Here is a 57,671-nt window from a genome sequence, read left to right on the forward strand (position 1 = left end):
CCGCCGAGGCCGCCGCCGCCGGCGGCTACTGCAAGGCGCTCATGGGCAACCACGAGCTGCTGCTCCTCGGCGCCAAACGCTTCGCCGACACCCCCGTCAACTCCGGCGCGGGCACCGCCACCTTCCAGGCCGCCTGGCTGCTCAACGGCGGCCAGAAGACCGACATGGACCGTCTCCAGGACCACCATCTGCAGTGGATGGCCCGCCTGGACGCCATGGAGCAGGTCGACGGACATCTCCTGGTGCACTCCGACACCACCGCCTATCTCGACTACGGCGACTCGATCGAGGCGGTCAACGACACCATCCGCGAAACCCTCACCCGCAACGACGCGGACGAGTGCTGGGACCTGTTCCGCAAGTTCACCAAGCGCTTCGCCTTCCGCGACGACGGCGGCGCCGAGGCCGTGCGCTCCCTGCTGGACATGTACGGCGGCTCACGCATCGTCCATGGCCACAGTCCCATCCCGTACCTCCTGGGCGACGTGGGCTCGGAGGACGGCGAGGACAGTTCGGGCCCCGTGGTCGAGGGACCGCATCTCTACGCCGACGGACTGGCCATCGCGATGGACGGCGGCGTGACCATGGCCGGAAAACTGCTGGTCCAGCAACTGCCACTGGCCGACTGAGGGTTCTTCGGGCAGGCCTTGCCCTGCGAAGGACCGTGCCGGCCAGGGGGCAATTTCTGGAAAGCCCCTGTCACGGCGTGCCATCACCGCTCTACCATCGGACTATCCGTAGCAGGCTCCCCTCCGTTTCTGCCCAACGGCTCGTCAGCGTGCGAGCCATCAGCCCTACGGAGCATCGGGGGATGCAGATGAACAGCGTTCCGCAGCACCTGCTGAGCGAGGACCGCCAGGACTATGAGCGGATCCTCGATGAGGCGCTGCGCTCCGCACCACACCGCCCGGAACTCGCCGCTGTCGGCCAGCGGCTCAATCCGGAACAACTGCGCACCATGGCGCTCAACGCCACCGCGCTCATCGCGGTGGCAGCGGCAACCGAGTACCAGCACTACGTGAAGGTCCGTGAGGAACTGCGTCAGCCGGCGCCGAGCACCCCGCCTGTCCGCAAGGAAGCCGGTTCCGCCGAGCCGGGTTCGAGCGCGATGGGGCTCGCCGCCACCGTGGGGGAGGTCACCGAGTCAGCCGGAGCGGGCGCCATCGCCGTCGTCGCGGTGCTCGCCCCCGTCCTCGCCGGGACAGCCGCGGCGATATTCCTGCTCGTGGGGTACATCCTGAAGATGATCACCCCCGAGCCGGCGTTCGCCAAGACCCTCCTGACCACCGGGTGGGTCTTCGGCGCGGTCACGGCGGCCGCGATTCTGGTCGCCGCGGTCGGACTCCTGCTCACCGCCCTGCGCAACGGCTCGTCCTCGCTCCAGGCCGGAGCACACGGCGAGCTCGACGAACAGGTCGCCCGGGCCAGGGAAGCCTGGCGCGAGGCTCTGCTGGAGCGCGGCATCCTGCCGTTCCTCCGGGAGGCTCTCGCGGATCCGGGCTCGGCAACATTCGGCCGTCCGTCGCCGACACCGACGAGCCGCATGCCGCAACTGGGCTACAACCGGCCGGGGTTCAGCAGCCCCGACGGCGGCCCGGCAGCCGGCCAACGCCCGAGCTACTCAAGCCCGGACTTCTCCAGCCCGGACTTCGGAGGGCCCGAACACCAGCCGGAGTGACACCCGGCCGTGACCGCGCCGCTCAACCTCCAACCGCCCGAGCTCGCCGGCTACATGCTCGAACACGTCGCAGCCTGCGGAGCCCGCCGACCGGGCAGTGCACCGGACCTGTCCCAACAGCCCCGGCGCACTGCCCGCGTTCCAGTCAGTCAGCCAGCGGCAGATACACCCGGTTCCCGCTCGCCGCGAACTCCTTCGACTTCTGCAGCATCCCCTCGGCGACCTCCTCGGCGGAGGCCCCCGCGGCCGCCGTACCGCCGAACTGCTCGGTGATGCTGTGGCTGATCTTCATGGAGCAGAACTTCGGCCCGCACATGGAGCAGAAGTGGGCTGTCTTGGCAGGCTCGGCCGGGAGGGTCTCGTCGTGGAACTCCCGTGCCGTGTCGGGGTCGAGGGCCAGGTTGAACTGGTCCTCCCAGCGGAACTCGAAACGGGCGTCGGACAGCGCGTCGTCCCATACCTGCGCACCTGGGTGCCCCTTGGCGAGGTCGGCTGCGTGGGCGGCGATCTTGTAGGTGATGACGCCGGTCTTCACGTCGTCACGGTTGGGCAGGCCCAAGTGCTCCTTGGGCGTGACATAGCAGAGCATGGCCGTGCCCCACCAGGCGATCATCGCGGCACCGATACCGGAGGTGATGTGGTCGTACGCCGGAGCGACGTCCGTCGTCAGCGGGCCGAGCGTATAGAACGGAGCTTCATCACAGATCTCCTGCTGAAGGTCGATGTTCTCCTTGATCTTGTGCATCGGGACATGTCCCGGGCCCTCGATCATGGTCTGAACGTTGAAACGCTTCGCGATCGTGTTGAGTTCCCCGAGCGTCCTCAACTCCGCGAACTGCGCCGCGTCGTTGGCGTCCGCGATCGACCCCGGCCGCAGCCCGTCCCCGAGCGAGTACGTGACGTCGTACGCGGCGAGGATCTCGCACAGTTCCTCGAAGTTCTCGTAGAGGAAGCTTTCCTGGTGGTGGGCCAGGCACCACGCCGCCATGATCGAGCCGCCGCGCGAGACGATACCGGTCTTGCGGTTCGCGGTGAGCGGTACGAACGGCAGGCGCACGCCCGCGTGGACCGTCATGTAGTCCACACCCTGCTCGGCCTGCTCGATGACCGTGTCCTTGTAGATCTCCCAGGTCAGCTCCTCGGCGCGGCCGTCCACCTTCTCCAAGGCCTGGTAGAGCGGCACGGTGCCGATCGGCACGGGGGAGTTGCGCAGTACCCACTCACGGGTGGTGTGGATGTTGCGGCCGGTGGACAGGTCCATGACCGTGTCCGCGCCCCACTTCGTGGCCCAGGTCATCTTGTCCACCTCCTCCTCGATGGAGGAGGTCACCGCGGAGTTGCCGATGTTCGCGTTGACCTTCACCAGGAACCGCTTGCCGATGATCATCGGCTCGATCTCCGGATGGTTGACGTTCACGGGCAGCACCGCGCGACCGGCGGCGATCTCCTCGCGTACGACCTCGGCGGCGACGTTCTCGCGAACCGCCACGAACTCCATCTCGGGCGTGATCTCACCGCGCCGGGCGTACGCGAGCTGTGTCACGGCCTGTCCGGAGCGGCCACGGCGCGGCTGGCGCGGCCGCCCCGGGAAGACCGCGTCGAGGTTACGGAGGCCGCCGCGCGGTGAGGTGTGCTTGACCCCGTCGTCCTCAGGACGGATCGGGCGGCCCGCGTATTCCTCGGTGTCGCCGCGGGCGATGATCCAGTTCTCACGCAGCGGTGCCAGACCCCTGCGTACGTCGGTGTCGACGGTCGGATCGGTGTACGGGCCGGAGGTGTCGTACAGCGTGACGGACTGGCCGTTGGTGAGGTGTACCTGACGGACCGGCACCCGCAGATCGGGGCGCGAACCCTCGACGTACGCCTTGTGCCAGCCGATGGACTGCCCGGCCCCGTCGTTCTGGGCAGGGGAAGAAGCCCCGTCCGTCTGACTGGAGGCAGACGTGCCTACTACGTCCTTGTTGGTCATGAGACCTACTCCCTACGCCGGCATTACCCGGTAACAGGTTCGGCGGTCGACGCAGCGGATTCCGTCTGCCGATGTTTCATGTGAAACATCGCTGAGACGAAGGTCAGCGCCCTCTCAGCCCGGTGCTCCGAGCTCCCGCGTGTGCAAAGGTGCCTCCACGCTAGCGTCACATCGGGCGCGCTGAACAGTGGGCCCCGTCCGTTCTTGCGATGATCGGTCGGTGACCACGATGCAGCAGCCCCCTATTCCGCCGTCCGAGCCGCCGCACGGACATGGTCCCGGCGACGGTCACGGGCACGGCCGCGGCCACGACCAAGGGCACGGACCTGGTGGCGGCAGAGGGCGCGGCGACGTCCCGGGGCCGGGCGGTAGGCAGGAGCCTGGCGGCGGCCACGGGCCTGGTGGCGGGCAGGGGCCTGGTGGTGGGCAGGGGGCCGGTGGGTGGCATGGGCCCGGTGACGGCCCGGGAGCAGGCGGCGGGCAGGAGCCTGGCGGCGGCCATGGGGCTGGTGGCGGCCAGGGGTCCGGCGACAGCCACGGCCATTCGCACAGTCACAGCCATGGCCCCGCCGCCCCCGTCTCCAAGCATCTGCGCAAGGTCATCGGCGCGGTGCTGATCCCGTTCGCCGCCGCGGTCGTCGTGGGGCTCGTGGTGCTCTGGCCGGGGGGCGCCCCGGGGCACGAGCGCACCGGCGTCGGTTTCGACCGGCAGACCCAGCAGGCGACGGTCACCAAGATCGACAAGGTGGACTGCGATTCCGTGAACGCCTCGGGGGAGACCCCGACCGGCGACACGTCCACCGCCGAGGGCTCCTCGGCACAGCAACAGGCGACGGGTGACTGCAAAAAGGCGACGATCCGGGTCGACACCGGCAGCGACAAGGGCCGTACGTTCACCGAGATCGTCCAGCCGGACCAGTCACGCCAGTTGCACCAGGGCGAGAAGGTCGTGGTCGCGTACGAGCCCTCCGCGCCGAAGGACTTGCAGTACTCGGTCAGCGATGTGAACCGCAGGATCCCGATGACACTGCTCGCCGGGATCTTCGCGCTGGTCGTCGTGGGGGTGGGCCGGCTGCGCGGTGTCATGGCGCTGGTCGCACTGGCCGTCAGCTTCATGATCCTGACGTTCTTCATCCTGCCCGCCATCCTGCAGGGCTCGAACCCGCTGGGCGTGGCGGTCGTCGGGGCAAGCGCCATCATGCTGATCGCCCTCTACATGTGCCATGGCCTCTCGGCCCGGACATCGGTGGCGGTGATCGGCACCCTGCTCTCGCTGCTGCTGATCGGGTTTCTCGGCTCCGTGTTCATCAGCTGGGCCGCGCTGACCGGCAACACGGACGACAACACCGGCCTGATCCACGGGTTGTATCCGAACATCGACATGAGCGGTCTGCTGCTCGCGGGCGTCATCATCGGTTCGCTCGGTGTGCTCGACGACGTGACGGTGACGCAGACCTCCGCGGTCTGGGAGCTGCACGAGGCGAATCCGGCGATGGGCTGGCGGGGGCTGTACCGCGCGGGCATCCGCATCGGCCGCGACCACATCGCCTCGGTCGTCAACACGCTCGTCCTGGCGTACGCGGGCGCGGCGCTGCCCCTCCTGCTGCTCTTCTCGATCGCAGAGAGCAGCGTGGGCACTGTCGCCAACAGCGAACTGGTCGCCGAGGAGATCGTGCGCACCCTGGTCGGATCGATCGGCCTGGTCGCCTCTGTTCCGGTCACCACCGCACTGGCCGCCCTGGTCGTCTCGGCCGACCGCACGGGGGCTCCGGCCGGCCTGCCCGGGGCTGGGGCTCCTGGCGACCCTGCGGAGCCCGTGGGGGCCGCCAGGACGCCGGTACGCGGCGGGAAGGGCCGCCGCCGCAAGCACTGAAGCCACGTGGCGCCCAAGGGCACTTGACGCGCGCCGCGACCGCTGTCCCGTACGCGGGGCCGGTTGAGAGGAAGCGTTACTCCACTCGGGAGCGAGGCGGCGCTCAGCCCGCGCTCTGCTCCTCCGCCAGGATGCGGTCCAGCGCCTCGTCGAGGTGGGTGTCGAAGTCGGCGAGGGAGCGCTCCTGCCCGAGCGGCACCAGCTTGTCCGTGCGGTCGAGGAACGCCACGAGCGGCGCCGCACCGGACCTGAACAGCGCGTGATCACCGCCGACCTGAAGCCGGATCAGCACCTCACCGAACGCGTCCGGGTCGGCGGGTGCGATGTGCACATCGCCGTCGCCACACGGCCGGCCCACGCCGTCGACCAGCAACTCCCGTCCGAACGCCCAGGTCACAGGTGCGTCGCCGGGCAAGTGAAAGGTCAGCCGCACGGCGTACGGATCACAGGTCTCGTAGCGCAGCTCCACCGGAATCCGGAAGGAGAGCTCCTCCGACACGAGGAAGCTCATCATGACCTCTGCCTGTACCGACTCACGCATCGCCTACCCCGTCGTTTGCGGTCGACTGGCCAGGAATCGTCCCCCTGACACTGCTGGAATCTTGCTCAACGTACACGGCAGATCACAAGGAGTGAGTTTTCAGATACTGATAGAGATGGCGAGTGTCCCTTGCGCCCTGCCGATTTCCCCTTGCAACTGGCGTGCGGCGGGCAGGAGTCGGGCGGCCTGGTGCGACGGTACGGAGATGGCCACGGTCGATGCGGTGGTGCCGACGGTGATGGGAATCGCGGCGCAGACCGTGCCCAGCGCGTACTCCTGTCGTTCGATCACGGGCTCCATCCGCCCAATGCGTTCCAGGCGCCGCAACAGACTGTCACTGTCACGCACCGTGTACGGAGTGATCGACTGCACCGGATAGCGGTCGAGATGATCCCTGCGGGCCTTCTCGTCCAGCTGCGACAGCAAACACTGGCCGATCGCGTGGGCGTGCCCGGTCTCCCGGAAGTCGGCCCACTCCTGGACCGCGGGATTGCCCGGGGTGTCGGCGACGGACAGGACCTCGATCTCACCGTCGCGGTACGTCGCGTAGTACACCGGTACGCCGATCGAATCGCGCCAGTGCGCGAGTACGTCGCTCATCGTGCTGCGACGTTTCTGCTGGGCTCCGCTACTGCTCAACCGCTCGGCGGCCTCACCGAGGAAGAACAGCCCCTTCTCTCGGCGCAGATAGCCCTCGTGGGCCAGAGTGCGCAGCAGGTGGTACGCCGTCGGAAGCGCGAGCCCCGCCTCCCGGGCGAGCTGTTTGGCGGGCGCTCCGTGCTCACGCGCGGCTACGGCCTCCAGAAGGCGCATCGCCCGCTGGACGGAGCCGATGAGGGTCGTGGGGTGCGGGTCCAGCGACGCGGCCTCGGCCGGGGGCGTTCGTGCCCCGACGAGCAGCCCGTGGGAGGCCGCGGGCGGGGTGCGCGTCGGAGCGTGCCGAGTGCTTGTCTCGGTGGATGACGTACGTCCGTCGTGCTCGGTGGATGACGTACGTCCGTCGTGCTCAGTGGATGACGTGCATCCGTCGTGCTCAGCGGTTGACGTCCGCACGTCGTGCGTCTCTGGGGGCGAGGTCTTCGGCTGCGCCTCCGTAGGCGACGTGCGTGGCTGGGTCGGCGGGACACGGGACCCCGCAGACACTCCGGACCGCTGGACAGGTGGAGCGTGTGAGCTTGCGGGTGCGGTGTCAACCGTGGCCAAGGGGCACTCCCTGAGCGCGAGGGGGACCGCCCGTGCGGGGGAACACGGGAGGGAGGTGTGCGCTGCTCGCGAGGGTCGACCCCGCGTCGAGCTTCCGGACTTTAACCGCCCGTCACCGCCCGCAGACCGCCCCGCCGGGAAACTTCCCCCGGCCGAGGGAACCTCGGCTTCCCTTTACCGGCCCACCCGTTACCGATCGCTCACCCGCTCGCGTCTCCCCGTCACCTCACCAGTCGCTGCGCGACGACGAACTCGTCGTGAACTTCCGCACGACGTAGATCAGTCCGCCGACCAGCGCGACGAAGACCAGCGCCTTGAAGAGCAGGCCGATGACGAAGCCGACGACGGTCGCTATCAAGCCACCGAACACCACGAGGGCGATGACCGGCACCGCGACCCACTTCACCCACCACGGCATACCGTTGAAGATCTCTCGCATCGCCCTTGTCCTTGCCTCTGTCTGCCCGTCGCCCCAAGTCGGGACAGTGATTCCGGGTTCTCCGATGTCTCGCATGTCTTGCATTCGATGCTAGATCCGGCAGGGGCCGGACGGGGGCCTCGCACCCCTTGTTCCCCCCTGACCGTTCCCCTAGGGAACCCCGAGACGGCCATCAGCTCTCGGGCGGAGAGAACACCACCAGAACCCGCAGGTCCTCGGTGATGTGATGGAACTTGTGGGCGACCCCCGCGGGGACGTAGACGACACTGCCCCGCGCCACCTGCGTGGTCTCCAGACCGACTGTGATCGAGGCCCGCCCGCTCACGATGAAGTACACCTCGTCCTGCTGGTGGGGCCGCTGCGGGTCCTGGTCCCCCGCGTCGAGCGCGTACAGACCGACCGACATGTTCCGCTCTCGCAGAAACTGCAGATAGGCACCGTCGTTGGCGGCGCGTTCCGCCTCCAGTTCATCCAGCCGGAATGCCTTCATCGCCCTCGTCCGCTCTCGTACGCGGTCTGCTCTGTCCACAGCCGCGCTCGCCAGTCGATCTCTTCTGCCACGATCAGACACATGAAGAATTTCGTAGTCAAGACGATCGCCAACGCGGCGGCCCTGGCCGTTGCCGTCTGGGTGCTGGACAAGATCACCCTGACCGGTGACAGCACCGGCAAGAAGGTCGGCACGCTCCTGCTCGTCGCACTGGTTTTCGGCCTGGTGAACTTCCTGGTCAAGCCGGTCGTGAAGGTGCTGACCTTCCCGCTCTTCATCCTCACGCTCGGCCTGATCACCCTTGTGGTCAACGCCCTGATGCTGCTGCTCACCTCGTGGCTGTCCGACAAGCTGGACCTGAGTTTCCACGTCGAGGGCTTCTGGACCGCCGTCCTGGGCGGCCTGATCATCTCGGTCGTGTCCTGGGCACTCAACGTCGTCCTGCCCGACGGCAAGGACTGAGCACGTCCGATGAGCTATTCCGTCTGTTTCGTCTGCACCGGCAACATCTGTCGCTCCCCGATGGCCGAGTCCGTCTTCCGCGCCCGTATAGAAGAGGCCGGACTCGAAGCCATGGTCGAGGTCGACAGCGCGGGCACGGACGGCTGGCACGAGGGCGACGGCGCCGACCCACGCGCCGTCGCCGTACTGGAGGCGCACGGTTACGGGAGCGACCACGTGGCCCGACAGTTCCAGGCCTCGTGGTTCGCCCGCCTCGACCTCGTCATCGCCCTCGACTCCGGCCACCTGAGGGCCCTGCGCCGCCTCGCATCCACACCTCAGGACGCGGAGAAGGTCCGACTGCTGCGTTCGTACGACCCCGACGCGGGCGCCGACCCCGACGTCCCCGATCCGTATTACGGACATATAGAAGGCTTCGAGGAGTGTCTTGAGATGGTGGAGTCGGCGAGCCGCGGGCTGCTGGCCGCCGTACAGGAGCAAGTGGAGGGACGAGCGGCATGACCTCAGGGGATTTCGTCACGGGGAGCGGTGACGGCACACGCGCGGTGCGGGCCGGACTGCCCGAACCCGTCAAGTACGAGCCGACGCTCCCGGGCCCGGTCTTCGCCGCGCACTTCCACCTGCCGGGAGAGCCCACCGGCCCGTACACCTACGGCCGGGACGAGAACCCGACCTGGACGCTCCTGGAGCGCGCCATCGGCGAATTGGAGGCCCCCGGCCAGGACGACGTCGAGACGCTCGCCTTCCCCTCGGGCATGGCCGCCATCTCGGCGGTCCTCTTCTCCCAGCTGCGGGCCGGCGACATCGTGGTCCTGCCGGACGACGGCTACCAGGTGCTGCCCCTGGTGCGCGAGCAGCTGACCGCGTTCGGCATCGAGGTACGCACCGCCCCGACCGGCGGCGACGCCCAGCTCGACGCGCTCGACGGCGCGAAGCTGCTGTGGATCGAGACCCCGTCGAACCCGGGGCTCGACGTGTGCGACATACGCCGGCTCGCCGAGGCGGCCCACGCGCAGGGCACCCTCGTCGCCGTCGACAACACACTGGCGACCCCGCTCGGGCAGCGCCCGCTGGAGCTCGGCGCCGACTTCTCCGTGGCCAGCGGCACCAAGATGCTCACCGGACACGGCGACATCCTCCTGGGATACGTCACCGCGCGCGACGCCGCTCTGATGGCTCCCGTACGGCGCTGGCGGAAGGTGGTCGGCGCGATCCTCGGCCCCATGGAGGCATGGCTGGCACACCGCTCACTCGCCACACTCCACCTGCGTGCCGACCGGCAGACGGCCAACGCCCTGACGATCGCCGAGGCACTGCGGAATCGGCCCGAGGTGACCGGGCTGCGCTATCCGGGGCTGCCGGACGACCCCTCGTACAAGATCGCCTCGCAGCAGATGCGGCGCTTCGGGTGCGTAGTGTCCTTCACGCTGCCCACGCGCGCGCGTGCCGATCGTTTTCTCGACGCGCTGCGGCTGGTGGACGACGCGACGAGCTTCGGTGGAGTGCGGTCCACGGCCGAGCGGCGCGGGCGGTGGGGCGGGGACGCGGTGCCCGAGGGCTTCATCCGTTTCTCCGCCGGCGCGGAGGATCCGGAGGACTTGGTGGCGGACGTGCTGCGGGCGCTGGACGAGTCAGGGGACTGAGTTCTCCCTCACCGAACGGCGTCTTCACCGATTCGCGTCCTCACCGATCCGGGGACCGAGCTCTTCCCGAACTCTTCCCGAGCAAGCTGTGAGCCCGAGCGACCGGCGAGTAGGGGGCAGCACCCGTCCGAGCTGCGGGCTTTGGTGCCTCGCTCTGTACGACGGACGGTCCGAGCCTCCCCCCTCGTGGCTCGGACCGTCCCGGTTCCACGCGCGAAGAACCGCGCGAACAAGGCTAGTTGACTCTGTGTCAGTGTCCAATCACAGTAGCGACAGCGACCTATCGACTTATTTATAGTTGGGGCTCGGCCGGGAGTGGTGGGAGGGGAGGGACACCGTGGATCTGGCGCTGCTGCGCACGTTTGTGACGGTGCACCGCGCCGGCTCCTTCACCCGAGCCGCCGCGCTGCTCGGACTATCGCAGCCTGCCGTCACCTCGCAGATCCGCGCACTGGAGCGGCAGCTGGGGAGGCCCCTCTTCCTGCGTCAGGCCCGCGGGGTGACCCCCACGACCATCGGTGACGAGCTTGCCCACAAGGCCGCACCGCATCTCGACGCCCTGGTGGAGATCGCCGAGACCGGGCTCGAGGAGGACTCCTCCCTACGCACCCTGCACCTCGCCGGGCCGCCGGAGTTCATCGCCGAACGGGCTCTACCCGCGCTCACGGAGCTGACGGGCGACGACGATCAGGGTTTCGCTCTGCGCGCCTCGTTCGGGAACGCCGAGGAAGCGCTGGAAGGGCTCGCTGCCGGACATCATGATCTGGCCATCACCACAGCCCAACCGCGCGGCCCACTGCTCACGGCGACTCCGCTCTGCGACGAGGAGCACGTTCTGGTCGCCGCCCCGCGTTGGGCCGCCCGCATCGGTCCCGACAAGCTGCGCCGCAAGGGCGCCCATGCGCTGGAGAAGTTTCCCGTCGTCGAGGTGCACGAATCCCTCCCGCTCGTCGCCCGCTACTGGGCCTCCGTCTTCGACTGCCACCCGGTGGCCTCCGGAACCGTCGTCGTGCCCGATCTCCGCGCGGTGCTCGCCTGCGCCGCCACAGGCGCGGGCCTCGCCGTACTGCCCCGGTATCTCTGCGCCGCCGCCCTGGAACGCGGCGATGTCGTGGCGCTCTTCGATCCGGCGGTGCCACCGCTGCGTACGTACTTTCTGGTGGTCCGCACCGGCACTCTCGCCATGCCTCATATCGCACGGGCACACGAGTGGCTGCTGCGTGCCGCGGCCGGCTGGTCGTGAAGTCCCCTCCTGGGCCTCCCTTCCTCTCCCTTCTTGCCTCTCCCCTCTGAGCCTTCTCCTGACGCCCTGACGGCTTCGCGATGTTTCACGTGGAACCAACCGGGCCACATTCCTCCCATGACCGTCCGACCCGTGGTCAAGCGCACCGCCCGCGCCATCCTGCTGGATGGCGACGACCTGATTCTCATCAAGCGCACCAAACCCGGCGTCGATCCCTACTGGCTCACACCCGGTGGCGGGGTCGAACCGGAGGACGCGACTGTCGTCGACGCGCTCCACCGTGAAGTTCACGAGGAACTCGGCGCCAAGGTCATCGATGTGGTGCCCTGCTTCGTCGACACCGTCGAGCACATCGGCGACGACGGCGCGACCGGCGTGAAGGTGCAGCACTTCTTCGTCTGCCGTCTGGAGTCCATGGATCCGGCGCTGCGGCACGGCCCCGAGATCGATGAGCCGTGCGGCGAGTATGAAACGGTGCGGGTTCCGTTCACCCGGGTCGGTATTGCCTCCGTCCACCTCGTCCCGCTGTCCCTGCGGCACTATCTCGACGGGAACATCGAGGGCGTACGGGCAATGCACGCGCCCGATCTGAGCTGACGCTCTGACGTCCCTGACGTGTCGGTCTTTGCCGATGCCGGCCTGAGGTCAGTCCCCGGTCAGTACGAGCTCTTCCACCGCGTCGTGGCGTATCCGGTCCGACGGAATGCCTATGTCCCTGAGCGCGTCCACCCCGCTGCGGATCATCCCGGGCGGACCCGAGAGGTAGGCGTCGTACTCGTTCCACGGCCCGTACTCGCGTATGACATCAGGCAGTTGGAGATGGGCCTGCTGGTCGATCACCGGGCGCACCTCGAGCCACGGGTGGCTCTGCTGGAGCCGTAGCATCGTGTCGATGTCGTACAGGTCGTGACCGGTACGGGCTCCGTAGAAGACCTCGACCGGGCGCCGCTCGCCGTGCTCTGCGACATCCTCGACCAGCGCCTTGATGGGCGCTATGCCGGTGCCACCGCCCAGGCAGAGCAGTCCGCTGTCGGTGGTGTGGTCGACGGTCATCGAACCGGTCGGCGGCCCGAGCCGGATGATGTCACCGGGCCGGGCGCGGTGCACCAGCGCGTTGGACACCCAACCTGCCGGAATCGCCTTGACATGGAACGAAAGCAGCCCGTCCGAGCGGGGCGCCGAGGCGAAGGAGTAGTGGCGCCAGATCCGCGGCCACCACGGCGTCTCCAGGCTCGTGTACTGCCCGGCGAGGAAAGGATACGGCTGGTCCGCGCGGACCGTGATGACCGCGATGTCCGAGGTCCTGAGGTCGTGCGAGACCACTTCGGCGTACCACCAGGCCGGTGCTCGCAGTTCGTCGCGGGCCGCCGAGTCGATCATGACCTGGGAGATCGTCGTGTACGTGCGGACCCAGGCCGCCTCGGTCTCTGGGTCCCAGACCGCCGAGGCGAACCGGCTGAGCGCGCCGATCAGACACTCCCCGACGGCCGGGTAGTGCTCGGGCCTGGTGCCGTACTTGCGGTGTCCACGGCCGAGGTTCTGCAGGTACGCGACGAGGATCTCGGTGTTGTCGATGTGCTCGGCCGCGGTCAGCAGCGCCTTGAGCAGCCGGTCCCGCTGGGTGTCCATCGCGGCGGGGAACAACGACCGCAGTTCCGGATGACGCACGAAGAGCAGTGCGTAGAAGTAGGAGGTGACCTTGTCGGCGATGGGGCCGACCTCAGCCATGGTCCGACGGACCAGTACGGCGTCCGGAGACGCCCCAGGAGTGGAGACGGAACTCTGGGCGGGCACGTGCGGCTCCGGCGCGTTCGCGGGCTGCTCCGGGATCGGTTGGGGTCGTGGAGAGCCGTGGCTGGACTGCGGAGAGGTGGGTTCGGGCCGCGGAGAGCCGTGGCCGGACTGCGGAGAGACTTGCTCGGTCTGCGCAGAGCCGGATTCAGGCCGCGGGGAGCCAGGCTCGGGCCGTGCGGGTCCTCGCTGCGGTCGTACGGCTTCAGGAGGGGGCCCCTGCTCGCGATGAGCCGCTGGGGCAGGCGCCGCCTCGGGGCTCGGAGTGTGAGCGGTCCCGGAGTGCTCGACGGCCCGTATTCGCTCCTGCGGCGGTGAGCCCTCGCGTGCGCGGGGTGTGCGTGCGGCGCGACCCGCGTCTGTCGGCCTGCTCTCGGTCGGCCGGCCCACCGGTCGCAACGCGGCCAACCGGCTCCCCTCCGGCTCCTGCTCCCCGCCGGCGGACGACGGTGCCGGATCCTTGCGTGGTGTGAACCAGCCACCCCCGCTGTTGCCGCCGGAAGTGCCGTTGTCGGCCGACGTGGTGGTCGGAGCGTCCATGGGTGTGCCTCGCCTCGAACATCTTTCGGTCGGTCTGCGCACCTCCGCGGTCGGAAGATGCCTGCTTTCCCCCGCAGACGGCTCGCATTCGTTCCCGGTTCAGTCTCCATCGGTCAATGCGGCCACATTGAACCCGGATTACCGCTCCGTACGGACAAGTAAGGAGAGAATGTGACATTGGCCGCAGTAATCGCAGCATCCCATCCCGGGCCAACTCCCGGCCGCATAACGGAAAATGCGGGTCTTCGATCTCTCCATCCCGTTAGGCTGCATTGGCATGCGTTCGCGCCTCCAGGCGACTTGCGTACATCGCCGTGGACGCGAACCGGACTCGACCATACCGGCACCCTCCTCAGGCACAAGTCCCGCCGCCCTTGAGCACGAATGGGCGAGACTCAGGCATCACGGGACCCAAGCGTGAGTCGCCTCAATTGCCAGGTTCGAAGGATCAATTCATGGACTCCCCACAGGTTGGGGCTTCACAGAGATGGGCCGACTAGGGCCATCAGATCGCGATCCGCATAGAGCGCCACGGATTCCGATACAGGGCCGAACAGTCAGGCAGTAAGTCGTCACAGGTCGCAGAGTCGGCCCGGTTCACCTCGAATTCTTCACAAAGCCGGTTCGTGATCTGCACTCTGGTTGCAACACTGAGAATCCCTGCTGGACCAATTGGCTCGACCGAGGACGCGGCTGGGAAACGCGAGCTGTTTCACGTGAAACATCTGTCCACGTGCTGTGTGGTGGCGTAGAGCCTGGCCAAAAGCGTGTACGTCTACCCGCAAACAGGTGGACGACGCAGGTACTGGTCAGACAGCCTGACCTGCGTGCCGACACCTTCCCTCGCCGCTCTGCCCATTCGTCGCCTGACGCTTCGCGATCTCACCGCCTGCGCCGACCTGTCCGAGGATCGAGGCTGGCCCCGCGAGGAACACAAGTGGGGCCTCCTCCTCGCCGCAGGGACGGGATACGGCATCGACGCACCCGACGGCGGACTTCTCACGGTCTGTGTCGTGACCGAGTACGGCTCGCGCGAACGCCCTGATCTCAGCGCAATCGGCATGGTGCTCGTCGCCAAGCGGCACGCCCGCCAGGGAGTTGGCCGACGTCTGATGCGACATGTCGTCGAGGAGGTGGGCACCACCCCGCTGACGCTGCACGCCACCCCGTACGGCCGTCCGCTCTACGAGGAGTTGGGCTTCAAGGTCACGGGCCGGGTGGAGATGGTCAGCGGCCACTTCGTCACCGATGGGCCGCATCCCAAGGTCTTCACGCGCCCGGCCACGGCCGGCGACCTCACCACGATCCTCCGGCTCGACGAGGAGGTCTTCGGCTGCGACCGTACCCATGTGATCACGCGGCTGCCCGCCTTCTCCGACCAACTGCGCGTCGCCGAGGAGGCAGGCCGGATCACCGGATACGCGGCCGCCTGGCCCAATATGGACAACCACGTGGTGGGTCCACTGATCGCCCACGACACAGAGACGGCGAAGGCACTCATCGTCTCGCTGGCCGATCACATCGACGGCCGGCTGCGCACCGACATCGACGTACGGCACGAAGAGCTGCTGTCCTGGGTGAAGGAGCATGGCCTCGTGTCCACCGGCTTCAACGCGGTGATGACGTACGGGATCTCGGAGCTGCCCGGGGACTGGACACGACGGTTCGCTCCCCTGACGGTGGCGGCCGGCTAGAAGACGAGGGCGGCCTGGCAGCCGCCAGCAAGGAAACACCGGTCCCCCAGGCATGGGAGACCGGCGCGTCTGTGCTGAATCGATGTCAGGCGAGTGCCTCCACGGCGGCTACGGCGAAGCCGTGGTCCTGGTCCGGTGCACCGCCGCCGACGCCGATCGCGCCGATCAGACGGCCGTCACGGTGGACCGGCGCGCCGCCCGCGATGAACAGAAGCGGGCGGTCGAGCGCGGTGGGCAGGGTGTGGAAGAGACCGCCGGGCCGGACCGCCTCGACGAGGTCCGCCGTGGCAGAGTCCAACTGGAGTGCCGTGTAGGCCTTGCGGGTGCTGGTCTCGCCGGAGATCAACACGGCCTGGTCATCACGCCGGAAGGCCAGCGGGTGACCGCCCGCGTCGAGGACGGCGACGCTGACCCGGACTCCGGAGACTTCGGCGGCACGGCGGGCTGCGGCGACGAGAACCTCGGCGTCCTCGGTGGTCAGCGGGGCAACGGCGGTGGTGGTGCGCATGAGCGGGCTTCTCCTTGTAGGTGGTACCGAGTCACGACAGGTGGTGCCGATTCGAGAGCGTGCGGGGACGACCCTGGCCCCGCGCGGAGCCCGACTCCGGTCAGTGGTGGAGGGCGGCCCGCTGTTCGGCGGGAGCGCCACCGGCGATGACAGCGCTGCGGGCGGCGGCTCGCCGCTCCAGGGCGGCCGAGAGAACGGCAAGGACGAGCGCGCCCGTGGCGAGGACGACGCCGACCCAGTTGGGGGCGGTGTAGCCCATGCCTGCGGCGATGACGAGGCCGCCCAGCCAGGCCGACAGGGCGTTGCCGAGGTTGAAGGCGCCGATGTTGACAGCCGAGGCCAACGTGGGAGCGCCGTGCGCCTGGTCCAGGACGCGCTTCTGCAGCGGCGGCACGGTGGCGAACCCCAGGGCGCCGATCAGCGCGATCGTGATGGCCGCGAGGACTTTGTTGTGCGCCGTGACCGTGAACAGGGCGAGCACCGTGGCCAGGCCGCCCAAGGACACGTACAGCATCGGCATCAGCGCCCGGTCGGCGAACTTGCCGCCCACCAGGTTCCCGCCGACCATGCCCAGGCCGAAGAGGACCAGCAGCCAGGTGACGGACCCGTCTGCGAAGCCTGTGACGTGCGTCATCATCGGCGCGATGTAGGTGATGGCCGCGAAGACGCCGCCGAACCCGAGCACGGTCATCGCCATGGCCAGGAGAACCTGGACGTTCTTGAAGGCGGCCAGTTCGTGACGGAGGCGCACGCCTTCAGGCTTCGGAAGCTCGGGGACCAGCTTGGCTATGCCCAGCAACCCGATCACACCGAGCGCGGCGACGCCTGCGAATGTGACGCGCCAGCCGGCGGACTGGCCGATCATTGTGCCCAGCGGGACGCCGACCACATTGGCGACGGTCAGACCGCTGAACATCATGGCGATCGCGCCGGCCTTCTTCTCAGGGGCGACCAGTTCGGCGGCGACCACCGAGCCGATGCCGAAGAAGGCACCGTGAGCGAGGGAGGCGACCACGCGGCCCGCCAGCATCAGCCCGAATACCGGGGCGACGGCGGAGAGCAGGTTGCCGAGCACGAACAGGCCCATCAGCAGCATCAGCATCCGCTTGCGGGGCACCTTCGTGCCGAGCGCGGTCATGATCGGGGCGCCGATCACCACACCGAGGGCGTAGCCGGTCACCAGCAGTCCGGCGGTGGGAATGGAGACACCGAAGTCACCGGCGACCTCGGGCAGCACACCCATGATCACGAATTCGGTGGTTCCGATTCCGAAGGCCCCGATCGCGAGGGCCAGAAGCGCGAGAGGCATGGTGGGGTACACCTTCCCAGACGATTGCAGGAGCGCTTTGCGTGCGCTCACAATAGTTGCAGACGCGGGTTACATGCAAGTGCGGGCTATTGCGATCGTGCTCTATCCTGGATCCAGTCGCTCCGGGACGGAGAAAACGCCATGACAGCCACGGACCCCGCACTCACCGCCCTCTCGCAGGGCTGGTGCGCTCTCTCCCTGCTCCACGGGAGGATCGAGGCCCACATCGAGCGTGCCCTGCAGGCCAAGCACGGCCTGAGTGTGCGGGAGTACTCCCTGCTCGACGTGCTCAGCCGCCAGCACGACGGCGATGGCGGTCATCTGCAGATGAAGCAGGTCGCGGACGCGGTCGTCCTCAGTCAGAGCGCCACCACCCGGCTCGTGACCCGGCTCGAGGACCGCGGGCTGCTCTCGCGCTACCTGTGCCCGACCGATCGCCGCGGCATCTACACGAACGTCAGCGAGGCGGGCCTCACGCTCCTCGAAGAGGCACGGCCCACCAATGACGCGGCCCTGCGCGAGGCACTCGACGAGGCGGCCGGAAACCCGGAACTGGCCCCACTGGTCCGGGTCGTGGAATCGGCGAAGGTGCCCGCTTAGGCGCTGCGCAGGGGCGAGTCCGCTCTCGTAGGGTGCGGCCATGGGAGATCTTGAAATACGAGCCGCCGTTCCCGACGACGTCCCTGCCATCGTCGCGATGCTCGCGGACGACCCGCTGGGCGCCCAGCGGGAATCGCCGGAGGACCTCACCCCGTACCTGGCCGCCCTGAAACGCCTCAGCGGCGATGCGAACCAGCACCTCGTCGTCGCCGTGCGCGAGGACCGTGTCGTCGGCACCCTTCAGCTCACGGTGATTCCCGGGCTGTCCCGCAAGGGAGCCACCCGCTCGATCATCGAAGGCGTACGTATCCACGCGGATGAGCGCGGCAGTGGCCTCGGCACCCGGCTCATCGGGTGGGCGATCGAGGAATCCCGGCGTCAGAACTGCCGACTGGTCCAGCTGACCTCCGACGTCACCCGTACCGACGCTCACCGGTTCTACGAGCGGCTCGGTTTCACGGCCTCCCACCTGGGCTTCAAATTGCAGCTCTGAGGGGCACTCGCACCTACGGCGGGAGGCGGCTGTTTCACGTGAAACAGCCGCCTCCCGCCGTTACAGCGCCTACCGAACCCCTCGCCAGCCGCCTGCGTCCACCCCACCCGGTACAGGAGCCTTCTCGTCGTACGGCTGACGAGTGAAGGTGAATGACCCGACGTCGAGGTGGCTCACGGACCCGTCGGGACGCCGCACGGCCCGGAGAAGCTCTCCGGCGTAGTAGCCGTCGAGTCCCGTCCAGGTACCGTCGCTGTTCGCCCGAAAGCGTGCGCCTCTACCCGTGCCGGACAACGGCTCCAGCGAAACACCACCGTCGGCCACCAGCCGCAGTCCGAAGGCGTACGTCCCCCAGTACCACTGTCCTGCCAACTCCAGGACCGCGCCGTCCACTTCGGGCAGCGGACGCCATGGCTCAGGGATCCGGGGCTCCGCCTCCGCCACGATCCGGACAAGATCTGCGGCGACGGTCAGTGCAGGCAGTCCCGAGGTGCAGTTGGACAGCACGACCGCCGCCACGTCGTCCTCCACACTCACCATCAGGCCGGCGAGGAAGCCCGGCAGGGAACCCGAGTGGCCGACGAGGGCCCGGCCGTCTCGGTGCACGATCTGCATGCCCAGGCCGTAAGCGGAGCCCGCGGCCAGGTCCGCCGTCTCGGATGGCGCGGCGGGCGTCCGCATCTCCCGCACGGATTCCGCACTCAGCACCCGGTCGTCGCCCTGAGTAAGGAAGACCGCAAAGCGCGCCAAGTCCCCGGTGGTGGACCAGAGCTGGCCGGCCGGCGCCATACGCCCGAGGTCCTCGGCCGGTTCCGGCATCATGACGTCCGCCCAGGGATGGACGGCCCACCCGCCCGCGTGCGGCGCCCGCGGCCGTCCACTGGTACGGCGCAGTCCCAGCGGCTCCAGCACCTCGCGCTGCAGAACCTCTTCCCAGGGAGCGCCCCGCAGTTCCTCGACCAAAGCCCCCAGCAGCGTGTAGCCGGGGTTCGAATAGTGGAACCGGCGCCCCACCGAATGCCGGAAAGGCTGCTCGCCCAGCACATCGGCCAGCTCCGGCCGCAGCGAGCCAGGCGTGCGCTCCCACCAGGGAGCGGGTGACTCGGCAGCCAACCCCGCCGTGTGCGCGAGCAGTTCGGCGATGGTGACCTCCCCAGCGCCGGTACCCGGCAGATACTTCTCCAAGGGGTCACCGAGATCCAGCACCCCCTCGTCACGCAGCCTCAGCACCAGTACGGCGGTGAAGGTCTTGGTGATGGAGCCGATCCGGTACTGCACGTTCTCGTCCGGCCCGTGGCCGTCCACCGAGGTACGCGCGCCGGTCCAGACCCTCTCCCCGCCCCGGACCACCGAAGCGACCAGTGACGGCGTCCGTCCTTCGGCCTGAGCGACGGCGATACGGTGCAACAGAGCCCGGCGCGTAGCGGGAAGGAGCTCTTCTTTAGGTGTGGTCATGCCCCCAGTCCACCCGCCCCGGCATCGCACGTCGAGCACATTTCTCTGACGCTCCGGGACCCGGCAAGGTGTGAGTCCCGGGTCCGCCCAGGCCGACGAGGTGTGTAGGGTCTCACCGCCGATGACATGTCGATCTTCTGTGACCTGCTGCTTCTCTGTTGTCTCACCGCGATGTCACCCAAGATCAGTCTCAGATCGATGCCATTTCCTCGGCGGAACGATGAGTCTGCGACTGAGCCACCGAGCACGCGGACTACATGCGAGCTCAGATCGCGCATCGATAAGTTTCCCGCGCCGCGCCGGTCTGTACGCGTGAGACCGACTCACGGAAAGCTGGCGCCATGCGGAAACTGATCTACGGCATGAACCTGTCCCTGGACGGCTACATCGCCGCGCCCGGCGACGACATCGGCTGGGGCGTGCCGAGCGACGAGCTGTTCCAGTTCTGGTCCGACCAGTTGCAGGCGACCGACCTGTCGCTGTACGGGCGCAAGCTGTGGCAGACGATGAGCTCCCACTGGCCGACCGGCGACCAGCAGCCCAACGCCACTCCGGCGGAGATCGAGTTCGCGCGCCGCTGGCGGGGCATGTCAAAGGTGGTGTTCTCCTCGACGATCGACAAGGTCGACTGGAACACCCGCCTGGTCACCGGTGACGCGGTCGCCGAGATCACCCGGCTCAAGGACGAGGACGGCGGCCCGATGGACATCGGCGGCGCGACGCTTGCCGGGGCGGCCATGCGGGCCGGGCTGATCGACGAGTACGTGCTGGCCACCGCACCAGTCCTGGTGGGCGGCGGCACGCCGTTCTTCACCGCGCTGGACAGCTGGGTGAACCTGAACCTGGTGGAGACGCGGACGCTTCCCGGCGGCGTGATCCTGACCAGGTACGAGACGAGGCGCTGAGGGCCGTCCGGGAGTCACGGGCCATATGCTCAGCGGGTGACACCGGAGCGCGTGCCGATTCCCACCCTGGTGCCAGCCCTGCTCACGCTGGCCTCCTCAGGACAGATGACGTGTCGAGGAGACGTCCGAGATCGACCTTGAGGTGGTGCCTCCAGAGCAAGTGGTAAAGGGCAGCGCGGGCCTGTGGCTCTGGGCGATCGGGCAAGCAGCGTGTTGCCGACCCAAGGACAATGCCATCAAGTTCAGCGTCCCAAAGCGCGTCCAGGATGGCGGAGCTTGAACAACCAGTCCCTGCGATAGCCCGCCAGAAGTCGGATGTTCTCCAACTCGGCCGTAGGCGGCTCGCTCCAGACGTCGTACTTCCACCCCTTCTCCTCCACCGCTCGTCGGGTCGGATCAGGTCTGCGCCATGTCCACGAAGCGCGAGTAGTGGCCCTGGAAAGCCACCGTGATCGTGGCCGTCGGACCGTTACGGTGCTTGCCCACGATGATGTCCGCCTCGCCCGCGCGCGGTGACTCCTTCTCGTAGGCGTCCTCGCGGTGCAGCAGGATCACCATGTCCGCGTCCTGCTCGATCGATCCGGACTCACGGAGGTCGGAGACCATGGGCTTCTTGTCCGTGCGCTGCTCGGGACCACGGTTGAGCTGGGACAGCGCGATCACCGGCAGCTCCAGCTCCTTGGCCAGCAGCTTCAGGTTTCGCGACATGTCGGAGACCTCCTGTTGCCGGCTCTCGGACCTCTTGCCACCCGACTGCATCAGCTGCAGATAGTCGATGACCACGAGCTTCAGGTCCGCACGCTGCTTGAGGCGGCGGCACTTGGCGCGGATCTCCATCATCGACAGGTTCGGGGAGTCGTCGATGTAGAGCGGGGCAGCGGAGACATCGGGCATACGGCGCGCGAGCCGTGTCCAGTCCTCGTCGGTCATCGTGCCGGATCTCATGTGGTGCAGGGCCACGCGGGCCTCGGCCGACAGCAGACGCATCGCGATCTCGTTGCGGCCCATTTCGAGCGAGAAGATCACGCTGGGCATGTTGTGCTTGATCGAGCAGGTACGCGCGAAGTCCAGGGCCAGCGTCGACTTACCCATGGCGGGACGGGCGGCAATGATGATCATCTGGCCCGGGTGGAGACCGTTGGTGAGCGAGTCGAGGTCGGTGAAGCCGGTCGGCACACCGGTCATCTCCCCCGACCGGGACCCGATCGCCTCGATCTCGTCGAGTGCGCCCTCCATGATGTCGCCGAGTGGCAGATAGTCCTCGGTGGTGCGCTGCTCGGTGACCGCGTAGATCTCGGCCTGGGCGCTGTTGACGATCTCATCGACATCGCCGTCAGCCGCGTACCCCATCTGCGTGATACGCGTCCCCGCCTCGACCAGGCGGCGCAGGACCGCGCGCTCGTGCACGATCTCCGCGTAGTACTCGGCGTTCGCCGCCGTGGGGACCGTCTGCACCAGTGTGTGCAGATACGGTGGGCCGCCGACCTTGGTGATCTCACCCCGCTTGGTGAGCTCCGCCGCGACCGTGATGGGGTCGGCTGGCTCGCCCTTCGCATACAGGTCGAGGATGGCCTGGAAGATCGTTTCGTGCGCCGGGCGGTAGAAGTCGTGGCCCTTGAGAACCTCCACGACATCGGCGATGGCGTCCTTGGAGAGAAGCATGCCGCCGAGAACCGACTGCTCGGCATCCAGGTCCTGCGGCGGCACGCGCTCGAAGGCCGAACCTCCGCCCTCCCACGAACCGGTGTCACGGTCGCGATCGTGCTGCTCGTCGCGGCTCCGACCGCCGTCCTGGCGCCGGCGGGGGGATGGCGGACGATCACTGGGACCGCTGTCGGCCCAAGGGTCGTCCAAGGGCTCGGAAATACTCACCGAGCCACCTCCTCCCGTCCGCGGAGCGGACCTAGCCGTGCCCCTTATTTCTACGGCACGGCACTGACAACTAAGAGGCCCAACTCCGGTTCTGATGCGTCCTTTTTGTGAGGTTTACGAGGACGGAAAGGAGAGCGGGCGTCGCCCCACGTTAGGCCCGCGGGCACCGTCAGCCAATCTGGTTATCCACAGGCCATGTGGACGACGGCCCGGATGCTGTGGAGAACTCCACGAAACCTGTGTACGACTCGGTGGACAGGCCTGTGAACAAGCACTCAGCATCTCCAAGGAACGTGCTCTGACCTGCCCATTTCCCGTCCACCGGCTGTGCAGAAGAAAAACTTTCCCGGTCGGACCAAGATCGTTGCAAAGGGAGTGCGACGGCGTGTCCCACCGGACGGCAAGTAAGGGTTCTTAATGACTTGCATCTATTACCTGTGGAAGATTAGATTGGTGCTCATGACACAGGCTTCCGCGGCACCCAAGGCCGTCCGACGCCGACACGACCGAGAGATCGTCGCGCTGGCCGTTCCGGCCTTCGGTGCACTCGTCGCCGAGCCACTCTTCCTCATGGCCGACACAGCGATTGTCGGCCACCTCGGCACCGCTCAACTGGCCGGCCTCGGCATTGCCTCCGCCCTCCTCATGACGGCCGTCGGCGTCTTCGTCTTCCTCGCCTACGCCACCACGGCCGCCGTCGCCCGCCGCGTCGGCGCGGGAGATCTGCGGGCCGCGATCCGCCAGGGCATGGACGGAATCTGGCTCGCCCTCCTGATCGGCGCAGCCGTCATAGCCGTCACCCTGCCCACGGCACCAGCCCTGATGGAACTCTTCGGCGCCTCGGACACGGCCGCCCCGTACGCCGTCACCTATCTACGTATCTCGGCACTTGGCATCCCAGCCATGCTCGTCGTACTCGCGGCCACCGGTGTCCTGCGCGGACTACAGGACACAAAGACCCCGCTGTACGTCGCCATCGCCGGCTTCGTCGCCAACGCTGCCCTCAACGTCGGTCTCGTCTACGGTGTCGGCCTCGGCATCGCAGGTTCCGCCTGGGGCACCGTCATCGCCCAGTGCGGCATGGCCGCGGTCTATCTGTACGTCGTCATCCGCGGCGCCCGGAGGCACGGCGCCTCGTTGCGGCCGGATGCCGCTGGGATACGCGCCTGCGCCCAGGCCGGTGCGCCACTGCTGGTGCGCACGCTCTCGCTGCGGGCGATCCTCATCATCGCCACGGCGGTCGCCGCACGTCTCGGTGACGCCGACATGGCGGCACACCAGATCATTCTGTCGCTGTGGAGCCTGCTCGTCTTCGCACTCGACGCGATCGCCATCGCCGGGCAGGCCATCATCGGACGCTACCTCGGCGCAGGCGACGCCCAAGGCGCCCGGGAGGCCTGCCGTCGCATGGTTCAGTGGGGAATCGCCACGGGAGTCGTACTCGGCTTGCTGGTCATCGCCGCCCGCCCCCTGTTCCTCCCTCTGTTCACCGGCGACTCGGTCGTCCAGAACGCCGCCCTGCCCGCCCTGTTGCTGGTCGCCGTGTCGCAGCCGATCAGCGGGATCGTCTTCGTCCTGGACGGAGTTCTGATGGGTGCGGGGGACGGGCCGTACCTGGCCTGGGCAATGCTGGTCACCCTGCTGATCTTCGCTCCCGTAGCGCTGCTCGTACCGGTACTCGGTGGCGGACTCACCGCGCTCTGGGGAGCGATGACACTGATGATGACGGTCCGGATGATGACCCTCTGGCTCCGTTCCCGCTCCGGACGCTGGATCGTCACGGGCGCGACGCGCTGAGGCGTTTCACGTGAAACAGGGCGGAGGTTTCACGTGAAACCTCCGCCCTGTTTCACGTGAAACGAAGGAAGAGCCGGACGCATCTTCGCGAAACCCAACCGCGCCTTCAGCGCACGAAGAAGGGCCGCACCCAGCCGGGTACGGCCCTTCCCTCAGCTATGCCGAGCGCGACGGTCAGGCCGCGACGACCTCGATGTTGACCTTGGCGGCAACCTCGGGGTGCAGACGCACGGACGTCGCGTGGGCGCCCAGGGTCTTGATCGGCGCGCCCAGTTCGATGCGGCGCTTGTCGACCTCGGGGCCACCGGAAGCCTTGATCGCCGAGGCGATGTCGGCCGGGGTGACGGAACCGAAGAGACGGCCGGCGTCGCCGGAGCGAACAGCCAGACGGACCTTCACGCCTTCGAGACGGGCCTTGATCTCGTTGGCCTGCTCGATGGTCGCGATCTCGTGGATCTTGCGAGCACGACGAATCTGCTCGACGTCCTTCTCGCCGCCCTTGGTCCAGCGGATCGCAAAGTTCCGCGGGATCAGGTAGTTGCGAGCGTAACCGTCCTTGACGTCGACGACGTCGCCCGCGGCACCGAGGCCGGAGACCTCGTGGGTGAGGATGATCTTCATGTGTCAGTCACCCTTCCCTTATCGCGCGGTGGAGGTGTAGGGCAGCAGCGCCATCTCACGGCTGTTCTTCACAGCCGTGGCGACGTCACGCTGGTGCTGCGTGCAGTTGCCGGTCACGCGGCGGGCACGGATCTTGCCGCGGTCGGAAATGAACTTCCGCAGCATGTTCGTGTCCTTGTAGTCCACGTACGTGACCTTGTCCTTGCAGAAAGCGCAGACCTTCTTCTTAGGCTTGCGCACAGGCGGCTTCGCCATGGTGTTTCTCCTGTGTGATCAAGAAGTTGGGGGTACGAGCCCCGCCCTTAGAAGGGGGGCTCGTCCGAGTAGCCGCCGCCAGAGCCGCCAGGAGCGCCAGAGCCGGTCGAGCCGCCGGAGCTTCCGCCCCAGCCGCCGCCACCGCCGCCGCCCTGGTTGCCACCGGCAGGAGCGCTGGTCGCCCAGGGGTCTTCGGCGGGAGCGCCGCCGCCCTGCGGCTGACCGCCGCCGGAGCCTCCGCCCCAGCTACCGCCCTGCTGGCCGCCGCCACCGCCGCCGCCGCTGTATCCACCCTGGCCGCCCCGACCCGTGGTCTTGGTGACCTTGGCCGTGGCGCTCTTCAGGCTGGCGCCGACTTCTTCGACGTCCAGTTCATAGACCGTGCGCTTGACGCCCTCACGGTCCTCGTAGGACCGCTGCTTCAGCCGGCCCTGCACAATGACGCGCATGCCTCGCTGGAGCGATTCGGCGACGTTCTCCGCCGCCTGACGCCAGACCGAGCAGGTCAGGAACAGGCTTTCGCCGTCCTTCCACTCATTCGTCTGACGATCAAAGGTGCGGGGAGTGGACGCGACACGGAACTTCGCGACCGCCGCACCGGAAGGGGTGAAGCGCAGCTCGGGGTCATCGACAAGATTGCCGACGACCGTGATGACGGTCTCGCCTGCCATGGGGGAACCTCTCGGCGGGTTTGCTGCTGGCTGCTGGTGCTGCTACTCGATGCCCGGGATCAGCTGAGCTGGAGAGCTCAGTGGGTCTCGGGACGGAGGACCTTGGTCCGGAGGACCGACTCGTTCAGGTTCATCTGTCGGTCGAGCTCCTTGACGACCGCAGGCTCGGCCTGCAGGTCGATGACCGAGTAGATGCCCTCGGGCTTCTTCTTGATCTCGTAGGACAGACGACGACGGCCCCAGGTGTCGACCTTCTCGACCTTTCCGTTGCCCTCACGGACGACGGAGAGGAAGTTCTCGAGCAGCGGGGAAACAGCGCGCTCTTCGAGTTCGGGGTCGAGGATGACCATCACTTCGTAGTGACGCATGTGGAACCCACCTCCTTTGGACTCAGCGGCCACGGTCGTTCCGTGGCAGGAGGGTTGTGATGCGTACGCAACGGTATCGGCCGCCACTGACAATCGGGCTACCCGAACGGCGAACCGAGCGGGTTTCCCTGTCGTGACCTGGCTTTGGCCTGGGCAGACACCGGTGCAGAGGATACAGAGTACCTGCACATCGCCTTCCGGTTGAAATCCGACCGGGTTGAGCGTCAATCTGTACACATCGGGTGTGTATGGCGCTACGGTGCGCCGCCTTCCGCAGGAGGTGCCTTATGGCACAGACATTGCGACCCAACACCGTCGGTTCTCTGCTCGCCACCGACCACAAGCCCCACCCGCTCCAGGACACGCTGGTCGGGCTGACCCTGGTGCTCGGCTTGACGGCCTTCATCACGGCGCAGTTCCACAGCCTTCATCTGCTCAGTTCCTGGGCAGGGCTGGTGGGCATCCTGACCGGTGCCGGCGGACAGTTCATCTCGGAGACGACACGGGAGCGCTTCGGGCTGATCCTGGGTCTCGGTGCCGCGGGCGTCGGTTTCTTCCTGGGTATGGCACATGGCGGCCTGTTCGGCGGCGTCATCGGCTGACGGCCCGCCAGAGGGCGGAACAACACCTCGGGACGTCCCCGCCGCGTATCGGTCGGGGCGCAGGTTCCATACGGCCAGACGGGGCGCTCACGGGGCGCAGTAGGCTTCGCCGCGAGAGCCGGAGCCCCTGTACCCATGGGGACACACCAGCCCGAGGAGCGCCCGGAATGAGCCTGACCCTGAGGACCATCAGCCGTGAGCAGCATCTGGCGTACATCCAGAGTCTGCCCGCGGCCAGCCACATGCAGGTCCCGGCCTGGGCAGACGTCAAGGCGGAGTGGCGCTCCGAGAACCTCGGGTGGTTCGACGACAGGACCGGCGAGATCGTCGGGGCGGGGCTCGTGCTGTATCGCCAACTGCCCAAGATCAAGCGCTATCTCGCCTACCTGCCCGAGGGGCCGGTCATCAACTGGTTCGCCCCGAACCTCGACGACTGGCTGCAGCCGATGCTCGCGCATCTCAAGCAGCAGGGCGCCTTCTCCGTGAAGATGGGCCCGCCGGTGATCATCCGGCGTTGGGAGGCCACTTCCATCAAGGGCGGCATCCAGAACCCGGACGTGAAGCGGCTGCGTGACATCGAGGCGGACTTCATCGAACCGCGCGCCTTCGAGGTCGCCGACAAACTGCGCCGCATGGGCTGGCAGCAGGGTGAGGACGGCGGCGCCGGCTTCGGCGACGTACAGCCGCGCTACGTCTTCCAGGTGCCGCTCGCCAACCGCTCCCTGGAAGAGGTCCACAAGAACTTCAACCAGCTGTGGCGCCGCAACATCAAGAAGGCCGAGAAGGCGGGCGTCGAGGTCGTCCAGGGCGGCTACCAGGACCTGGAGGAGTGGCAGCGGCTGTACGAAATCACCGCGACCCGCGACCACTTCCGGCCCCGCCCGTTGGCGTACTTCCAGCGCATGTGGACGGCCCTCAACACCGAGGACCCCAACCGCATGCGGCTCTACTTCGCCCGGCACGACGGCGTGAACCTGTCCGCGGCGACGATGCTGGTCGTCGGCGGACACGTCTGGTACTCGTACGGCGCCTCGGACAACATCGGGCGGGAGGTCCGGCCCTCGAACGCGATGCAGTGGCGCATGCTGCGCGACTCGTACGCACTCGGGGCGACCGTCTACGACCTGCGTGGTATCTCCGACTCGCTGGACGAGACCGACCACCTCTTCGGCCTGATCCAGTTCAAGGTGGGCACGGGCGGGGAGGCCGCGGAGTACCTCGGCGAATGGGACTTCCCGCTCAACAAGCTGCTCCACAAGGCACTCGACATCTACATGTCGCGCCGCTGATCCGGCCCGATTCGCATGCCGAGCCCTTGACCCGACCCGATATCGCTCCATCGGTCCGGCGAAACCGCCATAATTTCTGCTCATACCTCTGATACACCGCAGCCACGAGAAAGGTTCCGGGACCGGCCATGGCGCTCACGCTCTACGTCGACACCGCGCGCTGGCGGGCACACCACAAGCAGGTGTCCGAGCAGTTTCCGGGGCTCGTCCCCGTCTGCAAGGGCAACGGGTACGGCTTCGGCCACGAGCGCCTCGCTGACGAGGCCACCCGCCTGGGCTCGGACGTCCTCGCCGTCGGCACCACGTACGAAGCCGCCCGGATCAAGGACTGGTTCGGTGGTGACCTGCTGGTCCTGACGCCTTTCAGGCGGGGTGAGGAGCCGGTACCGCTGCCCGACCGGGTGATCCGCTCCGTGTCGTCCATCGACGGCGTGTACGGCCTTGTGGGCGCCCGCGTCGTCATCGAGGTGATGTCCTCGATGAAGCGGCACGGAGTGAGCGAGCAGGATCTGCCGCATCTGCACGCCGCCATAGAGAACGTCCGGCTGGAGGGCTTCGCCATCCACCTGCCACTGGACCGCACCGACGGCTCGGACGCCGTCGAGGAGGTCATCGGCTGGATGGACCGTCTCCGCGCCGCCCGTCTGCCGCTGCACACGATGTTCGTCAGCCACCTCAAGGCCGAGGAACTCTACCGTCTCCAGCAGCAGTTCCCGCAGACCCGCTTCCGCGCCCGCATCGGTACGCGGCTGTGGCTGGGCGACCACGAGGCGACCGAGTACCGCGGGGCTGTCCTGGACGTCACACGCGTCGCCAAGGGCGACCGCTTCGGCTACCGCCAGCAGAAGGCCGCCTCCGACGGCTGGCTGGTGGTCGTCGCGGGCGGTACGTCGCACGGTGTGGGTCTGGAGGCCCCGAAGGCGCTGCACGGCGTCATGCCGCGCGCCAAGGGCGTCGCCCGCGCCGGCCTCGCGACGGTCAACCGGAACCTCTCCCCGTTCGTCTGGGCGGGCAAGCAGCGCTGGTTCGCGGAGCCCCCGCACATGCAGGTCTCCATCCTCTTCGTGCCCTCGGACGCCACCGAGCCGAAGGTCGGCGACGAACTCGTGGCCCATCTGCGGCACACCACCACCCAGTTCGACCGCGTCGTCGAACACTGACTCTCGGAAGACGACACGCTCGACCCATGTGAAAGGCCGTACACGGACGCCGTGTACGGCCTTTCACATGGCTTCCCTTCACCCTGTTCGCTCAGAGCGAACGGTCTCCAGCCGTGGTACTCCCGCTGCCCCAGTCCACCTGAGGCCCGTCGAAGTGCGCGGCATGCCGTGGCGGATGAGCAGCAGCCCCGAACACGAAGACGTCCTCCGCACCATCCAGCACCCCGCCCGACGGATCGTCGTCACCAGCGCGCCGCACCATGTCCCGCTCGGGCAGGAAGATGTCGCGGACGACAACGGCGCACAGGTACAGCGTCCCCAACAGGTGGACGACGATGGCGACTTGATAGCCCTCGGTCGGCAGGCCCTTGTGAGCGTCGCCGCTGGTCGTGTAGGCGAGATACATCCAGATACCCAGGAAGTACGCCACCTCGCACGCCTGCCAGATCAGGAAGTCCCGCCAGCGCGGCCGGGCCAGCGCGGCGAGGGGGACCAGCCACAGCACGTACTGGGGCGAGTAGACCTTGTTGGTGAGGATGAAAGCCGCGACGATCAGGAAGACGAGCTGAGCGAAGCGGGGGCGGCGTGGGGCGGTGAGGGTGACCGCGGCCAGGCCCAGGCACACGAGCAGCATCATGATCAGCGCCCAGGTGTTCGCCGTGTCCGCGGTGATCGTGATCTTCAGCCAGTTCGAGAGGAACAGGAAGATCGAACCGAAGTCGACTCCCCGCTCCTGGCTGAAGCTGTAGAACTTCGACCACCCTTCCGGCGCGAGGTACATCACCGGAAGGTTCACGAGGAGCCAGGCTCCGACCGCACCCAGCAGCGCGGTCCCGAACTCACGCCACCTGCCCGCTCGCCAGCACAGCAGGAAAAGCGGCCCGAGCACCAGGAACGGGTAGAACTTGGCGGCCGTGGCGAGCCCGATGAGCACACCGAACGCCAGCACACGGCCTCGCGACCACATGAGCATCGCAGCGGCCAGGAGGGCCACAGCGAGGAGATCCCAGTTGATGGTGGCCGTAAGCGCGAAAGCGGGCGCGAGAGCGACCAGGAGGCCGTCCCAGGGCCTGCGACGGTGGGTACGCGCGGTGCATACGGCGATGACCGCCGCGCACACCATCAGCATCCCGGCGTTGACCATCCAGTAGATCTGCTCCTGGTCCTGGATGCTTCCGCTGCCCGGCGTGAGCCAGGACGCGACCTCCATGAACACGCCGGTGAGCACCGGGTACTCGAGGTACTCCATGTCGCCGGGGAGCTTGTCGAAGTACGGCACGAGACCGTCGGCGAAGCCGCGTCCCTGGTAGAGGTGCGGGATGTCCGAGTAGCACGCATGCGTGTACTGGGAGCTGGCCCCGAAGAACCAGGCGCCGTCGTAGCACGGCAGTTTCTGCACCATGCCAAGGGCGAATACGCCGATCGCGATGAGTGCGACAACCCGCACGGGAGTCCACCAGGACGTCCCGGACAGGGCGCGTCGCCCGATGGGGCCGCCGATCAGCTCACTGCCGGTCGCGGCCACCTCGTCTTCCTTGGTCGGCCGTACCAGCTCTGGCTCGCGCACGCTCGCTCGCGTCGTCTCTGCACTGGGCATGGCGCACATCCTGCCGTACGGACCTGAGTACACGACGAGGGCCGCCGCACCTGTACAGGTGCGGCGGCCCTCGTTTCACGTGAAACGGCGTGTTTCACGTGAAACACACACGGAGGCGGCTATCCGCTCGACCCTCCGAAGAGTCCTCCATTGGCGTTCCCGTTACTTGTGCTGTTACTGGTCGACTCCGATGGTGTGGCGGACGCCCCTCCGTCCGTACCACCCGTACCCGTACCGCCGGTGTCTGTTCCACCGGTGTCGGAGCAGTTGAAGTCGAAGCTGCCACAGGTCTCGCTCGCCGAAGGCGAGGGAGACGTCGTGGTCAAGCTGGGCGTGGGAGTCGGCGTCGAGCTCTCCACCACGCTCTCGGTGGGCGAGGGGGTCACACTCGGACTCGGGGTGTCGTTGAGGACCGTACCGATGTCCTTGGGCGTCGGGAAGTCCTCCGCCTCCTCACCCTTGAGCGCCTGCTCCATGTAGTCATGCCAGATCTGGGCCGGGAACGAGGCACCGTGGATCTTCTCCTCGCCACCCGTGCCGTACATCTCCAGAAACTCGCGGTTCTTCTTTGTCTCGTCGTCGTCCATGCGATACATGCCGATCGCGGTCGACAACTGCGGGGTGTAGCCGACGAACCAGGCGGACTTGTTGCCGTCGGTGGTACCGGTCTTACCGGCCACGTCACGGCCGGTCAGCTTGGCAGCGGTACCGGTTCCCTTGTCCACCACGGTCTTCAGAACGTCGGTGACATTGTCGGCAACATCCGGAGTGAAGGCATCCTTGGCCGCGCCCTTGTGCTGGAAGACGTTGCCAGTCTGGTCAGTGACCTTCTCGACCGAGTACGGATTGTTCTGCTTTCCGCTGGCCGCGAAGGTGGCGTAGGCACCGGCCATACGGATCGCGCTCGGATCGGACGTACCGAGGGAGAAGGACGGGTAATTGGCGCCGGCAAAACTCGACTCCAGAATGCCCGCGTCCGCTGCGGCCTCCTTGACCTTGTCCAGGCCGACGTCCATACCCAGCTGGACGTACGCGGAGTTGACGGACTCGCGCATCGCCTCGCGGAGGTCAATGTCGTAGCTGGGCGCGTTGTACGACTCACCACCATCGTTCGTCTGCAACCACTCCTTGCCGTCCTTGTCCGTCCAGACGGTGTGGTCGTAGTCCTGGATCTTCAGCTTGTTCTTGCCGCTGTAGAGGCTCTTCGGAGAGACGACGGTGCGCTCGTCCTGCGCCTGGACCGAATCACCGTCGGGATCTTTCACACCCCACGACATGGCCGCCGCCAGCACGAACGGCTTGAACGTCGAACCGACCTGGGCACCCGTCGCGTCGGCGTTGTCCGTGAAGTGCTTGGTCGCGTCCTCGCCGCCGTAGATCGCCTTGATCGCGCCGGTGTCCGGATCCACGGAAGCCCCGCCGAACTGGACGAATGTGTCCGTCTGTGGGCGCTTCTTGGGGTCGATGTTCTCCTTTTGGACCTTCTTCACGGAAGCTTCGAGCGCCTCGACCTTCTCCTTGTCGAAGGTCGTATAGATCTCGTAGCCGCCCTGCTGAAGCTGCTCCTGAGTGATCTTGGTGTTGTTGTTGATGAGGTACGAATTGGCCAGGTCGACGAGGTAACCGATCTGACCGCTCAACTGGGCGTTCGACCGCGGGCTCTGCGGCTCGGGGAACTTGGTGTACTTGTCCCGCACTTCGGCGGTCAGTCGCCCGTCCTTGACCTCTTCGTCGAGAATCCAACCCCACCGGTACTCGGCGCGCTCGCGGTTGGCCTGAGGAGTGGCGGCCGGGTCGATCGACACGGCACCTGCGGGGTCGTAGTACGTGGCGCCCTTGAGCATCGCCGCCAGGAAGGCGCACTCACTCGGGTTCAGGTGGGTGGCGTCCTTGTCGAAGTAGGCGCGTGCCGCTGCCTGGATTCCGTAGGCGTTGCGCCCGTAGTACGCGGAGTTCAGGTAGCCGGCCATGATGTCCTCCTTCTTCATCACGGCACCGACCTTTACAGAGACGAACAGCTCCGTGAACTTCCGGGAGATCGTCTGGGACTGGTCGTCCAGCATCGCGTTCTTCACGAACTGCTGGGTGATGGTGGAGCCACCCTGCGTCTGGCCGCCCTTGGCCATGTTGTAGAAGGCTCGGGCGATACCCATCGGGTCGACGCCACTGTCGGTCTCGAACGTCTTGTTCTCGGCCGACATGACCGCGAACCGCATCTCCTTGGGGATCTGCGCGTAGCTGATGATCTGACGGTTCGTCTCGCCACCGGTGGCGACCATCTGGCTGCCGTCGGCCCAGTAGTAGACGTTGTTCTGCGCCTCTGCGGTCTTGGCGACGTCCGGGACGCCCACCAGGGCGTACGCAACGCCTGCCACCGCCACCAGGCTGCCGCAGAAGCCGATGAACAGCCCTGTGACCAGCTTCCAGGACGGGACCCAGCGCGCTGCGCCGTACTTGCCCGCCCGCGGATAGTCGATGATGCGCTTCTTGACGGGCCCGGTGGCGCGGCCGCGGCCACGCCCGGGACCGCTCGGGCCCCCGGGGCCACCACGTCGGCCTCCGCCTCCGGAGCCGGAGCCGTCGGCGCCTCTGCGCCGGCCGCCGCCACCTCTCTGCGACGCACGACGGGCCTCGGCACGGCCACCGTACGAGCGCTCCTCTTCACCCCCCGACCCATAGGAGTCGGAAGGAGACTCGGTGGCGCCACGCGGTGCCGCGCGGCGGCCGGAGGTCGAGCCGGACTGGCCGCGTCGGGCCGCGGCACGTCCGCCTTCCTGCGACTGCGGCAGTTTGCGACGGTGCTCGCTCATCGAACGATTACTCCTCGGGCAGGCGCACCCATGCACGCCTGGAAACGGCAGCGGCTGGTTTCCGGTCCCCCCGAAGTACGGATGCGGTGGTAATCGCATTCATCCGTACTGCACCGAGGACGGTGACGTCCTCAGACGTCACTTGGTTCCCCGTGGTGTGCATGCCGCACAGACTACGCACCGTCAAAACCTGCCGAGGGCCTAAGTTCACCCCAAATCAGGCAACTTGCTTCGTATGAATCAGTGATGTGACGCCGTTCACCGTGACCCCTCTTGCCGCATCCGAGTGGCCGTTCTATCGTGTCGATGTATCGAGTCGATACATCAGCTCGGCATAAGGACCGTGCCGAGGCGACAGCGACAGGGAGGAGGCGACGTGAGCCGGCGTTCCGGGATCCTCGAGTTCGCCGTCCTCGGCCTGCTCCGCGAGTCTCCGATGCACGGCTATGAGCTGCGCAAACGACTCAACACATCACTGGGTGTGTTCCGTGCCTTCAGTTACGGAACGCTCTACCCCTGTCTCAAGACGCTGGTCACCAACGGCTGGTTGATCGAGGAGCCGGGGGCCACACCCGAAGACGCCCTCGCCGCTCCACTCACAGGGCGTCGCGCCAAGATCGTCTATCGATTGACGGCGGAAGGTAAGGAACACTTCGAGGAGCTGCTCTCCCAGACGGGTCCCGACGCATACGAGGACGAGCACTTCGCCGCTCGCTTCGCCTTCTTCGGGCAGACGTCACGCGACGTGCGCATGCGCGTACTGGAGGGCCGCCGCAGCCGCCTCGAGGAGCGCCTGGAGAAGATGAGCGCCTCCCTGGCGCGGACCCGGGAGCGTCTCGACGACTACACGCTTGAGCTCCAGCGCCACGGAATGGAGTCCGTGGAGCGCGAAGTGCGCTGGCTGAACGAGCTCATCGAAAGCGAGCGGGCAGGACGGGACGTCAAAGGTTCCGCCTCCGAAAGCCCCGCTCAGCAGAACAGCACATCTGGCGAGACGGGCGGCCTGCCCCGGCACCGGGACAGCTCCCGGCCGGATCCGTCCGACGACACCACCACGTGAGACCCGTTCGGGGTTTCACCAGTACATACAGGGAGCAATCGGAATGGGTTCGGTTCGCGTAGCCATTGTCGGTGTGGGTAACTGCGCCGCCTCGCTGGTGCAGGGCGTCGAGTACTACAAGGACGCCGACCCGGCGGCCAAGGTGCCCGGCCTGATGCACGTCCAGTTCGGCGAGTACCACATCCGTGACATCGAGTTCGTCGCCGCCTTCGACGTCGACGCGAAGAAGGTCGGCCTCGACCTCTCCGACGCCATCGGTGCCAGCGAGAACAACACCATCAAGATCTGCGACGTTCCGAACAAGGGCATCACGGTCCAGCGCGGCCACACCCTCGACGGCCTCGGCAAGTACTACCGCCAGACCATCGAGGAGTCCGACGAGACCCCGGTCGACATCGTCCAGGTCCTGAAGGACAAGCAGGTCGACGTCCTGATCTGCTACCTCCCCGTCGGCTCCGAGGACGCGGCGAAGTTCTACGCCCAGTGCGCCATCGACGCCAAGGTCGCCTTCGTCAACGCCCTCCCGGTCTTCATCGCCGGTACCAAGGAGTGGGCGGACAAGTTCACCGAGGCCGGCGTCCCAATCGTCGGCGACGACATCAAGTCGCAGGTCGGCGCGACCATCACGCACCGTGTGATGGCGAAGCTGTTCGAGGACCGCGGTGTCCGTCTTGAGCGCACCATGCAGCTCAACGTCGGCGGCAACATGGACTTCAAGAACATGCTGGAGCGCGACCGCCTCGAGTCCAAGAAGATCTCGAAGACGCAGGCCGTCACCTCGCAGATCCGCGACCGCGACCTGGGCGAGAAGAACGTCCACATCGGCCCGTCGGACTACGTGCAGTGGCTGGACGACCGCAAGTGGGCGTACGTCCGCCTTGAGGGCCGCGCCTTCGGCGATGTCCCGCTGAGCCTGGAGTACAAGCTCGAGGTCTGGGACTCCCCGAACTCCGCGGGCGTCATCATCGACGCCCTGCGCGCCGCGAAGATCGCCAAGGACCGCGGCATCGGTGGCCCGATCCTCTCCGCGTCGAGCTACTTCATGAAGTCCCCGCCGGTCCAGTACTTCGACGACGAGGCCTACGCCAACGTCGAGAAGTTCATCAAGGGCGAGGTCGAGCGCTAGCAAGACCCAGAGATGCGCGCCAAAGCTCATCTCCGCGAAGGCTGTTGAGGGTCCCCGGGCATTCCGCCCGGGGACCCTCCTCGTATGTGAGGCTGTGCCCATGGCTGTCGTACGTGATCTGCGCGTACTCCTGCGCTTCCAGGGCTTCAGGCGCCTGCTCGGCGTACGGCTGCTGTCCCAGGGTGCCGACGGGGTCTACCAGGTCGCGCTCGCCACGTACGTCGTCTTCTCACCCGAGAAGCAGACCTCGGCGGTCTCGATCGCCTCCGCCATGGCCGTTCTACTGCTCCCGTACTCCCTCATCGGCCCCTTCGCCGGCGTCCTGCTGGACCGCTGGCGACGCCGCCAGGTCTTCCTGTACGGCAACCTGCTGCGGGCGGCACTGGCGTGCGTGACGGCCGTCCTGATGCTGAGCCATGTCCCGGACTGGCTCTTCTACGTCTCCGCGTTGTGCGTCACGGCGGTCAATCGCTTTGTCCTGTCCGGCCTTTCGGCCGCGCTGCCCCGCGTCGTCGACTCCGATCGGCTGGTCATGGCCAACTCCTTGTCGCCCACCGCCGGGACGCTCGCCGCGACCACGGGCGCCGGGCTCGCGTTCGTCGTACGACTGGTCGCCTCGGACTCCGACGCGGCGGTCGTCCTCGTCGGGGCAGCCCTGTATCTGTGCTCGGCCCTCGCCTCCCTGCGCCTCGCCCCAGAACTACTGGGCCCCGACCAGCAGTTGGCCCCCTCAAGGCTGTCCACGGCACTCACGGGCACCGCTCGCGGCCTCGCGGCGGGCGTGCGTCATCTGGCCGAGCCCGCACGCCGGGAGGCGGCCTGGGCGCTCATGGCGATGACGGTGATGCGCTTCTGCTACGGCGCCCTGACCGTCATGGTGCTGATGCTGTGCCGGTACGCCTGGACATCCGGCTCGGACGACGACGGGCTAGCGCTACTGGGGTTGGCCCTGGGTATTTCAGGGGCGGGGTTCTTCGTCGCGGCCGTGGTGACGCCCTGGGCGGCGGGACGACTGGGCCCCGGCGGCTGGATCGTCGCGTGCGCCGGCGCCGCCTCCGTCCTGGAACCCGCGCTCGGCCTACCGTTCGCCGCCGCCCCCATGCTGGTCGCCGCCTTCGTCCTGGGGCTGACCACACAGGGGGCGAAAATCGCGACGGACACCATCGTGCAGTTCTCGGTCGACGACGCCTTCCGCGGCCGGATCTTCTCCGTCTACGACGTCCTGTTCAACGTCGCCTTCGTCGGCGCGGCCGCAGTGGCCGCGTTGATACTGCCTCCAGATGGACGTTCCGTCTCTCTCGTCGTCACCGTGGCCGTGCTCTACGCCGCAGTGACTGCTGCTTTGGCTCGCCTCAAAGCGCGGCGAGTGACACCTCAGTCGTGAGGGGCGATGTTTCACGTGAAACATCGCCCCTCCGTAGCGCGCCGGGTCATGTTTCACGTGAAACATGACCCGCCATCAAAGGCCTCAGCCCTGCGCGGCCCACCACTCCTTGAGTGCCGACACGGCCGCGTCATGCTCCATCGGCCCGTTCTCCAGCCGAAGCTCCAACAGGAACTTGTAGGCCTCGCCAATGGCCGGTCCAGGGCCGATACCGAGGATGCCCATGATCTCGTTGCCGTCGAGATCGGGGCGGATCGAGTCCAGCTCCTCCTGCTCCTGAAGCTGGGCGATGCGTTCCTCCAGGCCGTCGTACGCCCGGGAGAGTGCGGTCGCTTTCCGCTTATTACGGGTGGTGCAGTCGGAGCGGGTCAGCTTGTGGAGCCGATCCAGGAGGGGGCCGGCGTCGCGGACATAGCGACGAACGGCTGAGTCCGTCCACTCTCCGGTGCCGTACCCGTGGAAGCGCAGGTGGAGTTCGACCAGACGTGAGACATCCTTCACGAGATCATTCGAGTACTTGAGTGCCGTCATCCGCTTCTTGGTCATCTTCGCGCCCACCATCTCGTGGTGGTGGAAGGAGACCCGCCCATCCTGCTCGAAGCGGCGCGTCCTTGGCTTGCCGATGTCGTGCAGCAGCGCGGCGAGCCGAAGAGTCAGGTCGGGACCGTCTTCCTCCAGCTCCATCGCCTGCTCCAGGACGATCAGGGTGTGGTCGTAGACGTCCTTGTGCCGATGGTGCTCGTCGCGCTCCAGACGAAGCGCGGGGAGCTCCGGCAGCACATGGTCGGCGAGCCCGGTGTCTACGAGCAGCGTCAGACCTTTGCGCGGGTGCGCGGACAGGATCAGCTTGTTCAGCTCGTCCCGTACCCGCTCCGCGGAGACGATCTCGATGCGCCCGGCCATGTCCGTCATCGCGGCCACCACCTCGGGCGCCACCTCGAAGTCCAGCTGCGCGGCGAACCGTGCGGCCCGCATCATCCGCAGCGGATCGTCGGAGAAAGACGCCTCGGGGGTACCCGGAGTCCGCAGGATGCGGCCCGACAGGTCGTCCAGGCCTCCGTGCGGGTCGATGAACTCCTTCTCCGGCAGCGCGACGGCCATCGCGTTCACGGTGAAGTCCCGGCGCACGAGATCTTCCTCGATGGAGTCGCCGTAAGACACCTCGGGCTTCCGGGAAGTCCGGTCGTACGCCTCGGAGCGGTACGTCGTGATCTCGATCTGGAACGACTGCTGCACATCGCCCACGCGAGCGTCCTTCTGTACGCCGACGGTACCGAAGGCGATCCCGACCTCCCACACGGCGTCCGCCCAGGGCCGCACGATCTTCAGTACGTCCTCGGGGCGGGCGTCCGTCGTGAAGTCCAGGTCGTTGCCGAGCCGGCCAAGGAGCGCGTCCCGGACCGAGCCGCCGACCAGAGCGAGTGAGAACCCGGCCTCCCCGAATCGGCGGGCAAGGTCGTCGGCGACAGGGGACACCCGCAGCAGTTCAGTCACCGCGCGGCGCTGCACCTGGCTCAGGGCACTGGGGTTGTCTTCATTGGCATTCGGCACAACAGAAAAGGGTACGTGGCCGAGGCCCCCACGGGCGCCTCCATAAAACACGCACACCCGTAGGGGCATCGATATACGCACATACAGGACACTCGGCCCGGACTCCCGATCTTGTGGAGCAGTCCGCGGCACTTCCCCTCAGCGCACATCGTTACCATGCGTGGACGCACATTCCGACGACCACTGACGATGACGAGGGACGGGCGAGCGCGTGGCCGAGGCGGCAGACTTCCAGGGGATGAGTCCCTCACCTGCCCGCCGGTGGCTCCGGCGCAGCGGCGTACTTCTCGCCGGTGTGCCCCTGCTGACCGGGCTGCTCCAGCTGCCCCTGGGCACGTCCGCATACGCCGCCGAGAGGACCGCTGTGGCCGACGCCACCGGGTCCAGCACGGTCGACGTCTCCCTGGACTCACTCACCCCCAGCGTCCCTACGACTGGTGACACCGTCACCGTCTCCGGCACGGTCACCAACAACGGCAAGCAGACGGTCACGGATGCCCACGTGGGCATCCGTGTAGGTCCGTCGCTCACCAGCCTCTCCGCCATCGACAGCGCCGCGAAGCGAACCGAGTTCCAGCCGGGAATCGATGCCTCGGAGGTCGGTGGCTCGTACGTCGCGAAGTTCTCCGAACTCGCCGTCGGCGTCTCGCAGCCCTTCAGCATCTCGGTGCCCGTCGACGATCTGGACCTCGGCGCCGACGGCGTCTACCAGCTCGCCGTCTCCCTCACGGGCCGGACCGCCGCGCAGCCGTGGGACCAGATCCTCGGCATCCAGCGGACGTTCCTGCCCTGGCAGCCCGACGCGGCTGACACGAAGACGAAGACGACGTACCTCTGGCCACTGATCTCCACGGTCCACCTGACGGCGGAGACCGGCTCGGACGCTCAGCAGACACCCGTCTTCGAGAACGACGACCTGGCCGCGGAGATCTCCCCGGGCGGCCGCCTGGACCAGTTGGTGTCCTTGGGCAGCGACCTGGACGTCACCTGGGTACTCGACCCGGACCTGCTGGCCTCCGTCGACGCCATGACGCGCAGCTACCAGATCCAGGACGGCGACACCACCACGGCCGGCAAGAACCAGGCGATCGCCAAGCAGTGGCTCGCCAAGCTGGAGACGACAGTCAAGGACAAGGAAGTCGTCGCCCTCCCCTTCGCCGACCCCGATCTCGCGTCGCTGGCGCACAACGGCACGAACATCACCGGCTCCCTCAGCCACCTCAAGGACGCAACGGACGTGGCAGCCTCCACGGTGGACACGGTCCTTCACGTCACGCCGAACACGGACTTCGCCTGGCCCGCCGACGGCGCCCTCGACCCGTCGATCGTCAAGGTCGCCACCTCCGCGGGCGCCGACAAGGTGATCGCCCGCAGCGACAGCCTGCGCGAGACGGGCGGGCTGTCGTACACGCCGAGCGCCGCCCGACCCATCGGCGGCGGGACGACCGCGGTGGTCGCGGACGCCCGGCTGTCGACCGACTTCCAGGGCGATATGACCGAGGCCGACAACTCCACACTCGCCGTGCAGGATTTCCTCGCCCAGAGCCTGGCGATCAACCTGCAAGAACCACAGAAGCAGCGCAGCATCGTGATCGCCCCGCAGCGCGTGCCGTCCGCGAGCCAGGCCGAGACGATGGCGCAGGCGCTGACAGCACTCCGGGACGGGAACTGGTCGGAGTCCCAGGGTCTGTCCGCTGCCGCGAAGGCCAAGCCGGACCCGGGTGCCACCACGAAGGTGCCCGCCGAGTCCGCGTACCCCTCCTCGCTGCGCAAGCAGCAACTGCCGCAGTCGGCCTTCGAGTGGATCCGGGACACACAGACAAGTCTCGACAACTTCAAGGTCATCCTCACCGACCAGTCCCGCGTGGTCACCCCGTTCGGTCGGGCCATGGACCGGGGGATGTCGACGTCCTGGCGCAGCCGGGCCGCTCCGGCGGCGGCCTTCCGTACGAGCGTTTCGTCGTACCTCAACGACCTCACCGGCCTCGTCAAACTGATCGAGAAGTCCGACGCGCAACTCTCGGGCCGCAGCGCCACGATCCCCGTCACCGTGCAGAACAATCTCGTGCAGGGCGTCGATCATCTGGTCCTGCGCCTCACCTCGGAGCAGCCGACCCGTCTCAAGATCGGCGACGGCCCCTACGACGAGCAGCGGATCGCGGTCGCGGGTGAGCACAGCCAGTCGGTGAAGTTCACCACCTCGACCAAGGCCAACGGTCCCGTGAAGGTGGTCGCCCAGCTGTACACGGAGGACGGCCAGAAGTACGGCGCCCCCGTCACCTTCGAGGTGAAGGTCACCGAGATCACCTCCACGGTGATGCTGGTCATCGGCGGTGGCTTCCTGTTGCTCGTGCTCGCCGGATACCGGATGTACACGCAGCGCAAGCGCGCGACAGCCCGACAGGCCGAGGAGGACGCTCGCGAGGGCGAGAGCGCGAGCGAAGACGGCACAGGCGACGGCGCCGTCCCCGTGGAGACTGAGGACAGCGCCGCCGAGGATTCCCAGGACCGCCCCGCAGGCGAGTCCGGCACGGAGTCCGGGGCAGACGACCCGGAGCACCCGAGTGACCTGACACCGGACACCGCACCGGAAAGCACCGGCCCGTCCGGGACGGGTGAGAGAGTGGACCGTTGAGCGATGTCGTGGCCGGTGGGCCCGGGGACGATGAGGTGGGGTAACCATGAACGCGCCGTACGACGGTGACCGCGGTCAGGGCGCGGGCGGCTCCGGCTACCCCGAGGGCTCCCCGGACCAGGGCGCCGGGAACTCCGGCTACCCCGAGGGTTACCCCGAAGGTCCGCCCTCCCAGTCCGGGCAGACGCCTCAGGGGTCCCCTGCAGACGTGTACTTCCAGGACGCATACGCCCAGGACCCCTACCGAGCGCAGGACCTGTCCGCTCAGGACCCGGTGACCGAGGCGCTCTACGACCGCGCCGCGCACCCCCCGCCGCCGCCCGGCACGTACCACCCGCAGCCTCCGCTGTACGCGCAGCCGCCCACGTCGCCGTACGCACCCGACCCTCGCATCTGGGCCCAGACGCCGCCGCCGGAACCCGCGGGACCGACCCGGCACCTTCCGTACGGCGACGACCCACGCACCACCCAGTTCGTGGGCGTCGACGACCTGGTCACCCAGGCCGGCGAGCAGCAGCACGAGCCCGACGCCTTTGCCCACCTCTTCCGCGACCAGGGACAGGGCCCCGACCGTCCGTACTCCGGTCCGCCCGGCGTACCGTCACCGGCGCCCGAACCGGCTCCGGCCGCCCCGCAGCCACCGCAGCCCACGCCGGCGGCCGCTCCGAAGAAGTCGGGGGGGCGTGCGTCGGGGCTGCTGAAGTCGAGCGCGGTGATGGCGGCCGGCACGATGGTGTCCCGCCTCACCGGCTTCGTCCGTTCCGCGCTGATCGTCTCCGCCCTGGGCCTCGGCATCCTGGGTGATTCATTCCAGGTCTCCTACCAGCTGCCGACCATGATCTACATCCTGACCGTCGGAGGCGGCCTCAACTCGGTCTTCGTGCCGCAGCTGGTGCGCGCCATGAAGGATGACGAGGACGGCGGCGAGGCCTTCGCCAACCGCCTGCTGACCCTCGTCATGGTGGCCCTCGGCGCGCTCACCGTGCTGGCGATGTTCGCCGCGCCGCTCCTGGTCCGCATGCTGTCGGTGCCGGTCGCCAGCAACCCTGAGGCCAATGGCGTCGCCGTCACCTTCACCCGCTACTTCCTGCCCTCGATCTTCTTCATGGGCATCCACGTGGTGATGGGTCAGATCCTCAACGCCCGCGGGAAGTTCGGCGCAATGATGTGGACCCCGGTACTGAACAACGTCGTCATCATCGTGACGCTCGGAATGTTCATCTGGGTGTACGGCAGCGCGGCGAACTCCGGCATGACGGTCAACAACATCCCGCCTGAAGGCCAGCGGCTCCTCGGCGTCGGTATCCTCCTCGGCCTCGTCGTACAAGCCCTCGCAATGATCCCGTATCTGCGCGAGACCGGGTTCAAACTGCGGCTGCGGTTCGACTGGAAGGGCCACGGCCTCGGCAAGGCCGCGATGCTTGCCAAGTGGACGGTGCTCTTCGTCCTCGCCAACCAGGCGGGCGCGATGGTCGTCACCCAGTTGTCCACCGCCGCAAGCAAGGACGCCGACGCTTTCGACGGCGTCGGTATCGCTGCCTACGCCAACGCCCAGCTCATCTGGGGGCTGCCACAGGCGATCATCACCGTCTCGTTGATGGCTGCGCTGCTGCCGCGGATCTCCCGCTCGGCCCACGAGGGCGACGGCGGCGCCGTCCGGGACGACATTTCCCAAGGCCTTCGCACCACCGCCGTCGCCATCGTGCCCATCGCCTTCGGCTTCGTCTCACTCGGGATCCCGATGTGCACACTGATCTTCGGCTCCTCAGGAACCAGTGCGGCCACGAACATGGGTTACATGCTGATGGCCTTCGGTCTCGGCCTGATCCCGTACTCAGTGCAGTACGTCGTCCTACGCGCCTTCTATGCGTACGAAGACACTCGGACTCCCTTCTACAACACGGTTATCGTGGCCTCGGTCAACGCCGGCGCCTCGGCGCTCTGCTTCTTTGTCCTTCCCGCCCGCTGGGCCGTGGTCGGCATGGCCGCTTCTTACGGGCTCGCCTTTGCGATCGGCGTCGGCGTCGCCTGGAGTCGGCTGCGCAAGCGGTTGGGCGGTGACCTGGACGGCACTCGAGTCCTGCGGACGTACGCCCGGCTCGGCATCGCTTCGCTGCCGGCCGCTCTGCTCAGCGGGGCAGCCTGCTACGGGATCGGCCACACGCTGGGACAGGGCGTCGGCGGCTCATTCGTCGCCCTGATCGGCGGCGGTGTCGTACTCCTCGGCGTCTTCTACATCGCAGCGCGGAAGATGCGCATCGAAGAGCTCAACTCACTGGTCGGAATGGTCCGCGGGCGCCTGGGGCGCTGAGTCGGGGGTACGCGCACAACCATCGTTCGCCGCCGTGTGTCGTGCATAGCGGCGGACTGTGGGCACAATTGGTTTCTGCGTCGGAGCACGCAACGGATGGGGAGGCGGGAACGACGGTGGCGGAACGGAGCACGGCTGCCGTCGACGTGGCAGACAACAGCGGTGACGAGCCGCTGACCGCCAAGGCGGACCAGTCCACGGCCGACGGGGTGGCCCAGAAGCGGGAGCGGGACACGGAGAGCGAAGAGGCACAGGGGAGCGGCGGGACCGAGCGTCCCGGAAAGGCCTCACCGCCCGAACTTCACAGCGGTCACAAGCTCGCCAGACGCTACCGCCTCGAGGAGTGCGTCACCCGTCTGGACGGTTTCAGCAGTTGGCGTGCGGTGGACGAGAAACTCCGCCGTGCGGTCGGTGTGCATCTGTTGCCCGCCGACCATCCGCGGGCTCGCTCCGTACTGGCAGCGGCCCGCTCCTCCGCCCTGTTGGGCGATCCCCGCTTCGTCCAGGTCCTGGACGCGGTCGAGGAGAACGACCTCGTCTATGTGGTGCACGAGTGGCTTCCGGACGCCACGGAACTCACGACGCTCCTGGCCTCGGGCCCTCTGGAGGTGCACGACGCGTACCAGATGGTCAGTCAGGTCTCCCAGGCCATGGCCGCCGCACACCGTGAGGGCTTGGCCCACCTGCGACTCACCCCGGGCGCTGTGCTGCGCACCTCGTCGGGCCAGTGGCGCATCCGCGGGCTCGCGGTCAACGCCGCGCTGCGCGGCATCACCTCGGACACCCCGCAGCGCACCGACACGGAAGCGATCGGCGCGCTCCTCTACGCCGCGCTGACCCAGCGCTGGCCGTACGACAACGATGCTTACGGTCTGTCCGGGCTGCCCAAGGACATCGGCCTCATCGCTCCCGACCAGGTACGGGCCGGGGTTCACCGGGGCCTGTCCGAGCTCACCATGCGCGCGCTCGCCAACGACGGCGCGACCGCCTCCCGCCACGAAACTCCGTGCACCACGCCGGAGGAACTGGTGAAGGCAATCAGCGAGATGCCCCGCATCCGCCCGCCAGAGCCCGCGTTCACCGCCCCGCCGGAGTACCAGCGCACGTCGTACCAGCAGGGAACGTACGGCCGCCAGGCGCCGCGTCCAGGCGTGACGCAGCCCATGCCTGCCCCGCCATCCCCGCTGCAGAGTCGCACCGGCAAGGCCCTCAAGTGGGCTGTGTCGGCCCTGCTCATCGCCGCGCTGGGCCTGGGCAGTTGGCAGCTGGCGGACGCGCTCATGGAACAGATCAAGTCCGACGACACGAACCAGACGCGGACGACGGACGGCGACGACAAGTCGAGCGACAAGGCCAAGCCCGTCGCGCCGATCACCATCCAAGACGCGGCCGAGTACTACCCGGACGGCAAGCCGCAGCACGCAGGTGACGCGAAGCTGACCTACGACGCCGACAGTTCGACGTACTGGCGGACCTACTCCTACAAAGGCGGTCCCGAACTGGCACCGTTCAAGCAAGGCGTGGGAATCGTCTACGACCTCGGTTCCAGCCAGGATCTGTCGGCGGCCTCGATAGGGCTCTACTACCCCGGCGATCACACGACAGCCACCCTGTACGCCGCCGATTCACTGTCGTCGTCCGCCCCGCTCAGCTCCATGTCGCAGATCGCGACAGCTACGACGTCGGGCAAGGACCTGAAGATCTCGGCCAAGGATCCGGTGAAGACCCGATACGTTCTGCTCTGGCTCACCGCGGTGCCGCACGCATCCGGCGACCAATACAGCGACGCCGGCTACAAGCAAGCCATCACGGACGTGAAGTTCACCGGCTGACGCTCGTCGACAAAGGGGAGGGGGTCCGATGGCCGATGAAGCCTCATACGGCGAAGCAAGCGATCAGGACCTCCTCGCCCGCCATGTCGAGGGCGACCCCGACGCCTTCGGTGAGCTCGTACGCCGTCACCGCGACCGGCTCTGGGCAGTGGCCCTGCGGACGCTGGGAGACCGCGAGGAGGCCGCTGACGCGGTCCAGGACGCCCTGGTCTCCGCCTACCGCGCCGCCCATACCTTTCGCGGCCAGTCGGCCGTCACGACCTGGCTGCACCGCATCACGGTGAACGCCTGCCTGGATCGCGCCCGCAAGGCCGCTTCCAGGAAGACCTCTCCCGTCGATGACACCGAACGCCTGGAGCAGCTCCTCGAACCGCACGAGTCCGCCTCCGCTCCCGCGGAGCGCAACGATCTGCACCGAGAGCTCCTCAAGGCTCTGGCCACCCTCCCGCACGACCAGCGCGCGGCCTTGGTGCTGGTGGACATGCAGGGTTACCCCGTGGCGGAGGCCGCCCGCGTCCTCGACGTTCCGGTCGGAACGGTGAAGAGCCGCTGCGCTCGCGGCAGAGCCAGACTCCTCCCGTTGCTCACCCATCTCCGTACGGAGAACGAGAGCAGCGCGGGCAGCAAGAAGTCGGGGAGCGGACGGAACCGGACGCAGGGGACATCCGTCCCACCCGCAGCGGGACCACATGACGCGGGGCCAAGCGATTCAGCTGCTGTGAAGGGCGGAGGTGGGAGAGCGTGACATCCACGACGGATACGGCCGGACACCCGGACGTCACGGAGATCTCCGACCTCACCGAGGGTCTCCTCGCCCCCTCCCGTACCGCGGACGTACGACGGCACCTCGACGACTGCCCGCTCTGCGCCGACGTGTACGACTCGCTCGAGGAGATCCGGGGCCTGCTCGGTTCCCTGCCGGGCCCAGTGCGTATGCCCGCCGATGTGGCCGGCCGCATTGATGCCGCCCTGGCCGCGGAAGCTCTGCTGAGTGCCACGGCACCTGGTGATGACGCCGACACGAAAGACGACCGCGCGAGCGTTTCACGTGAAACATCGACCGCAGGCGTGCTCCTCACCTCTCCCGGCTCAGGCTCCCCTGCTTCCACAGATCGCCCCTCGGGACCTCGCGCGGCCACCGGACCCGGCCGTGCCCACCGACTACGTCATGGACGTGGCAGGGTGGCTGTGATCGGCACGGCTTTCACGGCCGCCGCTCTGGGGCTTGGCGCGATCCTCCTGCAGACGATGGGCGACGACAGCACGGGCAAGAGTCCTCGGGCAGAAGCACCGGAGTCGGGTTCGACAGTCACCTTCTCCGAAGGAACATTGGAGAGCCAGGTCTCTGAGCTCCTTACGAAGAACAAGGGCGCAGGTGAACCCTCCCCCGACGGGGACTCCTGGGGCGTCGAATCTCATGGCAACGATTCCGGGTCCCCCGGAGTGGGCACCTTGATCACGCCCGCCGTGACCATCCCTGAATGCGTCCAGGAAGCAACGGACAACAGCGGAGCAGTACTCGCCGCCGAGTCGGGCACCTATAAGGGCACCAGCGTCTATCTCGTCGTACAGCCCGACACCTCCGACGGCACGAAGGTCGCGGCCTATATCGTCGACGCTGCGTGCGTGAAGCGGGGCTCGACATCCCCGGGAGAGCTCCTGCTGACGCAGTCGTACACCCCTTCCTGAGGGGTTCAGAGCCGAATGGACTCCTGCCCGGACGCCGCATGGCATCTCACTGCGGTCGCGGGTCGCCGTGTGCCCGGACACAGCGGGAATGCTGGCCCCTTAGGATCCGTTGGGTGGGGTGAGAGTTCTGAGAGAGGCTCCCACCGGCAGTACGCAGCAGTCTCCAGAGACGAGGAATCAAGCCGTGACCGACGTCCGTAACGTGATCATCATCGGCTCCGGGCCCGCCGGCTACACGGCAGCGCTCTACACCGCGCGCGCGTCGCTGAAGCCCCTGGTGTTCGAGGGCGCCGTCACCGCAGGCGGTGCGCTGATGAACACCACCGAGGTGGAGAACTTCCCAGGCTTCCAGGACGGCATCATGGGCCCGGAGCTCATGGACAACATGCGCGCCCAGGCCGAGCGCTTCGGTGCCGAGCTCGTTCCGGACGACGTCGTCGCCGTCGACCTGGCGGGCGAGATCAAGACCGTCACGGACACCGCCGGAACTGTCCACCGTGCCAAGGCCGTCATCATCACGACGGGCTCGCAGCACCGCAAGCTCGGCCTGCCCAATGAGGACGCGCTCTCCGGACGCGGCGTCTCGTGGTGTGCCACGTGTGACGGCTTCTTCTTCAAGGACCACGACATCGCCGTGATCGGTGGCGGCGACACCGCGATGGAAGAAGCGACCTTCCTCTCCCGCTTCGCCAAGTCCGTGACGATCGTCCACCGCCGTGACACACTCCGCGCCTCCAAGGCGATGCAGGAGCGGGCCTTCGCCGACCCGAAGATCAAGTTCGTCTGGGACAGCGAGATCGCTGCGATCGAGGGCGACCCGAAGCTCTCCGGTCTGAAGCTGCGCAACCTCAAGACGGGCGAGATCTCCGACCTGCCGGTGACCGGTCTGTTCATCGCGATCGGCCACGACCCGCGCACCGAGCTCTTCAAGGGCCAGCTCGACCTCGACGGGGAGGGCTACCTGAAGGTCGAGGCACCCTCGACCCGGACGAACCTGACCGGTGTCTTCGGCGCCGGTGACGTCGTCGACCACACGTACCGCCAGGCGATCACGGCGGCCGGCACCGGCTGCTCCGCCGCCCTCGACGCCGAGCGCTACCTCGCCGCCCTCGCGGACAGCGAGGCCGCTACCGCGGCTGCCACTGTCTGATCCCCGTCCGCCCCACCGCACCAACAAGTTAAGGAGCCCGCCGTGGCCGGCACCCTCAAGAACGTGACCGAAGACTCCTTCGAGCAGGACGTCCTCAAGAGCGACAAGCCCGTCCTGGTGGACTTCTGGGCCGCCTGGTGTGGTCCGTGCCGCCAGATCGCGCCGTCGCTCGAGGCCATCGCCGCCGAGTACGGGGACAAGATCGAGGTCGTCAAGCTCAACATCGACGAGAACCCGGGGATCGCCGCCAGGTACGGCGTCATGTCGATCCCGACCCTGAACGTCTACCAGGGTGGCGAGGTCGCCAAGACCATCGTCGGCGCGAAGCCGAAGGCTGCGATCGTGCGTGACCTCGAAGACTTCATCGCCGAATAGCCGGTGAGCCGCACACGAGCGGCGCATGTTTCACGTGAAACACGAATGGGCCAGCCCTCCTGGGTTGGCCCACTCTTCTTTACAAGGTCGGAGCTGGCCCTACAGGGCATGCGCGCCGGCTACAGGGGGCGGAGAGCTGGTTCTTTCTGTACGGCTCCCAGAAGGCGGTCCAGGGCCAGCTCCACGTCTTCCTTCCACGAGAGCGTCGTCCGTAGTTCCAGCCTCAGTCGCGGATGGGTGGGGTGCGGGCGCACCGTCTTGAAGCCGACGGCCAGCAGATGGTCGGCGGGCAGCACGCAGGCCGGTTCCTTCCATCGGGCGTCGCCGAAAGCCTCGATCGCCTTGAAGCCCCGTCGCAGCAGATCCTTGGCGACTGTCTGGACCATCACCCGGCCAAGTCCCTGCCCCTGGTAGCCCGGCAGGATGAAAGCGGTCATCAGCTGAACCGCATCCGGTGACACCGGGCTCGTGGGGAACGCCGTGGCGCGGGGGACATAGGCCGGGGGCGCGTAGAGCACGAACCCCACCGGTACGTCGTCGACGTAGACGACACGACCGCAGGATCCCCACTCCAGCAGGACGGCGGAGATCCAGGCCTCCTTCTCGAGCTCAGGAGTGCCTGCTTTTACCGCGGCCTGCCCACTGACTGCGTCCAGCTCCCAGAAGACGCACGAGCGACAGCGCTCGGGAAGGTCCTGAAGGTTGTCCAGCGTGAGCGGTACGAGCCGACGCCCCATGGAGGATGTTCCTCGCTTCCTTCGCCCGCGAGGTCGCGGGCGGCTGTCAGAGCGCTCCGCTCCCTGAGCAGGCTGCCGACGAATCCGCCGACCGCTCCCAGTCCCAGTCCTGCGGTCAACAGTCCGGTACGGGTCATGGATTGCACGGCCCCCGCCTCCCCAAGAAGGTGCTGCCAGGTGGATGCGCCATACCCGAACGCATCGTATCGACGATGCGATTCCATCGATACCGTCAGAAAGCAAAAGAGCGGGCCGTGTCCGGTACACACCGGACACGGCCCGCTCTGATGGTTCTGACGATCACAGACACTCCCGCCACCGGGCGGCTCAGGCCTCCGTGTCCTCCGAGTCGTCGTCCAGGAGGCTCTTCTGAAGAACCGGTCCTTCGCCCGGTGCGAGGGAGCCGAGGATCCGCTCAAGATCGTCCATCGAGGCGAACTCGACGGTGATCTTGCCCTTCTTCTGTCCCAGGTCGACCTTTACTCGCGTCTCGAAGCGGTCCGAGAGACGCGATGCCAGATCGCTGAGCGCCGGGGAGAGCAGCGCGCCGGCCCGCGGCCCCTTGGAGCGCGGGGCGGTCTGCGGCCGCGATCCCATGAGAGTGACGATCTCCTCGACGGCCCGCACCGAAAGCCCCTCGGCGACGATCCGGTGGGCCAGCCGGTCCTGCTCCTCCGAGTCGTCCACAGAGAGCAGAGCCCGTGCATGTCCGGCGGAGAGAACTCCGGCGGCAACACGGCGCTGAACCGCGGGAGAGAGCTTCAGCAGACGCAGAGTGTTGGAGACCTGCGGACGCGACCGGCCGATGCGGTCCGCCAGCTGGTCGTGCGTGCAGTTGAAGTCCTTGAGCAGCTGGTCATAGGCCGCCGCCTCTTCCAGCGGGTTCAGCTGCGCGCGGTGCAGGTTCTCCAGCAGAGCATCCAGGAGGAGCTTGTCGTCCTCCGTGGCCCGCACGATCGCCGGAATCGCCTCAAGCCCGGCCTCACGGCATGCCCGGAAGCGCCGCTCGCCCATGATGAGCTCGTAGCGCGTCGGACCGACCTGACGTACGACGACGGGCTGGAGAAGCCCGACCTCCTTGATGGAGGTGACCAGCTCGAAGAGAGCGTCCTCGTCGAACACCTCGCGGGGCTGGCGCGGGTTCGGGACGATGAACTCGAGGGGTAGTTCGGCGAAGTGAGCACCCACAGGTGACGGGTATTCCTCCAGAACTCCGTTCGCCGACAGCTCCTCGGTTTCATGTGAAACAGGCGGCAGCATGGCCACCTTCGCCGCAGCCACACCGCGCTCGGCGGTGAGTACGGGCACAGCCGTCGGCGAGGTGGACGCTCCACCCGCGGAAGCCGCCTTCTCTCCTGTCGGTGCCGCAGGGATAAGCGCGCCGAGGCCACGCCCCAGTCCCCGTCGTCGCTCGCTCACTGGATCCCCTCCACCATGTTCTGACCGTTCTGTACGCCCACGTGGGCAGGTTCCGCGTCGTACGCCACACCAACTCCGCGGAGGGCGATTTCCCTTGCTGCCTCAAGATACGAGAGAGCACCGCTCGACCCTGGATCATAGGTCAGCACCGTCTGCCCATAGCTCGGCGCCTCGGAGATACGGACCGAGCGAGGAATGCTCGTCCGCAGCACCTCCTCGCCGAAGTGACTGCGTACCTCGTCCGCGACCTGCGACGCCAGACGCGTCCGACCGTCGTACATGGTGAGCAGGATCGTCGAGACATGGAGGTCGGGGTTGAGGTGACCCCGAACCAGGTCCACATTGCGCAGGAGCTGCCCCAGGCCTTCCAGCGCGTAGTACTCGCACTGGATGGGGATGAGGACCTCCGCGCCGGCCACCAGCGCATTGACCGTCAGGAGGCCGAGCGACGGCGGGCAGTCGATGAGGATGTAGTCCAGCGGCTGCTCGTATGCCTGGATCGCTCGTTCCAGTCGGCTCTCCCGCGCCACCAGGGACACCAGCTCGATCTCCGCACCGGCGAGATCGATGGTGGCCGGCGCGCAGAAGAGACCCTCGACATCGGGGACCGCCTGGACGACTTCGGAGAGCGGCTTGCTGTCGATCAACACGTCGTAGATCGATGGAACTTCGGCGTGATGGTCGATGCCCAGCGCGGTGGAGGCATTGCCCTGAGGGTCGAGGTCGATCACCAGGACACGGCCGCCATGCAGAGCGAGTGAGGCAGCAAGGTTGACCGTGGTCGTGGTCTTACCCACCCCGCCCTTCTGGTTGGCAACGACCATGACCCGGGTCTGTTCGGGCCGTGGCAGGCCCTCACCGGCGCGACCTAGCGCCTCCACTGCCAGTTGGGCAGCACGACCGATGGGAGTGTCGTCCATTGGAGGCGGTGTTTCACGTGAAACATCCTCCCCCATCGACTCGGTACGGGGACCGGGGACCGGATCGGTCATCGGTCCCGCGATGTTGGCGTCGGACCGCAAGGATTCACTCTCCTCGACTTCAGGCTCGCAATGAACAGAGCCTCCCATGCCTTCGGGGTCGTGAACCAGCGAGGCCCGTTCTTCTGTGGAGAAATCCACCTCTGTGGACAACTCCGCACCCTCTCCGAGTGAACGGAGAGGTTTCCGGTCCCGGGATACGGCCGCGGCCCGGCCGCGACTGATGATGCCGTGCAACAGTGAGCGACGTTTCACGTGAAACACGATGCATAGGGATCGCGGCCATCACGGCGCGACACTCCGAGATGTATAGGTTTGGCAGCTTGTGTGGAGTACCGCTCGTCGTCAGGACGGATCAGCGGCAGTGACAAAAAACTCCCGGTTCCGCCATGCGGAGCCGGGAGTGCAACGTCGATTCAGCCCTCGGACTCAGCGTCGGCGACGCGTTCGCCCGATCCGGGCCGCTTTTGCTCGCTTGGCCGCGAAGCGCACTCCGCCGGGGCTCTCGCCGACCTCGACCCGTACGACGGTGGAGAGCGGATCCACCACTCCCTCTCCGACATGGAGTACGGAGGTCCGGGCGGCACCGAGCTTGCTCAGCGCCGTTGCAGCGCTCTTCAGCTCCTCCTCGGCGGTGTCGCCCTTGAGGGCGAGCATCTCGCCGTAAGGACGCAGCAGCGGGATCCCCCAGGCCGCCAGGCGGTCCAGGGGCGCCACGGCGCGCGCGGTCACCACGTGAACGGGCGGGAGCTTGCCCATGACCTCCTCCGCGCGGCCACGGACGACCGTCACATGGTCGAGGCCCAGCAGTTCCACGACCTCGGTGAGGAAGGTCGTGCGGCGCAGCAACGGCTCAAGCAACGTGATCTTGAGGTCCTCACGGACAAGCGCCAACGGAATGCCCGGCAGCCCGGCACCCGAGCCGACATCGCACACCGTCACCCCTTCGGGTACGACCTCGGAGAGCACCGCGCAGTTCAACAGGTGCCGCTCCCACAGACGGGGGACTTCGCGCGGGCCGATCAGACCGCGCTGTACTCCCGCCTCGGCCAAGAGCTCCGCGTACCGGACCGCGTCCGCGAAGCGATTACCGAAAACCTCGCGCGCCTGCTCGGGCGCGGGAGGAAGCTCCGCTGCCTCCGTCACGGGGACCGTCCTTCCGTACCGCATAAGCGCATTGCGCGCTGATCACCAGGACCATCAAGGACTACCGGGTACTGCCCGGCACCACCAGGGACTGACAGGCACCACCGGGAACTACCAGGCTGACAAGGTTCGGCCCCGCCTGCGCAACAGACGGGGCCGATGGAACGTACGTACCGATCAGGCAGGAAGCACGACGACGAAGCGCTGGGGCTCCTCGCCCTCGGACTCGCTACGCAGACCCGCGGCCTTGACCGCGTCGTGCACGACCTTGCGCTCGAAGGGCGTCATCGGGTTCATCTTGACGGGCTCGCCGGAGCTCTTGACCTCGGCCGCGGCCTTGGCGCCGAGCTCGGAGAGCTCCTCGCGCTTCCTCGCACGGTAGCCAGCGATGTCCAGCATGAGGCGGCTGCGGTCGCCGGTCTCCCGGTGTACCGCCAGGCGCGTGAGCTCCTGCAGGGCTTCCAGCACCTCGCCGTCCCGGCCGACCAGTTTGTTCAGGTCGCGACCGCCGGAGTCGCTGATGATCGAGACAGCGGCGCGGTCGGCCTCGACGTCCATGTCGATGTCGCCGTCGAGATCGGCGATGTCGAGCAGACCCTCGAGGTAGTCCGCCGCGATCTCGCCCTCCTGCTCAAGGCGGCTCAGGGTGTCGCCCTCGGCGGCAGCGGAGGTGGTGCCTTCCGTCACGGGATGGACTCCTTCTTACTTCTTGGACGGCGACTTGGGCCGCTGAGGACCCTTGCGCTGTCCGGACTGGGCTTTGCTGCGGGTACCGGAGCCGGGCTTGGTGCCGCCCGCGGCCGGCTTGGCGGCGTTGGGCTTGGCGTCCTGCGGCTCGTCGGACTTGCTCAGCGAGGTCTTCGGCTCGGTCCCGCCGTCCGCCTTGGCCGCACCCGACTGACGCTGGGACTTGGACTGCCGCTTCGGCTGCTGGCGCTTGGGGGCGCCGCCCTCGATCGTCGGGGTGCCGTCCTCGGCCTCGGTGACGGCGTCACTCACGCCCTTCACCACGGTGCCGTCGGCCTGGGCCGCCAGGCCCGCCTTCGTCAGAGTGTTGATGAACTTGCGCTCGTGCTCATTGCGGTCGCGGCCCTTGGCGACGATCGCCTTGACGATGGCCTTCTGACCACGGCCGCGCGTCTTCTCGTGCTGCGCAACGTGCTTCTCCAGGCGCTCCAGGTAAGCGGCCTGGGCCTTGCTGCCCGGGGTCGGGTTGTTGCGGATGACGTACATCTGCTGGCCCATGGTCCACACGTTGGTGGTCAGCCAGTAGACGAGGACACCGACCGGGAAGTTGATGCCGAAGATGGCGAACATGACCGGGAAGACGTACATCAGCATCTTCTGCTGCTGCATGAAGGGCGTCTTCACGGACATGTCGACGTTCTTCGTCATCAGCTGACGCTGGGTGTAGAACTGCGACCCCGACATCAGCACGATCATGATCGCGGTGATGACACGGACATCGGTGAGGGATGCGCCGAGCGCCTCCACCTTCGATGAGCCGTCCGTAAACTTCGCGGCGAGCGGGGCACCGAAGATGTGGGCCTTCTGAGCACTGGCCAGGAGGGAGTCGTTGATCACGCCGATGGTCTTGTTCGACGCGATGCCGTTGAGCACGTGGTACAGGGCGAAGAAGAACGGCGACTGCGCCAGGATGGGAAGGCACGAGGAGAGCGGGTTGGTACCCGAATCCTTGTACAGCTTCATCATCTCTTCGGACTGACGCTGTTTGTCGTTCTTGTAGCGCTCCTGGATCTTCTTCATCTCGGGCTGCAGCGTCTGCATCGCCCGAGTGGCCTTGATCTGCTTCACGAAGAGCGGGATCAGGCAGATACGGATCAGGATCACCAGGGACACGATGGACAAGCCCCAGGCCCAGCCCGTATCGGGACCGAAGATCAGCCCGTACACGGAGTGGAACTGGACGATGACCCAGGAGACGGGTGTCGTGATGAAGCTGAACAGACTGGCAATCGTGTCCACTAATCAGGCTCCTTGAGCATGGGACGGGGTCTCGGCGGCCGGGCTCGAGGGGTGGTCGGACATACCGTGCCCCTCGATGGCCGGTTCGGCGGCGGAGGTCCCGCCCTTGCGTGCACGCCAGGCGTTACGCAGCATTTCGTGCCACCGCGGACGCTTGCGCGGCGGAACATGGTCCACACCGCCCAGCGACCACGGATTGCACCGGAGGATGCGCCAGGCGGTGAGTGCCGTTCCCTTGATCGCACCATGCCGGTCGATGGCCTGGTAGCCGTAGTGGGAACACGACGGGTAGTACTTGCACACCGGCCCCAGGAGCGGGCTGATCGTCCACTGGTACAGCTTGATGAGAGCCAGCAGCGGGTACTTCATCGAGCGCCCCCTCCCAGCAGCCGCTGAAGGGCGGCATCCAGGTCTCGGGCCAGCTGTTCATGGTCGGCGTCACCCGCGCCGGGCAACGCTCGTACGACTACCAGGCTACCGGTGGGCAGCAGGGCCACCCGGTCACGCATCAGATGGCGAAGTCGGCGCTTCACCTTGTTGCGTACGACAGCCCCGCCCACGGCTTTGCTCACGACGAAACCCGCACGCGTCGAGGGAGCGCTCTCCCCAGGCGCGTGCGGGTCCGGTGCACCGCTACGTAGATGGACGACGAGGAGCGGGCGTCCGGCCCGGCGTCCTCGGCGTACCGCGGTCGCGAAGTCCTCGCGCCGCCTCAGCCGATGCTCGGTAGGCAGCACGACGTCATGACCTGTAAGTGATCAGGCGGACAGGCTGGATCGACCCTTGCCACGACGGTTCGCGAGAATCGCGCGGCCGGCACGGGTGCGCATCCGCAGGCGGAAGCCGTGGGTCTTGGCGCGACGACGGTTGTTCGGCTGGAAGGTGCGCTTGCTCACTCGGGGGCTCCAGAAATAATCGGTGGTGGCGGGATGCCGTCCTGGCTGTCACCGTGCGCCCACGAGTAGCTCGTATACGCCCGAGTGCACCGCTTCCCGATCACTCGAAGTGACCTGTGCCCATCGGAGGCAGGCGGCAGCAGCCATCGACAACTCGACCTGGTCACGGTACGCGCGGCTACGCCATCCGGTCAAACCAGCATCTGCCAGGAGACACTATCCACAGGCTGGGGACAACAACTTGAACCGCAGCGGTCGCCCTGACTACCGTGGCCAAACTCCGATTCGTTCTCTTCTCACCGCCCCAGCGGCTTTGTCCCCACCGCTCCAGCAGCTTTGTTCCCGCCGCCCCACCCGAGTGATCTTCCCAACCTGCTCCCAGAACCACACGTTCGTGGGACCCATGAGAGAGCGTGCCCTGTGGCTGACGTACCTGCCGATCTTGCCGCAGTGTGGCCACGAGTAATGGAGCAACTTCTCGGCGAGGGCCGCGGTCAGGGTGTCGAGGCGAAGGACGAGCACTGGATCAAGCGCTGCCAGCCCTTGGCACTGGTCGCGGACACCGCACTCCTCGCGGTCCCGAACGAGTTCGCGAAGGGCGTACTCGAAGGCCGTCTCGCGCCGATCGTCAGCGAGACCCTGAGCCGCGAGTGCGGACGCCCGATCCGCATCGCCATCACCGTCGACGACTCCGCCGGCGAACCCCCTGCGCCCGCCCGGTACGAGGGCTCCGAGCCCCCCTCGGGCCAGGGCCAGGGCCGCGACTCGTACGACAACCAGACCCGCGACGACCGAAGCCCGTACGACAACCAGAAGCGCGACGAGCGCCCCCCGTACGACAGCGAGCGAAACCCGTACGACCCCCAGGCACGCGACGACCGGAATCCGTACGACGGACAGCGCCGCGACGGATACGAGGGGTACGGCCGGCACCGCGCCGACGACCACAGGTCCGGCCGCTCCGACCAGCTCCCCGGGGCCCCCGGCGACCAGCTCCCGAGCGCCCGCCCCGCCTACCCCGACTACCAGCGGCCCGAGCCGGGCGGCTGGCCGCGGCACCAGGACGACTACGGCTGGCAGCAGCAGCGCCTCGGCTTCCCGGAGCGCGACCCCTATGCCTCGCCCTCGCAGGACTACCGGCCGCAGTCCATGGACCGCCCGCCCTACGAGCAGCAGCGCCCTGACTACGACCAGCAGCGCTCCGACTACGACCAGCGTCCCGACCGCCGCGATCTTCAGGACCCGACCTCCGGCAGCGGCCACATGCACCGCGGCGGCCCCTCGCTGCCCTCCTCCAGCGGCGCCCCGGGCCCACTGGCCGCGCAGCCCGCACCGGCGAGCGGTCCGGGCGAGCCCACCGCACGCCTCAACCCGAAGTACCTCTTCGACACCTTCGTCATCGGCGCCTCGAACCGCTTCGCGCACGCCGCCGCGGTCGCCGTCGCCGAGGCACCGGCGAAGGCATACAACCCGCTCTTCATCTACGGGGAGTCCGGCCTCGGCAAGACGCACCTGC

The 57,671-nt window shown here is 67.4% G+C and carries 53 protein-coding genes and 1 riboswitch (2 of these 54 cut by a window edge); of the genes, 27 read left to right on the plus strand and 26 right to left on the minus strand.

From position 1 onward, the window contains the following. Window positions 1-629: the 3' portion of a metallophosphoesterase gene (locus ACIPC1_RS13820; RefSeq protein WP_402517619.1), read on the plus strand. It extends 448 nt beyond the left edge of the window; the window shows 629 of its 1,077 coding nt (coding positions 449-1,077); the start codon falls outside the window, past its left edge; it ends in the stop codon at window positions 627-629. 182 nt (window positions 630-811) lie between these two features. Then, window positions 812-1,678: a hypothetical protein gene (locus ACIPC1_RS13825; RefSeq protein WP_402516516.1), complete on the plus strand. Its 867-nt coding sequence runs from the start codon at window positions 812-814 to the stop codon at window positions 1,676-1,678. Between the two features lie 145 nt (window positions 1,679-1,823). Here the strand turns inward: ACIPC1_RS13825 and thiC are convergent, their stop codons facing one another. Next, entirely contained in the window at window positions 1,824-3,647 is a 1,824-nt protein-coding gene (gene thiC / locus ACIPC1_RS13830) for a phosphomethylpyrimidine synthase ThiC (RefSeq protein WP_402516519.1), read from the minus strand. Then, a riboswitch (TPP riboswitch) is annotated at window positions 3,640-3,796 on the minus strand. It overlaps the preceding gene by 8 nt. A 71-nt stretch (window positions 3,797-3,867) precedes the next feature. Between thiC and ACIPC1_RS13835 the strand changes: the two genes are divergently transcribed. Beyond that, a complete protein-coding gene (locus tag ACIPC1_RS13835; protein WP_402516520.1) occupies window positions 3,868-5,520 on the plus strand; it encodes a YibE/F family protein in 1,653 nt (550 codons plus the stop codon). A gap of 103 nt (window positions 5,521-5,623) precedes the next feature. Here the strand turns inward: ACIPC1_RS13835 and ACIPC1_RS13840 are convergent, their stop codons facing one another. From ACIPC1_RS13840 to ACIPC1_RS13855, 4 genes are all read right to left on the minus strand, one after another. Continuing rightward, a complete protein-coding gene (locus tag ACIPC1_RS13840; protein ID WP_266458537.1) occupies window positions 5,624-6,061 on the minus strand; it encodes an SsgA family sporulation/cell division regulator in 438 nt (145 codons plus the stop codon). Between the two features lie 99 nt (window positions 6,062-6,160). Continuing rightward, window positions 6,161-6,919, minus strand: coding sequence for an IclR family transcriptional regulator (locus ACIPC1_RS13845; protein WP_384381314.1), 759 nt, complete (start codon window positions 6,917-6,919; stop codon window positions 6,161-6,163). A 571-nt stretch (window positions 6,920-7,490) separates the two neighbouring features. Then, on the minus strand, window positions 7,491-7,703 hold the full coding sequence (locus ACIPC1_RS13850) for a DUF5326 family protein (protein ID WP_402516522.1): 213 nt from the start codon (window positions 7,701-7,703) through the stop codon (window positions 7,491-7,493). Between the two features lie 172 nt (window positions 7,704-7,875). Next, the gene (locus ACIPC1_RS13855) at window positions 7,876-8,193 is read right to left on the minus strand and encodes a cupin domain-containing protein (protein ID WP_266458532.1); all 318 of its coding nucleotides are present in this window, start codon (window positions 8,191-8,193) and stop codon (window positions 7,876-7,878) included. An 81-nt stretch (window positions 8,194-8,274) separates the two neighbouring features. On the opposite strand from ACIPC1_RS13855, the gene ACIPC1_RS13860 reads away from it, so the two are divergent. The 5 genes from ACIPC1_RS13860 to ACIPC1_RS13880 all read left to right on the plus strand — a co-directional run bounded on the left by ACIPC1_RS13860 (window position 8,275) and on the right by ACIPC1_RS13880 (window position 12,138). Then, on the plus strand, window positions 8,275-8,655 hold the full coding sequence (locus tag ACIPC1_RS13860; RefSeq protein WP_384381278.1) for a phage holin family protein: 381 nt from the start codon (window positions 8,275-8,277) through the stop codon (window positions 8,653-8,655). Window positions 8,656-8,664: 9 nt separating this feature from the next. Beyond that, window positions 8,665-9,156: a low molecular weight protein-tyrosine-phosphatase gene (locus ACIPC1_RS13865; RefSeq protein ID WP_402516523.1), complete on the plus strand. Its 492-nt coding sequence runs from the start codon at window positions 8,665-8,667 to the stop codon at window positions 9,154-9,156. Continuing rightward, the gene (locus tag ACIPC1_RS13870; RefSeq protein ID WP_402516526.1) at window positions 9,153-10,298 is read left to right on the plus strand and encodes a cystathionine gamma-lyase; all 1,146 of its coding nucleotides are present in this window, start codon (window positions 9,153-9,155) and stop codon (window positions 10,296-10,298) included. The genes ACIPC1_RS13865 and ACIPC1_RS13870 overlap by 4 nt, the downstream gene beginning before the upstream one ends. 337 nt (window positions 10,299-10,635) lie before the next feature. Then, a complete protein-coding gene (locus ACIPC1_RS13875) occupies window positions 10,636-11,541 on the plus strand; it encodes a LysR family transcriptional regulator (protein WP_402516527.1) in 906 nt (301 codons plus the stop codon). A 117-nt stretch (window positions 11,542-11,658) separates the two neighbouring features. Continuing rightward, window positions 11,659-12,138, plus strand: coding sequence for an NUDIX domain-containing protein (locus tag ACIPC1_RS13880; RefSeq protein WP_402516530.1), 480 nt, complete (start codon window positions 11,659-11,661; stop codon window positions 12,136-12,138). A gap of 48 nt (window positions 12,139-12,186) precedes the next feature. On the opposite strand, the gene ACIPC1_RS13885 is transcribed toward ACIPC1_RS13880, so the two are convergent. Beyond that, entirely contained in the window at window positions 12,187-13,872 is a 1,686-nt protein-coding gene (locus ACIPC1_RS13885; protein ID WP_402516533.1) for a globin domain-containing protein, read from the minus strand. A gap of 827 nt (window positions 13,873-14,699) precedes the next feature. Between ACIPC1_RS13885 and ACIPC1_RS13890 the strand changes: the two genes are divergently transcribed. Further along, window positions 14,700-15,566 (plus strand): GNAT family N-acetyltransferase, encoded by an 867-nt coding sequence (locus ACIPC1_RS13890; protein WP_402516535.1) that lies wholly within the window; start codon window positions 14,700-14,702, stop codon window positions 15,564-15,566. A gap of 85 nt (window positions 15,567-15,651) precedes the next feature. On the opposite strand, the gene ACIPC1_RS13895 is transcribed toward ACIPC1_RS13890, so the two are convergent. Both ACIPC1_RS13895 and ACIPC1_RS13900 read right to left on the minus strand, forming a co-directional pair. Further along, window positions 15,652-16,074, minus strand: a complete 423-nt coding sequence (locus ACIPC1_RS13895) for a heme-binding protein (RefSeq protein WP_402516536.1) — start codon at window positions 16,072-16,074, stop codon at window positions 15,652-15,654. Between the two features lie 100 nt (window positions 16,075-16,174). Next, complete coding sequence (locus ACIPC1_RS13900; protein WP_402516539.1) at window positions 16,175-17,383, minus strand: MFS transporter; 1,209 nt, start codon at window positions 17,381-17,383, stop codon at window positions 16,175-16,177. A gap of 141 nt (window positions 17,384-17,524) precedes the next feature. Between ACIPC1_RS13900 and ACIPC1_RS13905 the strand changes: the two genes are divergently transcribed. Next, complete coding sequence (locus tag ACIPC1_RS13905) at window positions 17,525-17,983, plus strand: MarR family winged helix-turn-helix transcriptional regulator (protein WP_402516541.1); 459 nt, start codon at window positions 17,525-17,527, stop codon at window positions 17,981-17,983. A 40-nt stretch (window positions 17,984-18,023) separates the two neighbouring features. Then, window positions 18,024-18,476, plus strand: a complete 453-nt coding sequence (locus ACIPC1_RS13910) for a GNAT family N-acetyltransferase (protein ID WP_384391143.1) — start codon at window positions 18,024-18,026, stop codon at window positions 18,474-18,476. A gap of 69 nt (window positions 18,477-18,545) precedes the next feature. Here the strand turns inward: ACIPC1_RS13910 and ACIPC1_RS13915 are convergent, their stop codons facing one another. After that, window positions 18,546-19,931, minus strand: a complete 1,386-nt coding sequence (locus ACIPC1_RS13915; RefSeq protein WP_402516544.1) for a serine hydrolase domain-containing protein — start codon at window positions 19,929-19,931, stop codon at window positions 18,546-18,548. A 341-nt stretch (window positions 19,932-20,272) separates the two neighbouring features. Here ACIPC1_RS13915 and ACIPC1_RS13920 point away from each other — a divergent pair, with 341 nt between their 5' ends. Continuing rightward, a complete protein-coding gene (locus tag ACIPC1_RS13920; protein WP_402516547.1) occupies window positions 20,273-20,836 on the plus strand; it encodes a dihydrofolate reductase family protein in 564 nt (187 codons plus the stop codon). 396 nt (window positions 20,837-21,232) lie between these two features. Here the strand turns inward: ACIPC1_RS13920 and dnaB are convergent, their stop codons facing one another. Then, the gene (dnaB, locus tag ACIPC1_RS13925) at window positions 21,233-22,708 is read right to left on the minus strand and encodes a replicative DNA helicase (RefSeq protein ID WP_402516550.1); all 1,476 of its coding nucleotides are present in this window, start codon (window positions 22,706-22,708) and stop codon (window positions 21,233-21,235) included. A gap of 450 nt (window positions 22,709-23,158) precedes the next feature. On the opposite strand from dnaB, the gene ACIPC1_RS13930 reads away from it, so the two are divergent. Then, the gene (locus ACIPC1_RS13930; protein ID WP_402516552.1) at window positions 23,159-24,505 is read left to right on the plus strand and encodes an MATE family efflux transporter; all 1,347 of its coding nucleotides are present in this window, start codon (window positions 23,159-23,161) and stop codon (window positions 24,503-24,505) included. A 174-nt stretch (window positions 24,506-24,679) separates the two neighbouring features. Here ACIPC1_RS13930 and rplI read toward each other — a convergent pair whose 3' ends face one another. The 4 genes from rplI to rpsF all read right to left on the minus strand — a co-directional run bounded on the left by rplI (window position 24,680) and on the right by rpsF (window position 26,420). Then, a complete protein-coding gene (gene rplI, locus ACIPC1_RS13935) occupies window positions 24,680-25,126 on the minus strand; it encodes a 50S ribosomal protein L9 (protein ID WP_266458477.1) in 447 nt (148 codons plus the stop codon). Window positions 25,127-25,144: 18 nt separating this feature from the next. After that, window positions 25,145-25,381, minus strand: coding sequence for a 30S ribosomal protein S18 (gene rpsR, locus ACIPC1_RS13940; protein ID WP_003949403.1), 237 nt, complete (start codon window positions 25,379-25,381; stop codon window positions 25,145-25,147). A gap of 47 nt (window positions 25,382-25,428) precedes the next feature. Beyond that, window positions 25,429-26,052: a single-stranded DNA-binding protein gene (locus ACIPC1_RS13945; RefSeq protein ID WP_402516554.1), complete on the minus strand. Its 624-nt coding sequence runs from the start codon at window positions 26,050-26,052 to the stop codon at window positions 25,429-25,431. Between the two features lie 77 nt (window positions 26,053-26,129). Continuing rightward, a complete protein-coding gene (rpsF, locus tag ACIPC1_RS13950; RefSeq protein WP_365301172.1) occupies window positions 26,130-26,420 on the minus strand; it encodes a 30S ribosomal protein S6 in 291 nt (96 codons plus the stop codon). 287 nt (window positions 26,421-26,707) lie between these two features. On the opposite strand from rpsF, the gene ACIPC1_RS13955 reads away from it, so the two are divergent. The 3 genes from ACIPC1_RS13955 to ACIPC1_RS13965 all read left to right on the plus strand — a co-directional run bounded on the left by ACIPC1_RS13955 (window position 26,708) and on the right by ACIPC1_RS13965 (window position 29,471). After that, window positions 26,708-27,022, plus strand: coding sequence for a hypothetical protein (locus ACIPC1_RS13955; protein WP_402516557.1), 315 nt, complete (start codon window positions 26,708-26,710; stop codon window positions 27,020-27,022). A 167-nt stretch (window positions 27,023-27,189) separates the two neighbouring features. Then, window positions 27,190-28,311 (plus strand): peptidoglycan bridge formation glycyltransferase FemX, encoded by a 1,122-nt coding sequence (gene femX / locus ACIPC1_RS13960; RefSeq protein ID WP_402516559.1) that lies wholly within the window; start codon window positions 27,190-27,192, stop codon window positions 28,309-28,311. A 128-nt stretch (window positions 28,312-28,439) separates the two neighbouring features. Continuing rightward, the gene (locus tag ACIPC1_RS13965) at window positions 28,440-29,471 is read left to right on the plus strand and encodes an alanine racemase (protein WP_384391118.1); all 1,032 of its coding nucleotides are present in this window, start codon (window positions 28,440-28,442) and stop codon (window positions 29,469-29,471) included. A gap of 91 nt (window positions 29,472-29,562) precedes the next feature. On the opposite strand, the gene ACIPC1_RS13970 is transcribed toward ACIPC1_RS13965, so the two are convergent. After that, complete coding sequence (locus ACIPC1_RS13970; protein ID WP_402516562.1) at window positions 29,563-31,068, minus strand: glycosyltransferase family 87 protein; 1,506 nt, start codon at window positions 31,066-31,068, stop codon at window positions 29,563-29,565. A 119-nt stretch (window positions 31,069-31,187) separates the two neighbouring features. Next, entirely contained in the window at window positions 31,188-33,878 is a 2,691-nt protein-coding gene (locus ACIPC1_RS13975) for a transglycosylase domain-containing protein (protein WP_402516564.1), read from the minus strand. Window positions 33,879-34,254: 376 nt separating this feature from the next. Between ACIPC1_RS13975 and ACIPC1_RS13980 the strand changes: the two genes are divergently transcribed. From ACIPC1_RS13980 to ACIPC1_RS13990, 3 genes are all read left to right on the plus strand, one after another. Next, the gene (locus tag ACIPC1_RS13980; RefSeq protein WP_384391109.1) at window positions 34,255-34,938 is read left to right on the plus strand and encodes a PadR family transcriptional regulator; all 684 of its coding nucleotides are present in this window, start codon (window positions 34,255-34,257) and stop codon (window positions 34,936-34,938) included. Between the two features lie 43 nt (window positions 34,939-34,981). Continuing rightward, the gene (locus tag ACIPC1_RS13985) at window positions 34,982-36,064 is read left to right on the plus strand and encodes an inositol-3-phosphate synthase (protein WP_402516567.1); all 1,083 of its coding nucleotides are present in this window, start codon (window positions 34,982-34,984) and stop codon (window positions 36,062-36,064) included. Between the two features lie 100 nt (window positions 36,065-36,164). Then, window positions 36,165-37,448 carry an MFS transporter gene (locus tag ACIPC1_RS13990; RefSeq protein ID WP_402516570.1) on the plus strand — a complete coding sequence of 428 codons (1,284 nt, stop codon included), beginning with the start codon at window positions 36,165-36,167 and terminating at the stop codon, window positions 37,446-37,448. A gap of 84 nt (window positions 37,449-37,532) precedes the next feature. On the opposite strand, the gene ACIPC1_RS13995 is transcribed toward ACIPC1_RS13990, so the two are convergent. Next, window positions 37,533-38,999 carry a CCA tRNA nucleotidyltransferase gene (locus ACIPC1_RS13995; protein ID WP_402516572.1) on the minus strand — a complete coding sequence of 489 codons (1,467 nt, stop codon included), beginning with the start codon at window positions 38,997-38,999 and terminating at the stop codon, window positions 37,533-37,535. Window positions 39,000-39,210: 211 nt separating this feature from the next. Between ACIPC1_RS13995 and ACIPC1_RS14000 the strand changes: the two genes are divergently transcribed. From ACIPC1_RS14000 to trxA, 7 genes are all read left to right on the plus strand, one after another. Continuing rightward, entirely contained in the window at window positions 39,211-41,634 is a 2,424-nt protein-coding gene (locus ACIPC1_RS14000; protein ID WP_402516575.1) for a DUF6049 family protein, read from the plus strand. Between the two features lie 46 nt (window positions 41,635-41,680). Further along, window positions 41,681-43,945, plus strand: a complete 2,265-nt coding sequence (gene murJ / locus ACIPC1_RS14005) for a murein biosynthesis integral membrane protein MurJ (RefSeq protein WP_402516577.1) — start codon at window positions 41,681-41,683, stop codon at window positions 43,943-43,945. Between the two features lie 116 nt (window positions 43,946-44,061). Next, window positions 44,062-45,777 (plus strand): protein kinase family protein, encoded by a 1,716-nt coding sequence (locus ACIPC1_RS14010; protein ID WP_402516579.1) that lies wholly within the window; start codon window positions 44,062-44,064, stop codon window positions 45,775-45,777. Window positions 45,778-45,805: 28 nt separating this feature from the next. After that, window positions 45,806-46,522, plus strand: coding sequence for an RNA polymerase sigma factor SigM (gene sigM / locus ACIPC1_RS14015; protein WP_402516582.1), 717 nt, complete (start codon window positions 45,806-45,808; stop codon window positions 46,520-46,522). After that, window positions 46,519-47,466 (plus strand): anti-sigma factor family protein, encoded by a 948-nt coding sequence (locus ACIPC1_RS14020; RefSeq protein ID WP_402516584.1) that lies wholly within the window; start codon window positions 46,519-46,521, stop codon window positions 47,464-47,466. The genes sigM and ACIPC1_RS14020 overlap by 4 nt, the downstream gene beginning before the upstream one ends. A gap of 184 nt (window positions 47,467-47,650) precedes the next feature. Then, window positions 47,651-48,616 (plus strand): thioredoxin-disulfide reductase, encoded by a 966-nt coding sequence (gene trxB, locus ACIPC1_RS14025; RefSeq protein ID WP_402516586.1) that lies wholly within the window; start codon window positions 47,651-47,653, stop codon window positions 48,614-48,616. Window positions 48,617-48,658: 42 nt separating this feature from the next. Further along, complete coding sequence (trxA, locus tag ACIPC1_RS14030) at window positions 48,659-48,991, plus strand: thioredoxin (RefSeq protein WP_402516588.1); 333 nt, start codon at window positions 48,659-48,661, stop codon at window positions 48,989-48,991. 119 nt (window positions 48,992-49,110) lie between these two features. Here the strand turns inward: trxA and ACIPC1_RS14035 are convergent, their stop codons facing one another. From ACIPC1_RS14035 to rpmH, 9 genes are all read right to left on the minus strand, one after another. Next, window positions 49,111-49,728, minus strand: a complete 618-nt coding sequence (locus tag ACIPC1_RS14035; RefSeq protein WP_384391079.1) for a GNAT family N-acetyltransferase — start codon at window positions 49,726-49,728, stop codon at window positions 49,111-49,113. Between the two features lie 327 nt (window positions 49,729-50,055). After that, a complete protein-coding gene (locus ACIPC1_RS14040) occupies window positions 50,056-51,147 on the minus strand; it encodes a ParB/RepB/Spo0J family partition protein (RefSeq protein ID WP_402516591.1) in 1,092 nt (363 codons plus the stop codon). After that, window positions 51,144-52,217 (minus strand): ParA family protein, encoded by a 1,074-nt coding sequence (locus ACIPC1_RS14045; RefSeq protein ID WP_384391158.1) that lies wholly within the window; start codon window positions 52,215-52,217, stop codon window positions 51,144-51,146. Before ACIPC1_RS14045 ends, ACIPC1_RS14040 begins: the two co-directional genes overlap by 4 nt. Before the next feature lie 339 nt (window positions 52,218-52,556). Beyond that, window positions 52,557-53,273 carry a 16S rRNA (guanine(527)-N(7))-methyltransferase RsmG gene (gene rsmG, locus ACIPC1_RS14050; protein ID WP_402516594.1) on the minus strand — a complete coding sequence of 239 codons (717 nt, stop codon included), beginning with the start codon at window positions 53,271-53,273 and terminating at the stop codon, window positions 52,557-52,559. Between the two features lie 177 nt (window positions 53,274-53,450). Continuing rightward, window positions 53,451-53,960, minus strand: a complete 510-nt coding sequence (locus ACIPC1_RS14055; RefSeq protein ID WP_384391072.1) for a protein jag — start codon at window positions 53,958-53,960, stop codon at window positions 53,451-53,453. Between the two features lie 15 nt (window positions 53,961-53,975). Further along, entirely contained in the window at window positions 53,976-55,259 is a 1,284-nt protein-coding gene (yidC, locus tag ACIPC1_RS14060; protein ID WP_402516597.1) for a membrane protein insertase YidC, read from the minus strand. A gap of 3 nt (window positions 55,260-55,262) precedes the next feature. Beyond that, on the minus strand, window positions 55,263-55,628 hold the full coding sequence (gene yidD / locus ACIPC1_RS14065) for a membrane protein insertion efficiency factor YidD (protein WP_266458393.1): 366 nt from the start codon (window positions 55,626-55,628) through the stop codon (window positions 55,263-55,265). Continuing rightward, a complete protein-coding gene (gene rnpA, locus ACIPC1_RS14070; protein WP_384391067.1) occupies window positions 55,625-55,996 on the minus strand; it encodes a ribonuclease P protein component in 372 nt (123 codons plus the stop codon). The genes yidD and rnpA overlap by 4 nt, the downstream gene beginning before the upstream one ends. A gap of 21 nt (window positions 55,997-56,017) precedes the next feature. Beyond that, window positions 56,018-56,155: a 50S ribosomal protein L34 gene (rpmH, locus tag ACIPC1_RS14075; RefSeq protein ID WP_003967884.1), complete on the minus strand. Its 138-nt coding sequence runs from the start codon at window positions 56,153-56,155 to the stop codon at window positions 56,018-56,020. 420 nt (window positions 56,156-56,575) lie between these two features. On the opposite strand from rpmH, the gene dnaA reads away from it, so the two are divergent. Further along, window positions 56,576-57,671: the 5' portion of a chromosomal replication initiator protein DnaA gene (gene dnaA, locus ACIPC1_RS14080; protein WP_402516598.1), read on the plus strand. The gene runs 872 nt beyond the window's last position; the window shows 1,096 of its 1,968 coding nt (coding positions 1-1,096); the start codon lies at window positions 56,576-56,578; the stop codon falls past the right edge of the window.

Origin of the sequence: Streptomyces sp. NPDC087263 (genome assembly GCF_044744645.1) — a bacterium.
Classification (GTDB): Bacteria; Actinomycetota; Actinomycetes; order Streptomycetales; family Streptomycetaceae; genus Streptomyces.

Bases quoted from the DNA above. Each gene is read 5' to 3' on its own strand.
- ACIPC1_RS13975 (WP_402516564.1), bottom strand. From the start codon at position 33,878: ATGAGCGAGCACCGTCGCAAACTGCCGCAGTCGCAGGAAGGCGGACGT.
- ACIPC1_RS13855 (WP_266458532.1), bottom strand. From the start codon at position 8,193: ATGAAGGCATTCCGGCTGGATGAACTGGAGGCGGAACGCGCCGCCAAC.
- rpsF (WP_365301172.1), bottom strand. From the start codon at position 26,420: ATGCGTCACTACGAAGTGATGGTCATCCTCGACCCCGAACTCGAAGAG.
- ACIPC1_RS13825 (WP_402516516.1), top strand. From the start codon at position 812: ATGCAGATGAACAGCGTTCCGCAGCACCTGCTGAGCGAGGACCGCCAG.
- ACIPC1_RS13840 (WP_266458537.1), bottom strand. From the start codon at position 6,061: ATGCGTGAGTCGGTACAGGCAGAGGTCATGATGAGCTTCCTCGTGTCG.
- ACIPC1_RS13990 (WP_402516570.1), top strand. From the start codon at position 36,165: ATGGCTGTCGTACGTGATCTGCGCGTACTCCTGCGCTTCCAGGGCTTC.
- murJ (WP_402516577.1), top strand. From the start codon at position 41,681: ATGAACGCGCCGTACGACGGTGACCGCGGTCAGGGCGCGGGCGGCTCC.
- ACIPC1_RS13865 (WP_402516523.1), top strand. From the start codon at position 8,665: ATGAGCTATTCCGTCTGTTTCGTCTGCACCGGCAACATCTGTCGCTCC.
- ACIPC1_RS13850 (WP_402516522.1), bottom strand. From the start codon at position 7,703: ATGCGAGAGATCTTCAACGGTATGCCGTGGTGGGTGAAGTGGGTCGCG.
- femX (WP_402516559.1), top strand. From the start codon at position 27,190: ATGAGCCTGACCCTGAGGACCATCAGCCGTGAGCAGCATCTGGCGTAC.
- ACIPC1_RS13885 (WP_402516533.1), bottom strand. From the start codon at position 13,872: ATGGACGCTCCGACCACCACGTCGGCCGACAACGGCACTTCCGGCGGC.
- ACIPC1_RS13880 (WP_402516530.1), top strand. From the start codon at position 11,659: ATGACCGTCCGACCCGTGGTCAAGCGCACCGCCCGCGCCATCCTGCTG.
- ACIPC1_RS13970 (WP_402516562.1), bottom strand. From the start codon at position 31,068: ATGCCCAGTGCAGAGACGACGCGAGCGAGCGTGCGCGAGCCAGAGCTG.
- sigM (WP_402516582.1), top strand. From the start codon at position 45,806: ATGGCCGATGAAGCCTCATACGGCGAAGCAAGCGATCAGGACCTCCTC.
- yidD (WP_266458393.1), bottom strand. From the start codon at position 55,628: ATGAAGTACCCGCTGCTGGCTCTCATCAAGCTGTACCAGTGGACGATC.
- ACIPC1_RS13965 (WP_384391118.1), top strand. From the start codon at position 28,440: ATGGCGCTCACGCTCTACGTCGACACCGCGCGCTGGCGGGCACACCAC.
- rplI (WP_266458477.1), bottom strand. From the start codon at position 25,126: ATGAAGATCATCCTCACCCACGAGGTCTCCGGCCTCGGTGCCGCGGGC.
- ACIPC1_RS13920 (WP_402516547.1), top strand. From the start codon at position 20,273: ATGCGGAAACTGATCTACGGCATGAACCTGTCCCTGGACGGCTACATC.
- thiC (WP_402516519.1), bottom strand. From the start codon at position 3,647: ATGACCAACAAGGACGTAGTAGGCACGTCTGCCTCCAGTCAGACGGAC.
- ACIPC1_RS14045 (WP_384391158.1), bottom strand. From the start codon at position 52,217: ATGGGAGGCTCTGTTCATTGCGAGCCTGAAGTCGAGGAGAGTGAATCC.
- ACIPC1_RS14035 (WP_384391079.1), bottom strand. From the start codon at position 49,728: ATGGGGCGTCGGCTCGTACCGCTCACGCTGGACAACCTTCAGGACCTT.
- ACIPC1_RS13910 (WP_384391143.1), top strand. From the start codon at position 18,024: ATGGGAGATCTTGAAATACGAGCCGCCGTTCCCGACGACGTCCCTGCC.
- ACIPC1_RS13895 (WP_402516536.1), bottom strand. From the start codon at position 16,074: ATGCGCACCACCACCGCCGTTGCCCCGCTGACCACCGAGGACGCCGAG.
- ACIPC1_RS13915 (WP_402516544.1), bottom strand. From the start codon at position 19,931: ATGACCACACCTAAAGAAGAGCTCCTTCCCGCTACGCGCCGGGCTCTG.
- ACIPC1_RS13870 (WP_402516526.1), top strand. From the start codon at position 9,153: ATGACCTCAGGGGATTTCGTCACGGGGAGCGGTGACGGCACACGCGCG.
- ACIPC1_RS13955 (WP_402516557.1), top strand. From the start codon at position 26,708: ATGGCACAGACATTGCGACCCAACACCGTCGGTTCTCTGCTCGCCACC.
- ACIPC1_RS13900 (WP_402516539.1), bottom strand. From the start codon at position 17,383: ATGCCTCTCGCGCTTCTGGCCCTCGCGATCGGGGCCTTCGGAATCGGA.
- ACIPC1_RS13860 (WP_384381278.1), top strand. From the start codon at position 8,275: ATGAAGAATTTCGTAGTCAAGACGATCGCCAACGCGGCGGCCCTGGCC.
- ACIPC1_RS13945 (WP_402516554.1), bottom strand. From the start codon at position 26,052: ATGGCAGGCGAGACCGTCATCACGGTCGTCGGCAATCTTGTCGATGAC.
- rpsR (WP_003949403.1), bottom strand. From the start codon at position 25,381: ATGGCGAAGCCGCCTGTGCGCAAGCCTAAGAAGAAGGTCTGCGCTTTC.
- ACIPC1_RS13905 (WP_402516541.1), top strand. From the start codon at position 17,525: ATGACAGCCACGGACCCCGCACTCACCGCCCTCTCGCAGGGCTGGTGC.
- ACIPC1_RS13985 (WP_402516567.1), top strand. From the start codon at position 34,982: ATGGGTTCGGTTCGCGTAGCCATTGTCGGTGTGGGTAACTGCGCCGCC.